The organism is Paenibacillus helianthi (assembly GCF_001909055.1).
Classification (GTDB): Bacteria; Bacillota; Bacilli; order Paenibacillales; family Paenibacillaceae; genus Paenibacillus_AQ; species Paenibacillus_AQ helianthi.
The window spans coordinates 1-57,671 of record NZ_LVWI01000043.1; the positions used below are offsets into that span (position 1 = coordinate 1).

General features: G+C 52.2%; 42 protein-coding genes and 1 riboswitch (1 of these 43 running past the window's edge). Of the genes, 15 read left to right on the forward strand and 27 right to left on the reverse strand.

Going from position 1 to position 57,671, the window contains the following annotated elements:
• Window positions 1-278: 278 nt before the first annotated feature.
• Window positions 279-3,026, forward strand: a complete 2,748-nt coding sequence (locus tag A3844_RS15785; RefSeq protein ID WP_074107874.1) for an O-antigen ligase family protein — start codon at window positions 279-281, stop codon at window positions 3,024-3,026.
• 129 nt (window positions 3,027-3,155) lie between these two features.
• Here the strand turns inward: A3844_RS15785 and galU are convergent, their stop codons facing one another.
• From galU to A3844_RS15810, 5 genes are all read right to left on the reverse strand, one after another.
• Window positions 3,156-4,043 carry a UTP--glucose-1-phosphate uridylyltransferase GalU gene (gene galU / locus A3844_RS15790; RefSeq protein ID WP_074087226.1) on the reverse strand — a complete coding sequence of 296 codons (888 nt, stop codon included), beginning with the start codon at window positions 4,041-4,043 and terminating at the stop codon, window positions 3,156-3,158.
• A gap of 271 nt (window positions 4,044-4,314) precedes the next feature.
• Window positions 4,315-6,834, reverse strand: coding sequence for a U32 family peptidase (locus A3844_RS15795; RefSeq protein WP_074087228.1), 2,520 nt, complete (start codon window positions 6,832-6,834; stop codon window positions 4,315-4,317).
• Window positions 6,835-7,033: 199 nt separating this feature from the next.
• Complete coding sequence (locus A3844_RS15800) at window positions 7,034-9,010, reverse strand: stalk domain-containing protein (protein ID WP_083606877.1); 1,977 nt, start codon at window positions 9,008-9,010, stop codon at window positions 7,034-7,036.
• Window positions 8,979-10,154 carry a S1C family serine protease gene (locus A3844_RS15805; protein WP_425270605.1) on the reverse strand — a complete coding sequence of 392 codons (1,176 nt, stop codon included), beginning with the start codon at window positions 10,152-10,154 and terminating at the stop codon, window positions 8,979-8,981. Before A3844_RS15805 ends, A3844_RS15800 begins: the two co-directional genes overlap by 32 nt.
• A gap of 149 nt (window positions 10,155-10,303) precedes the next feature.
• Window positions 10,304-10,513, reverse strand: coding sequence for a hypothetical protein (locus A3844_RS15810; protein WP_074087233.1), 210 nt, complete (start codon window positions 10,511-10,513; stop codon window positions 10,304-10,306).
• Between the two features lie 436 nt (window positions 10,514-10,949).
• Between A3844_RS15810 and A3844_RS15815 the strand changes: the two genes are divergently transcribed.
• Window positions 10,950-12,599 (forward strand): nitrite/sulfite reductase, encoded by a 1,650-nt coding sequence (locus tag A3844_RS15815; RefSeq protein ID WP_074107876.1) that lies wholly within the window; start codon window positions 10,950-10,952, stop codon window positions 12,597-12,599.
• Window positions 12,600-12,605: 6 nt separating this feature from the next.
• Window positions 12,606-12,842, forward strand: a complete 237-nt coding sequence (locus A3844_RS15820; protein WP_074107877.1) for a DUF3977 family protein — start codon at window positions 12,606-12,608, stop codon at window positions 12,840-12,842.
• Window positions 12,843-12,944: 102 nt separating this feature from the next.
• Here the strand turns inward: A3844_RS15820 and uvrA are convergent, their stop codons facing one another.
• From uvrA to uvrB, 3 genes are all read right to left on the reverse strand, one after another.
• Window positions 12,945-15,818 (reverse strand): excinuclease ABC subunit UvrA, encoded by a 2,874-nt coding sequence (gene uvrA / locus A3844_RS15825; protein ID WP_074107878.1) that lies wholly within the window; start codon window positions 15,816-15,818, stop codon window positions 12,945-12,947.
• Between the two features lie 153 nt (window positions 15,819-15,971).
• A complete protein-coding gene (locus A3844_RS32355; RefSeq protein WP_167374688.1) occupies window positions 15,972-16,424 on the reverse strand; it encodes a collagen-like domain-containing protein in 453 nt (150 codons plus the stop codon).
• 127 nt (window positions 16,425-16,551) lie between these two features.
• Complete coding sequence (gene uvrB / locus A3844_RS15830; RefSeq protein WP_074087237.1) at window positions 16,552-18,543, reverse strand: excinuclease ABC subunit UvrB; 1,992 nt, start codon at window positions 18,541-18,543, stop codon at window positions 16,552-16,554.
• A gap of 180 nt (window positions 18,544-18,723) precedes the next feature.
• Between uvrB and A3844_RS15835 the strand changes: the two genes are divergently transcribed.
• Both A3844_RS15835 and A3844_RS15840 read left to right on the forward strand, forming a co-directional pair.
• Window positions 18,724-19,509: a flagellar motor protein gene (locus A3844_RS15835; RefSeq protein ID WP_074100481.1), complete on the forward strand. Its 786-nt coding sequence runs from the start codon at window positions 18,724-18,726 to the stop codon at window positions 19,507-19,509.
• The gene (locus A3844_RS15840) at window positions 19,506-20,369 is read left to right on the forward strand and encodes an OmpA/MotB family protein (protein WP_074107879.1); all 864 of its coding nucleotides are present in this window, start codon (window positions 19,506-19,508) and stop codon (window positions 20,367-20,369) included. Before A3844_RS15835 ends, A3844_RS15840 begins: the two co-directional genes overlap by 4 nt.
• Window positions 20,370-20,649: 280 nt before the next feature.
• Here A3844_RS15840 and gcvH read toward each other — a convergent pair whose 3' ends face one another.
• On the reverse strand, window positions 20,650-21,042 hold the full coding sequence (gcvH, locus tag A3844_RS15845; protein ID WP_074107880.1) for a glycine cleavage system protein GcvH: 393 nt from the start codon (window positions 21,040-21,042) through the stop codon (window positions 20,650-20,652).
• Between the two features lie 184 nt (window positions 21,043-21,226).
• A riboswitch (glycine riboswitch) is annotated at window positions 21,227-21,322 on the forward strand.
• A 185-nt stretch (window positions 21,323-21,507) separates the two neighbouring features.
• On the opposite strand from gcvH, the gene gcvT reads away from it, so the two are divergent.
• The 3 genes from gcvT to gcvPB are packed head-to-tail and all read left to right on the forward strand — an operon-like array spanning window position 21,508 to window position 25,438.
• Entirely contained in the window at window positions 21,508-22,632 is a 1,125-nt protein-coding gene (gene gcvT / locus A3844_RS15850) for a glycine cleavage system aminomethyltransferase GcvT (protein WP_074107881.1), read from the forward strand.
• Window positions 22,629-23,981, forward strand: coding sequence for an aminomethyl-transferring glycine dehydrogenase subunit GcvPA (gene gcvPA, locus A3844_RS15855; protein ID WP_074107882.1), 1,353 nt, complete (start codon window positions 22,629-22,631; stop codon window positions 23,979-23,981). The genes gcvT and gcvPA overlap by 4 nt, the downstream gene beginning before the upstream one ends.
• Entirely contained in the window at window positions 23,978-25,438 is a 1,461-nt protein-coding gene (gene gcvPB / locus A3844_RS15860; protein WP_074107883.1) for an aminomethyl-transferring glycine dehydrogenase subunit GcvPB, read from the forward strand. Before gcvPA ends, gcvPB begins: the two co-directional genes overlap by 4 nt.
• A gap of 85 nt (window positions 25,439-25,523) precedes the next feature.
• Here gcvPB and A3844_RS15865 read toward each other — a convergent pair whose 3' ends face one another.
• Window positions 25,524-26,327 (reverse strand): helix-turn-helix transcriptional regulator, encoded by an 804-nt coding sequence (locus A3844_RS15865; RefSeq protein ID WP_074087244.1) that lies wholly within the window; start codon window positions 26,325-26,327, stop codon window positions 25,524-25,526.
• 459 nt (window positions 26,328-26,786) lie between these two features.
• On the opposite strand from A3844_RS15865, the gene A3844_RS15870 reads away from it, so the two are divergent.
• Genes A3844_RS15870 through A3844_RS15880 form a run of 3 tightly spaced genes read left to right on the forward strand, consistent with a single transcriptional unit; the run spans window position 26,787 to window position 29,444 of the window.
• A complete protein-coding gene (locus tag A3844_RS15870; RefSeq protein WP_074100477.1) occupies window positions 26,787-27,803 on the forward strand; it encodes an ABC transporter ATP-binding protein in 1,017 nt (338 codons plus the stop codon).
• Window positions 27,804-27,809: 6 nt separating this feature from the next.
• The gene (locus tag A3844_RS15875; protein ID WP_244169785.1) at window positions 27,810-28,628 is read left to right on the forward strand and encodes an ABC transporter permease; all 819 of its coding nucleotides are present in this window, start codon (window positions 27,810-27,812) and stop codon (window positions 28,626-28,628) included.
• A gap of 18 nt (window positions 28,629-28,646) precedes the next feature.
• Entirely contained in the window at window positions 28,647-29,444 is a 798-nt protein-coding gene (locus A3844_RS15880) for an ABC transporter permease (protein WP_074087247.1), read from the forward strand.
• Between the two features lie 170 nt (window positions 29,445-29,614).
• On the opposite strand, the gene A3844_RS15885 is transcribed toward A3844_RS15880, so the two are convergent.
• The 5 genes from A3844_RS15885 to A3844_RS15905 form a co-directional block, all read right to left on the reverse strand.
• The gene (locus A3844_RS15885; protein WP_074107884.1) at window positions 29,615-32,617 is read right to left on the reverse strand and encodes an efflux RND transporter permease subunit; all 3,003 of its coding nucleotides are present in this window, start codon (window positions 32,615-32,617) and stop codon (window positions 29,615-29,617) included.
• 267 nt (window positions 32,618-32,884) lie between these two features.
• Window positions 32,885-33,208 (reverse strand): L-rhamnose mutarotase, encoded by a 324-nt coding sequence (locus tag A3844_RS15890; RefSeq protein ID WP_074100474.1) that lies wholly within the window; start codon window positions 33,206-33,208, stop codon window positions 32,885-32,887.
• A gap of 308 nt (window positions 33,209-33,516) precedes the next feature.
• Window positions 33,517-34,677, reverse strand: a complete 1,161-nt coding sequence (locus tag A3844_RS15895; RefSeq protein ID WP_074107885.1) for an ABC transporter permease — start codon at window positions 34,675-34,677, stop codon at window positions 33,517-33,519.
• Window positions 34,670-35,839: an ABC transporter permease gene (locus A3844_RS15900; protein WP_074107886.1), complete on the reverse strand. Its 1,170-nt coding sequence runs from the start codon at window positions 35,837-35,839 to the stop codon at window positions 34,670-34,672. Before A3844_RS15900 ends, A3844_RS15895 begins: the two co-directional genes overlap by 8 nt.
• Window positions 35,840-35,858: 19 nt before the next feature.
• Window positions 35,859-36,794 (reverse strand): ABC transporter ATP-binding protein, encoded by a 936-nt coding sequence (locus A3844_RS15905; RefSeq protein ID WP_074087253.1) that lies wholly within the window; start codon window positions 36,792-36,794, stop codon window positions 35,859-35,861.
• A 168-nt stretch (window positions 36,795-36,962) separates the two neighbouring features.
• Here A3844_RS15905 and A3844_RS15910 point away from each other — a divergent pair, with 168 nt between their 5' ends.
• Together A3844_RS15910 and A3844_RS15915 are read left to right on the forward strand one after the other, a co-directional pair.
• Window positions 36,963-38,126: a sensor histidine kinase gene (locus A3844_RS15910; RefSeq protein ID WP_083606879.1), complete on the forward strand. Its 1,164-nt coding sequence runs from the start codon at window positions 36,963-36,965 to the stop codon at window positions 38,124-38,126.
• Between the two features lie 41 nt (window positions 38,127-38,167).
• Entirely contained in the window at window positions 38,168-38,824 is a 657-nt protein-coding gene (locus tag A3844_RS15915; protein ID WP_074087255.1) for a response regulator transcription factor, read from the forward strand.
• Window positions 38,825-38,908: 84 nt separating this feature from the next.
• On the opposite strand, the gene A3844_RS15920 is transcribed toward A3844_RS15915, so the two are convergent.
• From A3844_RS15920 to ftsE, 5 genes are all read right to left on the reverse strand, one after another.
• Window positions 38,909-40,228, reverse strand: a complete 1,320-nt coding sequence (locus A3844_RS15920) for a PDZ domain-containing protein (protein WP_425270606.1) — start codon at window positions 40,226-40,228, stop codon at window positions 38,909-38,911.
• Between the two features lie 101 nt (window positions 40,229-40,329).
• On the reverse strand, window positions 40,330-41,799 hold the full coding sequence (locus A3844_RS15925; protein WP_074107888.1) for a S41 family peptidase: 1,470 nt from the start codon (window positions 41,797-41,799) through the stop codon (window positions 40,330-40,332).
• A gap of 182 nt (window positions 41,800-41,981) precedes the next feature.
• On the reverse strand, window positions 41,982-43,295 hold the full coding sequence (locus A3844_RS15930) for a murein hydrolase activator EnvC family protein (RefSeq protein ID WP_074100468.1): 1,314 nt from the start codon (window positions 43,293-43,295) through the stop codon (window positions 41,982-41,984).
• Between the two features lie 62 nt (window positions 43,296-43,357).
• On the reverse strand, window positions 43,358-44,272 hold the full coding sequence (ftsX, locus tag A3844_RS15935) for a permease-like cell division protein FtsX (RefSeq protein ID WP_074087258.1): 915 nt from the start codon (window positions 44,270-44,272) through the stop codon (window positions 43,358-43,360).
• Window positions 44,262-44,948 (reverse strand): cell division ATP-binding protein FtsE, encoded by a 687-nt coding sequence (gene ftsE, locus A3844_RS15940; protein ID WP_074087436.1) that lies wholly within the window; start codon window positions 44,946-44,948, stop codon window positions 44,262-44,264. The genes ftsX and ftsE overlap by 11 nt, the downstream gene beginning before the upstream one ends.
• A gap of 314 nt (window positions 44,949-45,262) precedes the next feature.
• On the opposite strand from ftsE, the gene A3844_RS15945 reads away from it, so the two are divergent.
• Window positions 45,263-46,687 (forward strand): VanW family protein, encoded by a 1,425-nt coding sequence (locus A3844_RS15945; RefSeq protein ID WP_074107889.1) that lies wholly within the window; start codon window positions 45,263-45,265, stop codon window positions 46,685-46,687.
• Between the two features lie 360 nt (window positions 46,688-47,047).
• Here the strand turns inward: A3844_RS15945 and pilO are convergent, their stop codons facing one another.
• The 7 genes from pilO to A3844_RS15985 form a co-directional block, all read right to left on the reverse strand.
• The gene (gene pilO / locus A3844_RS15955) at window positions 47,048-47,665 is read right to left on the reverse strand and encodes a type 4a pilus biogenesis protein PilO (RefSeq protein WP_083606880.1); all 618 of its coding nucleotides are present in this window, start codon (window positions 47,663-47,665) and stop codon (window positions 47,048-47,050) included.
• The gene (gene pilM, locus A3844_RS15960) at window positions 47,646-49,274 is read right to left on the reverse strand and encodes a pilus assembly protein PilM (protein WP_074107892.1); all 1,629 of its coding nucleotides are present in this window, start codon (window positions 49,272-49,274) and stop codon (window positions 47,646-47,648) included. Before pilM ends, pilO begins: the two co-directional genes overlap by 20 nt.
• 15 nt (window positions 49,275-49,289) lie before the next feature.
• A complete protein-coding gene (locus A3844_RS15965; RefSeq protein WP_074107893.1) occupies window positions 49,290-50,039 on the reverse strand; it encodes a prepilin peptidase in 750 nt (249 codons plus the stop codon).
• Between the two features lie 68 nt (window positions 50,040-50,107).
• Window positions 50,108-50,584: a prepilin-type N-terminal cleavage/methylation domain-containing protein gene (locus A3844_RS15970; protein WP_074107894.1), complete on the reverse strand. Its 477-nt coding sequence runs from the start codon at window positions 50,582-50,584 to the stop codon at window positions 50,108-50,110.
• 134 nt (window positions 50,585-50,718) lie between these two features.
• Complete coding sequence (locus tag A3844_RS15975) at window positions 50,719-51,924, reverse strand: type II secretion system F family protein (RefSeq protein WP_074107895.1); 1,206 nt, start codon at window positions 51,922-51,924, stop codon at window positions 50,719-50,721.
• Window positions 51,924-52,973, reverse strand: coding sequence for a type IV pilus twitching motility protein PilT (locus A3844_RS15980; RefSeq protein WP_074107896.1), 1,050 nt, complete (start codon window positions 52,971-52,973; stop codon window positions 51,924-51,926). Before A3844_RS15980 ends, A3844_RS15975 begins: the two co-directional genes overlap by 1 nt.
• A gap of 47 nt (window positions 52,974-53,020) precedes the next feature.
• Window positions 53,021-54,685 carry a GspE/PulE family protein gene (locus tag A3844_RS15985; RefSeq protein ID WP_074107897.1) on the reverse strand — a complete coding sequence of 555 codons (1,665 nt, stop codon included), beginning with the start codon at window positions 54,683-54,685 and terminating at the stop codon, window positions 53,021-53,023.
• A gap of 359 nt (window positions 54,686-55,044) precedes the next feature.
• Between A3844_RS15985 and A3844_RS15990 the strand changes: the two genes are divergently transcribed.
• On the forward strand, window positions 55,045-57,671 hold the 5' portion of the coding sequence (locus tag A3844_RS15990; RefSeq protein WP_074107898.1) for a collagen-binding domain-containing protein. The gene runs 1,930 nt beyond the window's last position; the window shows 2,627 of its 4,557 coding nt (coding positions 1-2,627); it begins with the start codon at window positions 55,045-55,047; its stop codon lies beyond the right edge, outside the window.

Genomic DNA, 57,671 nt, shown 5'->3' on the forward strand with positions numbered 1-57,671 from the left:
AAACAGTACTCTGTATTGTTGTTATCTAAACTTAGCATTCAATATTTAGAATTCAATATTTCCAGACTTGACCATTAATAAATCGATTAGGTTATATATATTTGATTCTACACTAAACCAGTTTCCTCCAAACTTCTATTTCAACCTTTTTATATAAATTACCTCTTTATTAATTTGTTGTAATTTTATGCATACTAGATAAAATCGAATTATTACTGACTCTACATATAGTCCTATGTTAAAATATCCACGTACCTACAGGAAAAGGAGATTAAAACGTGTCGAAACCAGTATACGGTAAAAATGCAGCTCAGTCGAGAAATGTTGAAAAGATATCCAGCCCGGTGTGGGCATTGGTTGTTGCTTTCATTATGTTTTTGGTATGGACCCCATTTCAGGTAGGATTGTTTAATGGGCAGCAGATCGACTTTGAAAAGCCGATTTATGTGTCTTCCTTACTCAGCGGTCTTTTGCTGCTGGTCTGGATGGGCTTGTTCTATAAGAAGTTCAAGCTGGAGGAACAACGCGACTTGCTGGTTGTGGCTTCGCTGCTGCTTCCTATAACGTATGCCCTGTCATTGTTTGTCGCTGTTTCGCATTATATGGCGATGAATATCCTCTTTGTTCAGAGTATGTATATTGCAGTCTTCATTATAGCGTTATATCTGCTCAAGCAAAAGCAACTAAATGTTGTCATTCAAAATGCTATACTGGCTATTTCTTATTTTATTGTAGGTTTTGGTCTGCTAAATTGGCTGGGCAGCTGGAAATTAGCCGGAGGTTTGGTGGGGTGGTTCTCCGATACTGTACGCGGAGGCAAATATCTGGATGCGGTAATGACGGACTCCAATGGCCTGCGGTTGACCTCGATTTTCCAATATGCGAATACATACGCGGCTTTTCTGATGGCATTTCTATTTGTGGCTGTCTTCGCGTTGGTTCGATCCAAGAAGTGGTATGGAACGCTGACGCATGGATTCATGCTCGTTCCTATTATTATTTCATTGCTGCTGACCTTGTCCCGCGGGGGATTAGTGATGCTGCCTGTGGTCTTCATTCTTCTGCTACTGTCCCTGAAGCCTGCAAAGCAGATTCTCTGGATTATCCATCTTGCTATTGCCGGCGTTGCCTCGCTTGCCATTGCGGGCCCGATGACCAATCTTGGGACGGAACTGAATACAGCCTTCACTTCTGCTGCAGCATTAAAGGGCTGGGCTTATCTGCTTGGGGCCTCCGCTGTGGTCGCCGTACTTGGCTGGGCCATTCAGCAGTATCTCTCTCCTTGGCTGCAGAACAAGCTCGGCGGCTGGGAATCACGCAAGCTTTCTAGTCTGTGGCTACCGCTCCTCTCCGTTGTGCTGGTTGCGGTTGTTGCCTTCCTGTTGATCGGTACAAGCGTACGCACCGTACTTCCTGCCAACATGGAAACACGTCTGGAGAACATCAACTTCAAGCAGCACAGTGTACTTGAACGTATTACTTTTTATAAGGATGCCGTAAAGGTTATTAAGGACTATCCGATACTTGGAGCAGGGGGCGGGGGCTGGACTTCGCTGTATGAGCACTATCAGAACAACCCGTATACAAGCCGTCAGGTGCATAACTTCTTCCTGCAATATCTGATTGAGGTAGGTATTGTCGGATTTATCGTGTTCATGGGTTTTATCGGCTATATTTTCTATAAATACATTCGTGGATATCTTAAACGGGATAAAAATGAATTTGAGAATGGATTCTTTTTCTATATTATTGCTTTATCGATTCTTCTCCACAGCTTGCTGGATTTCAATCTCAGCTATGCTTTTATGGGCATTCTGATATTTATCGGTCTTGCCGGAATGGGCGTTGCCATGGACAGCAAGCCGCTGCGCCGGAATTGGAATACAACAGGGGTACGCTATGGTTACCTTGCAGCCCTGGCTATCGGAACAGCCTTTATGCTCTTCCTGTCGATTAGCGCCATTAGCTCCAGTAGTTCGGCCGTGAAGGCCAAGGAGTTGATGGGTGTAAGTCAATCATATGAGGAGCTCAAGGCACCTCTGGTAGCCGCGTTAAAGGATCGTCCATACCATCCGGAAGCAGCGGCATACCTCGCCTCTATGGACCAGCAGGTGTATGGCCAAACTCAGGATCAGCAGTACTTGAACGAATCGTTCACCGTGATCAACCGTGCGCTTAAGGATGAGCCATATAACAAGAAGCTGCTCCAGCTATTGGCTACATCGTATGAACTGAAAGGCCAAAGCGAGCTCTCCTTCGCCGTCTATCGGGACAACGCAGATAAGTTTAACTGGGATATTGAATGGTATGATGCTCTGATCAGCCGCTCCCAGGCGCTGGCAAGTGCAGCAAATGCCAAAAAGGACGAAGCTAAGAAGCAGGAGTACCTAACTGCAGGACTTGATGCTTATAAGCATGTAACGGATGGTGTGGAGCATCTGAAAACTCTGCCTCCTGAGCAGCTGCAGGGCCGTCCGTTCTCGGTAACACCGACGATTGCTCTGAATGCGGCAAAAATGCAGCAGATCGCAGGACAAAACGAGGAAGCCACGGCGACCCTAAAGCTTGGGCTTGGTGATCATTATGCAGATGTTGTGAACAGCAAAACCCTCTGGGATACGAACTGGTACAGTTCGCTTATTGCCCGCTCTTATGAGCTGGCTCAGCAGGCTTTCACCCAGCAGGATGCTGACGGTAAAGTCATGTATCTAAATGTCGGGATTAATGCTTACAACCAGGTACAAGCCGACTTGCTGGTCCAGTCACTCCCTGTCACTCCTGCAATTGCACTCAATGCGGGCAGAATCCAGTTGATGGCAGGTCAAGTTCAAGCGGCCTCCAATACCTTGAAACTTGGCCTGTCCGAAGATTATAAGGATGCAGCCAACCGCGAGATTGCCCGTTGGTACTTGGCCGCCTTAAAGAAAGCAAATGCTGCTCAAGATCAGCCAGTCTATGACAAGCTGATTGCCGCAGATCCAGCGGAAGCCGCTCAGATCGATGCTATTGTAAATACGCAGTACTAAGGGAAATGAGATTGTAAATCAAAGAGCGCCCCACTGACTGAGTTCAGTGAGGCGCTCTTTTTGGATTGAATAATAATTAGTTAGAGATGAATCCGGGGGCCAGGGTCAAAAAAATGCTATCGGTAGCCTTTACTTCGCTGCTTTCTGTGCTTCGCTGTCAATCACTGCTTTGAGGTAGTCGAGCAGGCCTTCCTTGAGCTCCTCATGCTGAAGCGCGTAGTGAATGGTGGTCTGGATGAAGCCCATTTTCTCGCCGACGTCATGGCGTTTGCCTTCGAAATCATAAGCAATAATGCGCTCCACTTCGCTCAAGCGGGAGATGGCGTCGGTCAGCTGGATTTCTCCGCCTACCCCTACCTGCTGCTCGCCAAGCATGTCAAAGATACGCGGAGTCAGGATATACCGCCCCAGAATCGCGAGGTTGGACGGAGCCTCCTCTCTCTTGGGCTTCTCCACCAATCGGTTTGCTTTGAAGACCCGATCAGCCAATTCCGTACCGTCCACCAGACCGTACCGTGAAACCTCTTCCCAAGGCACAGGTTGAACGCCTACGATGGAGGATTTATATTGTTCGTAAATTTCAATCATCTGCTTCAGGCAGGGCTTGTCCGCTTCGACAATATCATCCCCCAGAAGAACAGCAAATGGCTCATTGCCGATAAATTTACGGGCACACCAGATAGCATGACCCAGGCCTCTAGGTTCCTTTTGACGGATGTAGTGGATATCGGCCATTTCGGAGGATTTGCGCACAGACTCCAGCAGCTCCCACTTTTGCTTCTCGGCCAGATTGAATTCCAGCTCAAATGAATTGTCAAAATGGTCTTCGATCGCACGTTTGCCTTTCCCCGTTACAATAATGATATCCTCAATGCCGGAAGCGACCGCTTCTTCAACAATGTATTGGATGGTTGGTTTGTCTACAATCGGCAGCATTTCTTTGGGCATGGCTTTGGTCGCCGGCAGAAAACGGGTGCCAAGACCGGCTGCGGGAATAATAGCTTTACGGATCTTCATGACAGGACTCCTTCTATGATCTTCTCTAATTTCCATTTCATTACTAAAGGGAAAATGGCATATTTGCTTTAATTATAGCAGTTATGGGTGTGTTTTGGCAGGGATGTTATTGAGGCCGCAAGGGATATGTATTAAAAAAGGGCCGGTGCGCTAAGAGCTTATCTACAAGCTCCTAACTACACTAACCCTGGGATTTATTGGGGCGAAATGCAGGCACTATACAAACAGAACCTGCGTTGTTGCTAATCGAACACCGCCCGAACGTTCCGGCTTACTTCGCGTTCACCAATTGACCGCGCGTAACTCCAAGCTGGTTGGTAGCCTTGAGGCTTTTCCATACCTGTGTCCCGGAAATCTCTCCGCGCAGCGCACGGCTATAGAGGCTGAGGACCTCAGCAACCTGCTCCGGCGTTTCTTCCAAAAACTCGACACGGAAGGAGTTCACACCGAGCTCACGGAAATTGTTCAGATATTCCGCTCCAGACTGCTCCACTGCGTTGTAGACTGTATTACGGCACCCCTCATCTACACGAACAGGGTGGGCCATGCCGATGCGGTCCTGCAGGGAAGCTCGCTGTTCCTCGCAGGGACGGCCGCAGTTCGTATAGTCTGTGCCTTCGCTCATGAAGGTGCAGTAGACACAGTGCTCGGTGTGGAACATCGGCAGATGCTGATGGATCACGACCTCCATTCGCGAGGTATCGCTATGTTCCAGCAGATCGACCATCTGTTGGATGTTCAGGTCGTAGGACGGTGTTACTGCGTCGCAGCCTGCGTTCAGGAACAGATCTACCGCTTTGTGATTGGCGATATTCAGGGAGAAATCGCCGATCAGGCGCGGATGTACGGCATCCGGCTGCTCCATGCGGCGCTTCAAGTAGTAATAGAGCGCTCCGGTATTGCGCACCAGGACAGCATCCGGCTGCAAACGCAGGATGTTGGCATGGTAACCGTTCTCGCCTGGCATATGAATGCGTGGCGTAGCCAGCGCAATACTGGCCCCTGCAGCCCGTACAGCGTCCACCGCTGCCGGGAACTGCTTGATGAATTCGAAGTCGGCGTAGATGTTCGTTACGCCGGCTTCGAGGGCAGCCTGCACCTGCGGCAGGCTGCGGCACAGCACGGTGAGCTCCGCTTCACCGTGCGGACCTGCGGCGCCCCTGCGGGAAGCGCCGCCGTAGACCTCAACCTCCCGTTTCACGTAGACTGGAGGTTTCGGGCGCTCGCCCGCAAGCAGCTCCACCGCCTGGCGGCGGATGCTGTTGAGCTCGCGCATAGGCACGATCACGTCGCCTTCCAGGTGCGACTCCATAGCCTCCAGCTGGAATACGGTCCCGCCCAGGCGGCCGAATTGCTCTTCCAGCAGGGCGGCATCCATCGGACGCTTCTGCGCGGCTTCCAGCAGAAGCTCCGAATCCACGCGGACCGTCACGTTCTTCTGAACGTCGGTCCACCAGGTAGCAAGCGGCTCACCCGCCCGCCCCTCTACCTTCACATGCACCGGGAAGACCCGGTAAGGCTTCTCGGTTTCGTAGGTCTGACGCAGCGCCTTGTCCAGCGCAGGGTCATTCGTCTTCCAGATGCGGTCGCCGACATGGAGGCGGCGCAGATCCACGTCATTGCGTCCTGGCACGATATCAATGATCCAGCCTTCCCCGGCTTCGCCTTCCAGCTTCACGCCTTTGCGGCGCAGATCGTAGACGCGTCCGCCTTCTTCTTTCTTCGTCGGATCGCCAGCGTCAAAAACAATGCCATCTCCACGCTTCAGCGGTGCATGAATGCGGCACACTACACCATCACGCAGAATCTGCTCTACGGTCCCCATATAGACGCCGCGGCTTTTCGGGAAGGTGCCGTCCACAAGCTTTTTATTGTTTGTGCCTTCCAGGAAGCCATGCGTGAAGCCGCGGGAGAAGCTCTGCTGCAGCTCACGGATATCTTCCTTGGAGGTCGGTGACCAATTCCCTTCAAAATACCGGTCAATTGCCTTACGATATTTACCTACCACATTAGCTACATATTCTGGACTTTTGAGGCGGCCTTCGATTTTGAAGGAGGTGACTCCTGCCTCGATCAGCTCCGGCATCAGATCTATCGCCGCCAGATCCTTAGGTGACAGCAGATAAGTGACATCGCCCATCGGCTTAATCTCACCATCTACCATCAGGTCATATGGCAGACGGCATGCCTGTGCGCATTCCCCGCGGTTAGCGGAGCGTCCGCCCCACATTTCCGAGGTCAGGCACTGGCCAGAATAGGAGACGCACAGCGCCCCATGTACAAAAACTTCCATGGGCAGGCGGGCCTGCTCCCCGATCGTACGGATTTGCTTCAGGTTATTCTCGCGGCCGAGCACTACGCGCTCCAGCCCCCAAGGCTTGGTGAACTCCACCGCCTCCGGTGAAGTAATCGTCATTTGTGTAGAGCCATGAATCGGGAAGTCCGGTGAGATCTCGCGGATCATTTTGACCAGCCCTAGATCCTGCACGATTACTGCGTCCACACCCGCATCTACACAAGCATCAATCAGTTCCTTAGCGTCAGGCAGCTCATTCTCAAATACCAGTATGTTAAAGGTCAGGAACCCCTTCACACCATAGCTGTGCAGGAATGCCATAATCTCCGGCAGCTCGTCCATGCGGAAGTTGTTCGCTCTCGCCCGTGCATTAAACTTTTCTACGCCAAAAAAGACAGCGTCCGCCCCATTCGCCACCGCCGCACGCATGCAGTCCCAGTCACCCGCCGGAGCCAGTAGCTCCACGTCTTCTCTGCGTATTCCTTGCTCGTTCATTTATATCCTCCCAAACCGCCTTACCGGCGGGTCATTTAAAGCTTTTTAACCTGTTAATTGTATCAAACATCACACCAGTTCGCCATTGATTTGCCAAGATTTATAGGGATATGGTTAATTAAAAAAAAGAACGCCCCAACCTGCCAAGAATGGCAATAGGACGTTCTTAGTCAGACCACGTAATTACATTAGTAATCCCCTACTCCCCACCCTCCGCTATGTGGAAGGATTTCAGCGTCGTATCGAGAGCTGCTTGCTGGGCAGGCGTCGAGTTGGCATCATTTACGTTTATGGTGAGGGTGTAGACCAGATCATTTTTACCAAAAACCACTTGCTTCATATGTCCAGGGATACCGCCCCTAGTCTGGCGGACCGTCAGCAGCGTGGCCGGGACTCCCGCAAACGTAATCTCCTCCATGCTGATTAGCTGAGGGCCTTTGGGATCATTTTTACTGTTCTTGTAGTAACTTTGCAGCAAGCCTACCGCATAATCGACGGAACCCTCAGGGGTAGCATTGATCTGGAAGCGTCCGCCGGTGAACCGGTATTCTACGGTCTGACTCTCAAAAACATCCTGATAAGGTATCCACAGCCGTGGAATATTTATGCTATAGCCGTAGGTCTTGGAGCTTTTGGTTACAGCCTGGCTGCGGAGCGCTATGTAATCATCGGTCTCCAGCCTGCCAAAGTTCTCCTTGATTCTGGAAAAATCAATATCAATAGAGCTTAAGATCGTCTTAAATCGAGCCTTATCCTCATCCTGCCCTGCTGCTGCCAAATATTCGACGTAGTAGCGGTAGCCGGATTTTTGCAAAAGGATCTGATACTTTGTACTCCAGCCGCTGCCCGGATTCAGATCCGTTTCCTTCACGCGCACAGGCTCACCGGAGACCACGGCCTCTATATCCTTCTGCATGGTATATGCACCCGGCATAAAGGTATCACTAACCTGTGAATCCAGATCTTTGCTCCAGTTCTCCAGTGTAGACCCGGATGGCGCTGAAGAAACCTTTACAAGCAGATGGCTTCCCTTGTTACTCTCGTAATACAGGTGTTGATCATCCATAGTCCAACCTGCAGGAACCTGTAGAGTTATTCCGTAATCGTCGTTGTATCCTTCGCGCAGACCGTTTTTGACCGTTGAGAGGTCGCGGATACTTTTGTCGCCGGCATTAAATGAAGGGATAAATGAGTTCAACAGTGAAGCGTATGGATTCAGATCCTTGTAATTCCCTGCATTATCGTCAGTCAGGTAGAGCTCGTATAATTTTCCGTTACTGTAATATTGACGTCCTTCCCACAGAGCACCGCTGGAATCCTTACTGACAATTCGGGCGTAGGGAACCTCCGCATTCGGAAAAACCACCCGGTCCAGAATCGTCTCCCCGCCTTCTTCTGCCGCACGAACCAGTCTCTCCAGCAATTCATCGGGATCTGCCGCTATTTCCAGCGGTGAAACGTGAACCTCCAGATAATACAGATTCTCTGTATTTGTAAAAGTCGCTACACTTTCATTGCCGCCGCTGTCACCGACCACCAGACCGGATGGATAGTTCATGCTCCACCCATAGTAGCTGTTGCCTATCCGTGTTTTGCCGACATCACTGTCGATTCCGCTGCTCCCCGGCGTTTCTTCATCAATCTCTGATGGCGAGAGCGTGATCAGCAGTCCACCACTGCTGCCAGGAGAGACCCGTGCTCCCAGAACTCCGGCCACAAAGCGCATCGGTACGAGCAGTGTTCCCGAAACCATACGCGGGGCTACGGGCAGCGTGATCTTGACCCCGTCTTTCCAGGCAGTTGTACTGCCGATGGTCATCGCCCCGGTATGGGGTCCGTACATCACCTTAACCACATTGTCCGCTTCAAGGGAGACTGTGCTGCCGAAAGCTTTTTTGAATATACCCAGCGGCACGAGCACCGTTCCGTTAACCTCGATGGGCTTTTGAATCATAACCTTCTCGCCGTTTACGGTTGCGGTAGTGCTACCGACCTTGAGATTCAGCTGCAGCTGCTTCTGCTCCGCTGCCTGTGCCTGCCGGAGTGGCAGACCTGCCAGCAGCATTAACACAGCCAGCAACGCGCACATCCCGCACCGCATCATTCTGCTTATTGTCATCCGTCGTACCTCCACTGGCAGCCCGCTATTCTTCTGTCTGTGCTTCAGCATCTCCATCACCTTCCCCCCCCTCTCCTCCGGTCAGCGGGTCACCCTGACCAAGCACCAGCTTGCGGGTCACAATATCCCCGTCACTTTGCATCAGCAGCTTCACTGCTGCACCCGGTTTATAACTCTTGAACCACTCATTGATATCTACCAGTGAAGCAACACGATGTCCGTCAATCGCATACAGCACATCGCCTGCAGTAATTCCTGCCTGTTCTGCTTCTGCAGATACGACCTTGGTTACAGTCAGCGGGTCCTGTGCAGGCAGCCCAACAATCGCGGACCAGCTCTCCTCAAGCTCCAGGCCCAGGCTGGGACGTTTTACCTCACCATATTTGAACAACTGGTTCATGATGTACTGAACGGTATCCGCCGGAATGGAAAATCCCATATTTTCCACACCAACCGCAGCGTATTTCAGACTGTTCACCCCCAGCACTTCCCCTTTCATACTGACCAGTGGACCGCCGCTGTTCCCGGGGTTAATAGCCGTATCACTTTGAATCAGACGATAGGCGGCATCGACGGCCCGGTTCAGTCCGCTGACCACACCCACTGTAGCCGAATTCCGCAGCGAAAAGGAAATAGGGGTCCCGATAGCAATCACCTTTTCCCCCACCTGGAGCTTGCTTGATGGACTGGCAAACCTGGCGGGCTTCAGGGATTTGGCATTGATTTTGATTAGCGCCAGGTCACTGACTTCATCGATATAGGATGTTGTGATGTTGTAGCTCTTAGCGTCTGACGTGACCACTACCGCGTTCTGCAAGTCTTTTATGACATGCGCATTGGTTATAATCCAGCCGTCCGCTTTGACTATAATTCCCGAGCCATGGGTCAGATTGTACCGGTCATCCGGTCCGCTGCTGCGGTCGCCGGAATATTTGCCGATAATGCCTACCACAGAGGGGGACACCTCTTTTATAATCTGCGGCACCGCGTCATCTGTCATCACCACATTCTTTTTGCCGGCAGCTGTTGCGGTTCCTACTTGCTTGAAAGCCCCAACCCTGAAGTCCTTGGCTCCAGCCTGACTACTGTCTGGAATTGCCGCTGCAAGTGCTGAATGGGCACCGCTCCCCGTACCGGACAGCAGCACTCCGCACAGTAGCAAGCCTAGACTCTTTCTATACTTTCGTTTCCCCCACCACATCCGTCTTCACCAGCCCTCTCTGTATCTATGAATTGCTGAAATCTAATGGATATACCCTTTAGTAATGATAAAAAGACGCCTTCAGCAGCGCCAGTGGCGGTTAAAGGTGTCTTCCTAGAATATAATGCTCTGTAATTGTCACTTGTGTACTAACTTATCCAGTTCATCACCATTGCATAGTCCGAAACCACGAACACCAACAGACTCACCACTCCAAAAGCAATAGCGAATTTGTTCTTCTGAGGTGCCCGTAGCAGCCGAATCACTCCAATGAAGATCAGAACGGTGAACAAAATCATAAATACATCGAAGGTATGAAATTTAGACGGTCCTTGCGCGGCAGCTTCAGCAAGCAGCATGGCATTACCTCCCCAAGAGTATTGTCAAGCTAGTTCATCTATTCCATATCTCCTTCTATGTTATCGCTACCATTTCAGTGACGCAATAGAAAATCCTTAAAAAATTATGTAATTGTCACAAAAAATTTTTTTCTCCGGGAAAATATACTGCACATCAGCAATTTAGATCACAGAAGTAGCTGTTGTGCACTCTTTGTCAAAGAACTCAGCTTATATCTATTTATTCAACGAATATACCCCTCTTTGAATCTTACGACGGACATGCCCTAGGTATGCCTATTTGAACTATCAGCAAGTCCTTATTTATTGATAAACAATCGTTATACTGTTGTGCTACAACCCTCACTGCCGGATGACTCCAGGCTATGTTACCATCGGGCTTATAATCTTAGGGCTTCTTGATTCATCCGATACATCACCAGAAAGGAAGTTAGATATGGCTTACGAACCGATATGGAATGCTGCTCCCGAGAAACTGAGCAAATTCGAATTCGTCAAACTGCAGAAGGACGGCCTGGATGTGATCCGCACCATTATTGAAAAATATGCCCTGGAGGGCTACAGCTCCATCCCGGCCGATGATATGGATCTGTTCAAATGGGCCGGGGTGTATCAGCAAAAGCCGCGGGATGGCCATTTCATGATGCGCGTACGGATCAACACCGGTATTATGACTTCAGGTCAAGCCAGAGCACTGGCTGAAATCGGCAGATTGTACGGGCGGAACCTGGTTGATGTGACTACACGCCAAGCCATCCAGTTCCACTGGCTTACTGTCGAGAATCTGCCGGATATCTTCAAGCGTCTCGAAGCCGCCGGATTGTATTCCTTCGAAGCTTGCGGCGATTGTCCGCGGACAATCGTCGGCAACCCGCTGGCAGGGATCGACAAGGATGAGCTGTTTGATACGGCGGATATAGTGGAGCAACTGAATGACTTTTTTATGCTGAACCGTGACTTCTCCAACCTGCCCCGCAAATTCAAAATCTCCGTGTCTGCTAACAAGTACAATAACGCACAAGCGGAAATTAATGATTTGGCCTATACACCTGCGCTAAAAGTCATCGATGGTGTTGAAACTCTGGGGTTCCATCTGATGGTTGGCGGCGGACTGTCAGCCAAACCACATCTGGCGCAAAAGCTTGATGTCTTCGTTAAGCCTGAAGAGGCACTGAAGGTAGCTGCCGGTGTTATCACACTGTTCCGGGATTACGGCTACCGGGAGAAACGTCATCACGCCCGCCTGAAATTCCTTGTCGCCGATTGGGGCGCGGAGAAATTCAAAGAAAAACTGATTGAAGCCGTAGGCGAGCTGCCCACGCGCGGCGAGGACCAGACGATTGGCTGGCAAGCCGCTTATTTTGACGGAGTCCATCCACAGGTTCAGGAAGGTCTCAGTTATGTTGGATTGAATGTTCCCGTCGGCCGGATGAACAGCGATGAGCTGGATCAGTTAGCCGAGCTTGCGGATCAGTACGGTGAAGGCAAGCTCCGCACCACGATGTCACAAAACATCATCATCAGCGGGGTTCCGAATGAGAAGCTTAGCGCGCTTTTGGATGCACAAGTGTTGCAGCGGCTGTCCCCATCAGCCAAACCCTTCATCAGCCGCACAATCGCCTGCACGGGTAATGAATTCTGCAACCTGGCCCTCGTCGAGACCAAACAGAGGGCTGTCAGTGTCGCTGCCTATCTGGATGAGCATATCCGGCTTGATGAGAAGCTGCGCATTCACTTCATTGGCTGCCCTAATGCCTGCGGACAAAAGCAGGTTGCCGATATCGGCCTGCAGGGCACGCTGATCAAGACACCGGACGGCATGACCGATGCGTTCGATATTGCTGTTGGCGGAACGCTTGGCTGCGGAGACCGTGGACCTGCAGCTGAATTCGCCCGGCCGTTGAAAGGCCGCGTACAGGCTGAACGGGTGGGACCCGTTCTGGAGCAGCTCATTTCCTTCTACACAGAACAGCGTCAAGAACAGGAGAATTTCCATGCGTTTACGGGACGCGTAGGCGTACCTGCCCTTCAGGAACAGCTTACCGCTATTTTGGAATCCGAACCTGTAACTACGTCCAAGGAGTAATGTCTTCTGAAATATATTGAGTTCGGTGTTGGCAACAGATGGCTACTTAGAACGGAAACGGAACTGACTGATGGCACAGAGATCGAAGAAAAGGGAGTTGTGCACCCTATCAAATTCCACTCATTATATATTAGAGTATGGATAAGAAAGACCGTATGGATTATGGATTTCAGAGAGGGCTTCAAGCGTTCAAGAAAAACGCGCAATGCCTTCAAAATCATCATCGGGATCAGCAGTCATTAAATAGTTTCCATTTATGTAAAAGGGCCGTGGTGCATTCCTCGGCCCTTTCTTGTTTTCGGCTACAAGTCAGATACGCCTCTGCCCTGCTTCGAATCCTAACGGTTATATGCTATCTGAGGTCTGCAGCTCGAGAGCTTTGGTTCGCTCGGTGTCACGGAGTAATACTGGTTTCAGGTATCTGCCAGTGTAGGATTCCTCCACTTTGATGATCTTCTCTGGTGTTCCTGTAGCAAGAACAGTACCCCCGCCACTGCCGCCTTCCGGCCCCATATCAATGATATAGTCTGCGGTCTTGATCACATCGAGGTTATGCTCAATAACGAGCACGGATTCACCAGAGTCTACCAGACGATGCAGCACCTCAAGCAGACGGCCTATGTCATCTACATGCAGTCCCGTTGTCGGTTCATCCAGAATGTATAATGTCTTGCCGGTACTGCGCCGGTATAGCTCGGAGGCCAGTTTCACGCGCTGTGCCTCACCGCCGGACAAGGTGGTTCCCGGCTGACCAATATTGATGTACCCTAGCCCAACATCCAGCAGGGTCTGCATTTTACGGTGAATCTTCGGGATATTCTTAAAAAATTCTGTTGCATCTTCTACGGTCATTTCCAGTACATCGGAGATGCTTTTGCCTTTATACTTCACTTCCAGCGTCTCACGGTTGTAACGTTTACCCTTGCATATTTCGCAGGGAACATAAACATCCGGCAGGAAGTGCATCTCAATCTTAATAATGCCATCCCCACGGCAAGCCTCACAGCGTCCGCCTTTGACATTGAAGCTGAACCGGCCTTTCTGGAAGCCGCGCACCTTGGCTTCGTTCGTCTTAGAGAACAAATCACGAATATCATCGAAGACACCCGTATAGGTTGCCGGATTGGAACGCGGTGTACGTCCGATTGGCGACTGGTCAATTTCAATGACTTTGTCCAGATTTTCCAGCCCGCGGATTTCTTTGTGCTGACCCGGCCGCACCTTGACAGCCTTATTCAGCTGACGCGCCAGACTCTTATAGAGAATCTCATTAATAAGCGAAGACTTGCCCGAACCCGAAACACCGGTTACAGCCGTGAAAACACCAAGTGGAATTTTGACGTTCACATTCTTCAGGTTGTTCTCTTTGGCCCCGCGGATTTCAATCCAGCGATCATCTGTAGCGCGCCGATTGGAGGTAACCGGAATGAACTTGCGTCCGCTTAAGTACTCCCCGGTCAGGGAATTCGGATCATTCATAATCTCCTGAGGTGTGCCTTGTGCCATGACCTGCCCCCCATGAATACCCGCACCCGGACCAATATCAATAATATAGTCGGCAGCCATCATCGTATCTTCATCATGTTCAACCACAATCAGGGTATTGCCTAAATCGCGCATATGCCCAAGTGTTGAGATGAGGCGGTCATTGTCCCGCTGATGCAGACCAATACTCGGTTCATCGAGGATATACAGCACGCCCATCAGACTGGAACCGATCTGGGTTGCCAGCCTGATCCGCTGCGCTTCACCGCCAGAGAGCGAGCCCGCTGCACGGCTGAGCGTCAAATAGTTCAAACCTACGTTGACCAGGAAGCCGAGGCGGCTGCTGATTTCTTTGAGAATCAGGTTGGCAATGGCTGTTTCCTTCTCACTCAGAGCAATGTTGTCGAAAAATTCAAGGCAATCTCCAATCGACAGATCGGTAACATCCGCAACATTCCGTTCGTTGACCGTTACGGCGAGAATTTCCTTCTTCAATCTTTTGCCTTTGCACACATGGCAAGGCTTGGCACTCATGAAGCCTTCAATGAACTCACGAATGCCATCGGAAGACGTCTCCCGGTATCGCCGCTCCAGATTGGGAATAATCCCTTCGAAGACGACAAGCGTGTCCTTCCGCTGGCCAAAGTCATTCTCATAACGGAAGCGGATCTTCTCGCTCCCCCTTCCGTTCAGCAGCTTCTGCATATGTTCTGGTGACAGACTGTTTACCGGCACATTTTGCGGGATGTTGAAATGCTCGCAAACCGACTTCAGAAATTGCGGGTAGTAGTTCGATGTGTTGCCGGTCCAGGCCAAAAAGGCGCCTTCTTCAATGCTCTTCTCTTGATCAGGAATTAGAAGATCCGGGTCGACAACCATCTTCACACCAAGCCCATCACATTCCGGGCAAGCCCCGAAGGGGCTGTTGAAAGAGAACATCCGCGGCGCTAGTTCCTCGATACTGAACCCGCAGATCGGACAGGCAAAGTTCGAGCTGAACAACAACTCCTCCTGGCCAATGATATCAACCAGAATTTGCCCGCCGGACAGTTTCAGCGCGGTCTCCAGCGAATCCGTCAGCCGGGTCTGTACATCATCCTTAATGACGACACGGTCCACCACGACCTCAATCGTATGCTTCTTATTCTTCTCCAGCACGATATCCTCAGTAACCTCACGCAGTTCACCGTTCACGCGCACACGGACAAAGCCCTGCTTCGAGATGTCGCTGAACAGTCCCTTATGTTCACCTTTGCGCCCTGAGATTACCGGTGCCAGAATCTGCAGCCGGGTCTTCTCGGGATACTGCATAATCCGGTCTACCATCTGTTCCACGGTCTGGGAAGTAATTTCGATGCCATGATCCGGACAATGCGGATGTCCTACCCGGGCAAACAGTAGCCGGAGATAGTCATAAATCTCCGTAACTGTACCTACAGTAGAACGCGGGTTGCGGCTTGTTGTCTTCTGGTCAATGGAAATCGCCGGGGATAACCCGTCAATAGAATCAACATCCGGCTTCTCCATCTGACCAAGGAACTGTCGTGCATACGCTGACAGGGATTCTACATAACGGCGCTGTCCTTCTGCGTAGATTGTATCGAATGCAAGCGACGATTTGCCGGAGCCGCTAAGTCCCGTCAGCACGACGAAGCGGTCACGCGGAATCGTTACGTCAATGTTCTTGAGATTGTGCGCTCGGGCACCCTTAATTACAATATTTTCATTCGCCAACGGTATAACCTCCTAGATATCAAGCCTATTACAAAGCTATATCAAAATATTTTCGATCCCTCCCAAACCCTCCCTTAGCCAAGGGAGGGCCCCAAGGGTTGCACCCTCTGGACACCCGCAATGCTGCTGACGAAGGAGGGAGGACGGATGGGTTTAGCTGATGTGGACTGAAGAGCGCTTGTCCCTAACGGGACCTCTGGACTGTTGGCGCTTCAGGGACAACTGCTGTCCCTTCGGGATGCGCAGACTGCGAACTGCGGGCTGTCCCTTCGGGATACGCAGACTGCGAACTGCGGGCTGTCCCTTCGGGATACGCAGACTGCGAACTGCGGGCTGTCCCTTCGGGATACGCAGACTGCGAACTGCGGGCTGTCCCTTCGGGATGCGCACACTGCGAACTGCAGGCTGTCCCTTCGGGATGCGCAAACTGCGAACTGCAGGCTGTCCCTTCGGGATACGCAGACTGCGAACTGCAGGCTGTCCCTTCGGGATACGCACACTGCGAACTGCGGGCTGTCCCTTCGGGATGCGCAAACTGCAAACTGCAGGCTGTCCCTTCGGGATGCGCACACTGCGAACTGCAGGCTGTCCCTTCGGGATGCGCAAACTGCGAACTGCAGGCTGTCCCTTCGGGATGCGCAAGGGCCTAGAGCAATTTATCCAAAAGGAACGGCCATCTGCAGCGCCGTTCCTGTACTTTACTGTGCAAAACAAGTTTGCATAATACACTACCTCATTCTGCCCGAAGCTCCAGCAGAGCGTCGCGCAGCTCTGCGGCACGCTCGAATTGCAGATTTTTGGCAGCATCCTTCATCTCGGCCTCCAGACGCTGAATCAGACTTTGGCGATCCTTCTTGCTCATCTTGCCGCCCACGCCGGTGAGATACTCGGCCTTGGACTCAGCAACCTTAGTGGCCTCGATAATTTCGCGCACTTTCTTGTTGATCGTAGTGGGTGTGATTCCATGCTTTTCGTTGTAGGCAATCTGCGTTTCCCGGCGGCGCTGGGTTTCGAACATAGCCTTTTCCATCGAGTCTGTGATACGGTCACCGTACATGATTACACGGCCATTGGAGTTACGGGCCGCACGGCCGATGGTCTGAATGAGTGAACGCTCGGAACGCAGGAAACCCTCCTTGTCGGCATCAAGAATCGCAACGAGGGATACCTCCGGCAAATCCAGGCCTTCCCGCAATAGATTGATCCCCACGAGAACATGGAAGGCGCCTAACCGGAGATCACGCAGAATCGCCATACGCTCCAGCGTCTTAATGTCAGAGTGCATGTAACGGACCTTGATGCCGATTTCCTTGAAATAATCAGTCAGGTCCTCGGACATTTTCTTGGTCAGAGTCGTAACCAGTACACGCTCGTCACGTTCCACCCGGTCACGGATTTCGCTGATCAGATCATCAATCTGCCCCTCTGTCGGACGAACCTCGATAATCGGGTCCAAAAGACCCGTAGGCCGGATAATCTGCTGAATCATCGTCTCGCAATGTTCAATTTCATAAGGGCCTGGTGTGGCGGACACATATACAATCTGATTCACCTTGTCTTCGAATTCTTCGAACTGCAGCGGCCGGTTGTCCAGCGCGGACGGCAGGCGAAAGCCATGCTCCACGAGAACTGTCTTGCGCGCACGGTCACCGTTGTACATCGCCCGGATCTGCGGCAATGTCGCATGGGACTCGTCGATTACAATCAGCATATCGTCAGGAAAATAATCCATAAGTGTATAAGGGGTTGCTCCCGGCTCCCGGAAGGTGAGCGGTCCGGAATAGTTCTCGATCCCGGAACAGAAGCCGACTTCCTTCATCATCTCGATATCGTAACGGGTCCTCTGCTCCAGACGCTGGGCCTCCAGCAGTTTACCTGCATCCCGGAGCACAGCCAGCCGTTCTTCCAGCTCACGCTCAATATTGACCAGAGCCACACGCATGGTTTCTTCCTGGGTGACAAAGTGGGATGCCGGGAAAATTGCCACATGGTCGCGTTCTCCGATTAATTCTCCGGTCAACACATCAATTTCAGTAATCCGTTCCACCTCATCGCCGAATAGCTCTACACGGATGGCATGCTCACCCTGTGAGGCCGGGAAGATCTCCACCACATCACCGCGCACGCGAAAAGTGCCCCGCACAAAGTTAATGTCGTTGCGTTGGTACTGGATATCCACGAGCCGGCTCAGAATCTGATTCCGCGGCTTCTCCATACCCACACGCAGCGACAGCAGCAGGCTTCCGTATTCCTGAGGGGAACCGAGGCCGTAAATACAGGAAACACTGGCCACAATAATGACGTCACGCCGTTCGAACAAAGAACTGGTCGCAGAGTGGCGCAGCTTATCAATTTCTTCATTTATGCTGGAATCTTTCTCGATATAGGTGTCGGAGGAGGGAATGTACGCCTCTGGCTGGTAATAATCGTAGTAACTGACGAAGTAGTCTACCGAATTACTTGGAAAAAACTCCTTGAACTCACTCGCAAGCTGGGCAGCCAGCGTCTTGTTGTGCGCAATAACCAGCGTGGGCCGGTTCAGCTTGGAAATCATTTGTGCGATGGTAAAGGTCTTCCCTGTACCGGTCGCTCCCAGCAGCGTCTGGTGCTTCTTGCCCTGCCGGATGCCGTCCACTAACTCTTGTATGGCATGAGGCTGATCGCCCTGGGGTGTGTACTCGGACTCCAACTGAAAAGTCTGCGTACTGACGACAATATCATTCATTTGCCCGTCTCCCCTCTATCGTCTAAAATATATGAATATATTATAATTGTGGCCCTGATGATTCTCTCTCCATACGATCTGAAATATATGGAAGATAAGAATACTTGTTCCCGTTTATTATACAGTGTTGCCCAGATTCATGCAAACCATAATATATAGAAATTTAAGGAGCTTGAACTCATGGATATTACTTCAATTATTGGCTTGCTGGCTGGTCTAGCAGCACTCATCGGCGGCTTTTTCTGGGAAGGCGGAAGCCTGTCCGGCCTGCTGCAGTTAAATGCTGCACTCATTGTATTCGGAGGCACGCTTGCCGCCGTGCTGATCAGCTTCCCGGCCTCCAGACTGCGCTGCGTCCCAGCGGCGGTGCGGGTAGCTTTTGGCAAACATTCGGACACCATGGAAGAACAGGCAGAAGAACTGATCTCCATGGCTACAATCACAAGACGCGGCGGTGTGCTGGCCCTGGAAAAAAGAGCCGAAGAGCATCCCGACCCCTTTACCAGTGAAGGACTCATGCTCATTGTTGACGGAACAGACCCCGAGCAGGTCCGGCAGATTCTGGAGCTGGAGATGGATGCTAAAGAGCTCAAATACGAAGGCTATGCCAAAATCTTTGAAGCCGCAGGCGGCTATGCGCCCACCATGGGCATCATCGGTACGGTTATGGGTCTGATCCGCGTGCTCAGCAGTCTAACCGATCCTTCTAACTTGGGAGCTTCCATCGCAGTTGCTTTTACAGCGACTCTATACGGTGTGGCCAGCGCTAATCTAATATTTTTACCCATTGCCTCCAAGATCAAATCCCGCAGCCAAAGTGAGCTGGGTACTATGGAAATGCTTATGGTAGGCATTCTTGCCCTGCAGAACGGGGATCATCCCCAGCTTGTGCGTAAAAAGCTCCGTTCCTTCTTGAACCGTTCCGCCAAGGAACACGGCAGCGATATTACCAGAGGTCCCTCATGAGACAGAGAAACCGCAGAAAGCCTCGCACAGATGGACGGGAGAACCGCGACCGGTGGATGATCACCTATGCGGATCTGATTACACTGCTGCTTATTTTCTTCGTGATTTTGTTTGCCATGAGCAGTTTGGATACACATAAATTCAACATCGTCACGAGCTCTTTATCGGACACTTTTAAAAGCGGAAATCCGGTATTAGATGGTGGAAATGGTGTTCTGGAGGGTCAAAAAGGGCTGCAATCCGCAGGAACGGGGAATGGGAAGAACGGGGGGAACGGAGACAGCGCGGATACAGGCCAGGAGCAAAAGAATGCGGCTACCGGCCCGACGGCCAGTCCGCCCCCTGCCGACCCGGAGCCTTCGGCGCGTGAGCAGGCCTTCCGCGAGCAAGAAGCCAAACTGGCTGCGCTCATGGGCGTCATCACCCAGTATGTCCAAGACAACCATCTAGGTGACCAGATTTTTGTGGCGGATAAACCGCAAGGTATTGCCATTACACTCAGTGACCGTTACCTGTTCGATGTAGGCAGAGCCGAGCTCAAAGCGCCCGCCCTCCCTGCGCTGCGTCAGCTGTCAGGACTATTCCGCGGCATTGGAGCAACAATCAGTATCGAAGGCCATACTGATAATATGCCGGTGTCTGCCGGTTCCCGTTATAACGACAACTGGGAATTATCCGGCGCCCGTGCCCTCTCGGTGCTGCGCTTCTTTTTGGATACAGAGGGATTGAACCCGGATACGTTTCAATATGCCGGATATGCAGATACCCGTCCTGCTGTGAGCAATTCTACTCCAGAAGGGCGGCAGAAAAACCGGCGCGTGGAGATTACGGTACTTCGTCAGCTCCAGGAAAAGGAGTAGCCTTACTAAGGCCTGCCATACGGCCGCGTACTCGTTAACATTTCGCCCTGCTGTGCATGGTGTTCGCGCGTAATGCGGTCGCTCTACATCCTGTATTTTGGAACATCGCACCGCAGTTGTCTCCCGGGCTATTCGAATTCCCTAATTAAAGACGGATTCCAATGTATAAGTGCACATTAGAAATCACAAAAAAGACAGACCTCACACATTAGTAACACGAAATGCGATGTGAAGGCCTGTCTTTATTTTATATGCAGAAAACTAGTGTCCGTAGGTTATTCTATTCTTCAATCAACTTGCCATAAGCCGCTGCATCCAGCAGTCCAGACGTGACTTCGGCAAACTCCCCGGTGATTTCCAGTTCAAAAATCCATCCGCCGCTGTAAGGCTGATCGTTAATCAGCTCCGGGCTGGCTTCGAGTGCATCGTTGATTCTGGTCACTGTTCCCGATACCGGAGAATAGAGCTCAGATACCGTCTTGACGGATTCGATGCTGCCTACACTGTCGCCAGCCGAGAGGGCCGCACCCACTTCAGGAAACTCCACGAATACGATATCGCCAAGCAAATGCTGGGCATGGTCCGTAATTCCGACACGTACTGTGCGCCCTTCACCCTGCTGCGCCCATTCATGCTCTTCGCTGTACAACAGGTTGTCTAGCACTTCACTCATTCTTAAGCCGCCTCTTTTCCAAATTTGGAGTTATAAAATTAGTTATAGACTAAGTTATTGCGCCGCTCAATGTCAATATAACTGACAGGAAAATAAAATTTGTCATCTTTTTGACGTTTTTTTGTTGACATCGGAGTTGTATACCCGCTTTAATGGAGTCAGTAGAAAACAATACGGTTTGCGAATGATGGCATAGGGAGAGACTGTCTCTGAGAAGACAGCGCCGAAGGAGTAAGCCCGGGAGGGTGAATCTCTCAGGCAAAAGGACCTTTGCCGGACGCATCTCTGGAGAGCTATCTGAAACCTGCCCGGCAGGGATTCGGATCACCAACGGGGAAACCTGCGCGCTGGTCAGCAGGGTAACTCTCAGGTACAAAGGACAGAGCGAAAGGCTTATATGCGGGTTGTGCATATTTGTCTTTTGCCTGTCCTTTTTCGCATGTAATCAGACAAGGGAGTGAGCCGATGGATGCTTTGAAAAGAACACCTTTTTACGACCTCTACTCCGCCTATGCGGAGTCCAGATGTATTGATTTCGGCGGCTGGGAGCTGCCGGTGCAATTCACGGGAATCGTGAAGGAGCATGAGGCTGTACGCCGGCAGGCCGGACTGTTCGATGTATCGCATATGGGCGAATTCATGGTCAGCGGCAACGGCTCGGAAGCCTTTCTGCAGCGGATGACCACCAATGATGTCAGCCGTCTTCAGGATGGCGGTGCGCAGTACACCCTGATGCTCTACCCAAGCGGTGGGGTAGTCGATGATCTTCTGGTCTACCGACTGGCCGAAGAGCGTTACATGCTGGTCGTCAATGCCTCCAATATCGACAAGGACTTCCAGTGGCTGCAGGAGCATCTCACAGATGAATTCAGCGGTGTGACGCTAAACAATGTCTCCGATGAAACGCTGCTGCTTGCGTTGCAAGGCCCTCTGGCTGAGACGATTCTGGCCGAAGTAACCTCAGCGCCCATTACGGAGCTTGCACCGTTTCATTTCATCGAGCGCGCTGTAGTCTGCGGCGTAGAGGTTCTGCTCTCCCGGACCGGATATACCGGTGAGGACGGTTTTGAACTGTACGCGCCACTGGATACGGCAGCTGTGCTGTGGAACGGCCTGCTTGCGGCAGGCGCTCCGCACGGTCTGACTCCCGCCGGACTCGGTGCACGCGATACGCTTCGTTTCGAAGCGAAGCTGCCGCTGTACGGCCAAGAGCTGTCGGCGGACATTACACCGCTGGAAGCGGGAGTCCAGTTCTTTGTGAAGCTGGACAAAGCCAGCTTCATCGGCAAGGACGCACTGGTGAAGCAGAAGGAAGCCGGACTGCCCCGCCGCCTCGTGGGCCTGGAAATGATTGACCGAGGGATTCCGCGCTCGCATTATCCGGTCTATGCGGATGGTGTGAAGATCGGTGAGGTCACGACAGGCACACAGTCGCCAACGCTAAAACGCAATTTGGGTCTGGCCCTGCTGGACGCCGCCTATGCGGAGCTTGGAACAGAGGTATACGTGGAGATCCGCGGCAAACAGCTTAAGGCAGCCGTGGTCAAAGCGCCATTCTATAAAAAGAGCCAAGGAGTGAAGCCGCAATGAAGCACCGTTATCTGCCGATGACCGAGCAAGACCGCAAGGAGATGATGGAGGCTGTAGGGATTCAGTCCGTGGAGGAGCTGTTCGCCGACATCCCGCAAGCTATCCGTTATCAGGGAACGATGCCGATGTCAGAAGCACTTGATGAATACGCGCTGCTGCGCCATATGAAGGAGCTGTCCGACAAAAATACCAGCTTCGACACTCACGCCAGCTTCCTCGGTGCTGGGCTCTATGACCATAATATCCCTGTTGTCATTAACCATGTGATTTCCCGCTCGGAGTTTTATACCGCCTATACCCCTTACCAGCCGGAGATCAGCCAAGGTGAGCTGCAGGCGATCTTCGAATTCCAGTCCTATATCTGCGAGCTGACCGGCATGAAAGTAGCGAATGCCAGTATGTACGACGGCGCGACCGCCTTCTCGGAAGCTGCGGTGCTTGCCGCCGGTGCGACAAAACGCAAAAAGCTGATCGTCTCCCGCACCGTCCATCCCGAAGCACGTCAGGTACTGCGTACCTCAGCGGGTGCATGGGGCCTGGATGTTGTGGAGATTGACTACACAAACGGAGTAACGGATCAGGCCAAGCTAGCCGCCGCAATTGACGGCGACACAGCAGCCGTGCTGGTACAGTCGCCGAACTTCTTCGGCGCCATTGAGGACCTTGGTGCGATGGAGCCGCTGATCCATGCCGTGAAAGGCCTGCTCGTGGTCAGTGCCAATCCGCTGGCGCTAGGCATTCTCGAAACGCCGGGCAAGCTTGGCGCAGACATTGTTGTCGGTGACGCCCAGCCGCTCGGCATTCCCGCTTCACTCGGTGGTCCTACCTGCGGCTTCTTCGCCGTAGCCGAACCCCTCATGCGCCGCATGCCGGGCCGGATCGTCGGACAGACTGTTGACCGTAACGGCAAACGCGGTTTCGTGCTGACACTGCAGGCACGCGAGCAGCATATCCGCCGCGAAAAAGCCACTTCCAACATCTGCTCCAACCAGGCGCTGCTCGCACTGTGCGCTTCCGTCTACCTGTCCGTCATGGGCAAAGAAGGCATGCGCGAGGTTGGGGAGCTCAACATCCGCAAGAGCCATTATGCAGCCACCAAGCTGGGCGAATTAACGGGCGCAGCCTCAGCGTTCACGGCACCGTTCTTCAATGAATTTGTTCTGAAACTGCCAGAAGGCTCCAGCGTCAGCGAGATCAATTCCAGGCTATTGAAGGAAGGCTACCTCGGCGGCTATGATCTGGGCCGGGACTATCCTGAATTGAACGGACATATGCTGGTCGCTGTCACCGAGAAAAGAAGCAAAACGGAAATTGACCAATTCAAAGTGGCACTGGAGGGCTGTATATGAAACCGGAACAAAGTCTGATCTTTGAGCTTAGCCGTCCCGGCCGCACGGCCTATTCCCTGCCCGTGTGTGATGTTCCGCAGGAAGAGAGCATCGATGCCCTGATTCCCGCCGGACTGCTGAGAAGCGAGCCGGTAGTCTTGCCGGAAGTATCGGAAGTGGATGTCATCCGCCACTATACCGCCCTGTCCCGCCGCAACTTCGGCGTGGACAACGGCTTTTATCCGCTCGGCTCCTGCACAATGAAATACAATCCGAAGATCAATGAGGACGTTGCCCGCTTCCCGGGACTGGCCAAGATTCACCCTTACCAGCCGGAAGAGAGCATTCAGGGTGCCCTTGAACTGATGCATACTCTGCAAAAGGATCTGGCCGCCCTGACCGGCATGGATGCCGTGTCTCTGCAGCCAGCCGCCGGTGCCCATGGGGAATGGACCGGCCTGATGATGATCCGCGCCTACCATGAGAGCCGCGGCGAGACCCGCTCCAAGGTCATCGTGCCCGATTCCTCGCACGGCACCAATCCGGCCAGTGCCTCTGCAGCCGGCCTGGAAACGATAACGATCCCATCGGGCGATAAGGGGATGGTTGACCTTGAAGCGCTGAAAGCAGCTGTCGGCAGCGATACCGCAGCCCTAATGCTGACCAACCCGAGTACACTCGGATTGTTCGAGTCACAAATCATTGAAATCGCTCAGATCGTACACGAAGCGGGCGGCCTGCTCTATTACGACGGAGCGAACTCCAATGCGATTATGGGCATTACCCGTCCCGGCGATATGGGCTTCGACGTCGTGCATTTGAATCTGCACAAGACGATGAGCACCCCGCACGGCGGCGGTGGTCCGGGAGCAGGACCAGTCGGCGTGAAGGCGAAGCTGATTCCGTTCCTGCCACAGCCGACGGTGATCCAAAACGAAGACAGCAGCTACTCGCTGAACTTCGGCGGTCCGGAATCCATCGGACGCGTCAAAGCCTTTTACGGCAACTTCGGTATCCTGGTCCGTGCCTATGCCTATATCCGTACCTACGGGCCGGACGGCCTGCGTGAGGTTTCTGAGAATGCCGTGCTGAACGCCAACTATATGATGCACCGGCTCGCGCCGTATTTTGAAATCCCTTATCCGGGTATCTGCAAGCATGAGTTTGTCATGTCCGGCCGAAACCTTAAGCAGTACGGGGTACGGACACTGGATGTGGCTAAGCGGCTACTCGACTTCGGCTACCACCCGCCAACCGTGTATTTCCCGCTGACGGTAGAGGAATGTATGATGATCGAGCCAACCGAAACCGAAAGCAAGGAAACGCTCGACGGATTCATCGAAACGATGATCCAGATCGTCAAGGAAGCCCAGGAAACACCGGAAATCGTGATTAATGCTCCGCATACTACGGAGATCAGCCGTCTCGACGAAACACAGGCTGCGCGGAAACCGGTATTGAATTGTTCTTGCGGCTAAAGCTGCGCTCTAGCAAACTCTGTGAACGCAAGGCGGCTAATCCCGAAGTCATTCCTGGCTTCGCAGATTAGCCGCTTTTTTACGTTCATATGAGCTTTTTGGCAAAATGGGAGCGGTCATTTACATTCATTTTGATATAAATGCTCTTCACTACATTCCGTACAGAGCCCTCACTGATCCCCAGCGCGCTCGAGATATGCAGCGCACTTTTGTCCGCCAGCCATAGTGCAGCTACCTCCTTCTCTCTCGCAGTCAGCTTATATTCGCCAAACACCGTGTCCCGTCTGAACTTTTGCAGGCTTGCGTTATTAACCATCCGTTTATACGCCACATTATCAGCCAATTGCTGCACGAACGGAATCGCAAAATCTATCTGCTGACCGGAATCAAAAGAAATATCCACATAACCATGCGTACCCCCGTCCAGAATCAAAGGCGCGCATACACAATTCCAGCTCTGGAAAGCAGCATCTGTATGCTCCTCTCCCCGCACCACCCCTATAAGGTTCATCTCCATAGCCAGCGAGACCGCATTCAGGCCTGAATACCGTTTGGAGAGGTTGATACCCGCACTCATACCTGCACGGTCCATGTTCTCCTGAAGGCTTCGTGAAGAGCAGATCAGATCGAGAATCCAGCCCTCTTCATCCGCCAGAAACACAACATAAGGAATGGGAATGAACTGGCTGATCGCCACCATCTCTTCCCGCATGGAAGAAACCATCGCTTCACTATATATCGCTTTGTTCTCTTTCACGCAAGAGACTACTGGAGACTGCAACGGGCTATATGTATCAGATGAATGATTATGGTGAAAAGACGCAGCTTGAGCTGCTGGAAGATCATCCGGCGAACACCACATTTTCATCTTGGAATTGAAGGTAGTCAACACAAACGCCTCCTCGGTTAATGTCGTTAGTGAATCCGGAATGATTGTGAATGTATTCACTAATAATAATGAATCTATATTTGTTATAGCAATATTTCCTATCTCTATTATAAGCTTACAAGATAACTTAGCCTTGAATAGCAGTAAATATATCATAGGATATTTAAGAGACAATTGACAGGGGCTAATCTTACGAATGAACGTTGAAAAATATGAGATCAGAACAAAATGAAACCTGCTAAAAGGAGCAGCCTAGTTAAGCAATGCAGAGGTATACAAAAAATATTAAAGCGGCTAACCCGGGTCTGTAATCCAGCCTGCGGCTAGCCTTTTGTTCATCATTCGTCATAATCTTATAAATTTTTTTACCGTCCGACCTAAACCGATAGTTTTCGACATCAGCCCGGTGCTATATTTGTTTATACGTCTTTGGAAGTTAGGAATGAAGGAGGTCTATACTTGAGTATTATTGAAGCCCGCGGGCTGTCCAAATCGTTCATGCAGGCGGTGAAAGAGCCAGGCCTGGCGGGAGCCGTCAAGCATCTGTTCATCCCGAAGCATATCGAGAAGATCGCAGTGCAGCCGCTGAATCTGAGTGTGGAAGCCGGCGAGACGGTGGCCTATGTGGGGCCGAACGGTGCAGGCAAATCCACCACGATCAAAATGCTGACAGGCATCCTCATGCCCTCTGCAGGCAGCATTTCTGTAAACGGTATCAATCCTTATAAGAAAAGAATGGAGAACGCCGCGCAGATCGGAGCCGTGTTCGGACAACGCACGCAGCTGTGGTGGGATATTCCGATTGTGGAATCCTTTTCGCTGCTGAAGGATATCTATCAGATCCCGGAGCCTGTCTATAAGGCTAATCTGGATCAGTTCACGGAGCTGCTGGGCATGAATGAGTTCATCCATCTGTCTGCGCGAAAGCTCTCCCTGGGTCAACGCATGCGTGCGGACCTGGCAGCCGCCTTACTACATAACCCGCCGATTCTCTATCTGGATGAACCCACAATTGGACTGGACGTTTCCGTGAAGCAAAAAATCCGCGAGTTCATCAAAAAAATCAATCAGGAGCAGCAAACCACCGTTATGCTCACTACCCACGATCTCGGCGACATTGAGGATCTGTGCAAACGGCTGATTATCATCGACCACGGCTCCATCATCTATGACGGGAGTCTTAGCGAGGTCAAATCCCGCTTTGCCAGAAACCGCGTGATTTTCTTCCAAGTGGGCGTGCCGATGCCGGAGCTGTACAATCTGCTCTCACAGACGCCCGGAATGAAGCTGGACCGGCAAAATGAACAGGAATTCTCCGTCTCCTTCGACCGCTATGAATATACGGCCAGTGAAGTGGTCAGCCGGGTGATGAAGCATGGCGAAGTGATTGACTTCCGCATGGAGGATGCCAACATTGAGCAGGTGATCAAAGCGGTGTACGACGGAAACCTGGACCTTAATCAAAAAGGGGAATGAGGAGGTGTGACGGCAGCCATGCCCGTAGTCAAGCTCAAGAAATACCGCAGTATTGCCAACCGATCCTTGCAAAATGTTCTATCCTACCGCTTCTCCTACGTCGTCACTTTTTTGTCCAATGCGATCAATCTGCTGGCGGTTTATTTTTTGTGGGCAGGCATTTATGGGGGCCGCGAGACAGTGGGCGGATACACCTGGGATCAGATGAAAACCTATCTGCTAGTCACTTTCCTGGCCAACTCTGTGCTGTCCTGGTACTCGGAAACTGCGATTTCCGGAAAAATCCTCGATGGCAGCGTTGCCGTAGACTTGCTGAAGCCCATTGATTTTCAAACGGCCCGTTTCTCCGAAACGCTGGGCACAAGCCTGCTGGAAGGCGGTATAAGTACGATTATTCTGGTGATTTTCTCCTTCTTCATTTCCGGCCTGGCCCTTCCCCATTCTGCGCTCGTCTATGTACTGTTCGCGCTCAGTCTGCTGGGGGCCATTGCGGTGAAATTCGGCGTGGTGTATCTGGCAGCCTTGTTGTGCTTCTGGTCCACCGGCTCGATGGGCATTGTCTGGACCCGGATTGCCCTAACCAATCTGCTGTCTGGAGCCTTGGTGCCTTTGGCCTTTTTCCCCGGCTGGCTGGAACGGACAGCACTGCTGCTTCCGTTTCAGAGTATTATTCACACGCCGACTATGATTTTTCTGGAGCAGGCTGGAACCTTGGAGAGTCTGAAGCTGATCGGGATTCAATGCTTCTGGGGAGCAGCGCTCTGGATCGCCGGGAAATTCATGTGGAACTGGGCGGTCCGCCAGGTGACTATTCATGGAGGTTAGGCGGAAGGAGGGGAAACAATGACGTTGTCACGAATGTTCTATCTATATAAAAGACTCTATATCCAGCAGCTAAAAGCGATCCTGGAATACAATAAGGACTTCTACATCTTAATGTGTTCTGCCGCTCTGACCCAGGTGCTTGGGTTTGTGTTCCTGTGGGTGATCTATGACCGGATTCCCGATATTAACGGCTGGCAGTTCTGGGAGGTTACCTTCATGTATGCGATGATTTTTCTGACGGAAGGCATGGGCTCTTTATTCTTCGAGGGCACCTGGCGTTTGGGAAGATTGGTCAATCAAGGCGAACTGGACCGTTATCTGCTGCGGCCGGTGCCAGTTGTGCTTCAGGTCTTCTGTACGGGGATCGGCATTAATGGCCTTGGCAATCTGCTCATCGGCGGAGTGATTATCTGGCAATCGCTGGTTCACAGCCATATCCAGTGGAGCTTCGCCAAAGTGGTTATCCTTATTCTGCTGCTTTTGACGGCGGTTATCATTCGTGTATCGATCAATCTGGCCGGAAACTCGGCGGCCTTCTGGATTCGCAATGCCGGGAATGCCTTTCCGCTGATGGTGCATAATTTGGCCGATTTGGCCAAGTATCCGGTCACTTTGTTTCCGCAGGCAGTGCGGGTGTTTATTTCCACCGTACTGCCATATGCCTTCATCAGCTTCTATCCGGCGACTTACATTTTCGGCAAAAGCGGGTGGAGCGGCTGGTGGATGCTGGCTCCCGTCGTGGCAGCGGGCAGTGCGGCAGCAGCTTATGGCATCTTCCGGTATGGACTCTCGAAATATGAGAGTACCGGCAACTAGGGGCCTCCAAGGAGACACATCGCCTCTTCGGCAGACCTTCCGGATTCCCCCGCATAATTTCATATCGTCCATGCGAAAATATGCCAAAGAGCAGTGCGGAAATCCCGCACTGCTCTTTGTATAGCTTCCTTCTTGGGTCAGGCCGCATTTGCTGATCTGCCAAGACTTGCTTATGCCGCTGCAGCAGCCTTTTGCTTTTTCCGTTCCTTTGCTGATTTGCGGAAGTACAGCAGCTCATAGATGGCCGGTACCACTACCAGCGTCAGCAGAGTTGCTGCAATCAAGCCGCCGATAACGACGATGGCCAGACTCTGCGAGACGATGCTGCCCTGCTCTGTATGACCGAACAGCAGTGGAAGCATGGCACATACCGTAGCGATAGCTGTCATTAGTATCGGACGCATCCGTGTTCCGGCTGCTTCAATGATGGCCTCGCGCACAGTCATATGTGCTTCATTCTGCTTAATCCGGTCGATCAGCACAATCGCATTCGTGACGACGATACCGATCAGCATCAAAGCTCCGAACAATGCGGTGAAGTCAGGGGTTACACCGGAAATAATCAAGGCGACAACGGCTCCGATGGCCGCGAGCGGCAGGGAGAACATAATAGCCAGCGGTGCTCGCAGGGTCTTGAACGTCAAAACCATGATCAGATACACCAGACCGATGGAGATCAGTGCCGTCATGCCAAGGTCGCTGAAGTCTCCGGCCTGATCCGCCGAAGCACCGCCTGCGAACAGCGTTACTCCTTCGGGGAGTGTAATACTGTCCGTTTGTTTTTTGATATCCGCTCCAATAGCCGACACTTTCTTCGGATCGACCTCAGCTGTAATACGCACATAGGGTTTACCGTCCTTATGATAGAGCATGGCTGGCTGATCGGTGACCTCAAGGGTAGCCAATTTCGAGAGCGGCTGCGGCCCTCCGGCGGTCATGATCGTAATATTTTGCAAATCCTGCTGCGACTTCGGTTGCAGCACAGGCTCCAATACCACTCCGGCAGGGGAACCCTCCAGCTCCATTTGCCCCATCGGCACCGGATTCAGCATCGCCGACAGTTGCATGGAAATTTCCTGTGCATTCGCTGCAGCCGGATTCACCTTGAACGCGAACACCGGCTTGGTATCTTCCATGTTGCTGGTGACCTTTTTTACGCCGTCTACCGTTTTTACTTTAGCGGCTACGGACTGGGCGACTGTATTAATGGATGCCAGATCGTCCCCAACAATATCAACATACTCACTGGTCGAGCCTCCACCCATCATGCTGGACTCATTTGCAGTCAGGGTTGCTCCCGCATAGGATTCCTGAAGGCCACGGATATGATCCAGGAACGCCTGTGCATCCGCATCCTTCTTCATCATTACGGTGTATTTCACCTGGGTCAGAGAAGACACTTCGCCCCATTGCGCCGAGTCTGCGCTGTTGCCGGTCATCATGATCACGGTCTCCGCCTGCGGCTGCTTCATCAGTTCCGCTTCCAGCTGTTTGCCCTTCTCCAGCACTTCCTTCACTGGAACATCATTCGGATAGACCAATTGTATGGTTACATTGCTGGCATCGGATGCATCCAGCGCCCCCTTCGGCATAGTAACATAAGCGGCAACGGAACCCACCAGCAGCACCAGACCAAGAGTCAGGGTAATCCACTTGTGGTGCAGATTCCATTCCAGAAAACGGCCGAAGCCTCTGGATGGCTTGTGCTCCTTCAGGGAAGAACTGCGCAGCAGCCAGGAGCTTAACAGAGGGACAACTGTCAGCGCCACTACCAGTGAAGTTAACAGGGAGTAGGTCACCGTCAGCGCGAACGGCAGCAGGAAGGCTTGCAGGCTTCCGTTCAGCAGACCCATGGGCAGGAATACAGCAACTGTAGCTATAGTCGATGTAGTGATGGCCCTTGCAACCTCGCGGGTAGCGCTGATAATCATGTCGATGGAGAAAGGCTCTTTCTGCATCCTGCGGTGAATATTCTCAATAACGACAATACTATCGTCGACCAGCCGCCCGACTGCGACGGCGACACCACCCAGCGTAACAATGTTCAAGGTAATGCCGGAAACGTCCAGCAAGTATAGAGTAACCGCCAGCGACAGCGGAATGGATACCGCCGTGATCAGCGTAGCGCGCACATTGCGCAGGAAGATCAGAATGACAATCGTCGCAAATAATGCACCGAGCAGCACTTCACGCATCATACTGTTGACGGAGGTGACAACCATATCCGCGGTGCTGAAAATGACGGCAACCTCAGCATTTTTGTTCGATTGGGTCAGGTCTTTCGCAACCTCGCGCACCTTATCGCCCACATCGACTGCATTGGCATTCGCTTCCTTGGTGATGATGGCGAACAATACATCCTTCCCGTTCGAGCGGCTGACACTTTCCTGGTCGGTCACCGCTTGAACAGCAGCTATATCCTGCAGGGTTACACCTGAGGCGACCGGCAGCTTTTTCAGTGTGTCAATGCTGTCTATGGAGGAAACCACATTTACATTCCCCGTCTGTCCGCCAAGGGTCTGCTCCCCAATCGAAGCTGATACGCTGCGTCCCTGAAGCAGTCCCAACACCTGGGATGTGGCAACGCCCTTTGCAGCCATCGCCTTTGGATCAAGCTTCACATGGACCTGCGGAGCCGTTTTGCCGTATAGGGCTACGTTCGCTACCCCATCGATTTTTTGCAGTTCAGGAATGATCTTATCTTCAGCAAGCTTCAGATTGTCCTTGGTCATCCCTTCGTCGAAGGACATCGTGAGCTCGGAGATCGGAATCATAGAGGTGTTCAGCTGTACAATGAACGGGTCCATGACGCCTTCCGGGAAATGCAGTGCGCGGACAGCCTTTTCAACCTCCTGCGCCGCATCCTTCATATTGGTTTTGCCGTCAAAATAAATATCCACCTTCGCATAGCCATCACCGGAAGTAGACATCTGCTCGGTTTTGCCCTTCACGACTGAGGTTGCCGCCTCAATCGGCTTCGTCACATTCGCCTCCATAGAATGCGCATCCTGGCCCGGGCCGAGCGCCGTAACGGTAATCTGAGGATTATCAGCCTCCGGCATAAACTCCATGGGCAGCGAAGTATAGCTGAGTATACCCACCACCAGCGCCATGACAACCAGGAGGCCTACTGCCCCCTTATTGCCGAAAGACCACTTTGTTAACCATGTCATTTCTCTTTTCCCCTTCCACTTCTGTATGAATTGGTTTCCGTGTGCCTGATCTTTATGTATTGCTGTCTTAGCTAAGTGTAGAGCCTTCGGGTGGTCTCCAAAACCTCCCGGCGAAGGGTTTCTCTCTCGGTCTCTAGTCGGGGTTCTTCCCCTTCCGGAGACAGAGCAGCCGGGTGCAGCGGTAAATGCATACAGCAAAAAAAAGCCCTCCTTCCTTCGAAGGAGAACTCATTACCCGCGTATAGTTCATAAACAGAAAAGATAGCCTTACTCCAGATAAAACACTTCACGCAGCGGAACCATCGGGTTCTCCTCATTGAAATCAAAGGAGCCTTCAACCATCTCCGACGTAATGGCGTTCCATCTGTTGCAGGCATCACTCTGGGCAATGTAGGCAAAAGCCGCTTCTGTGTCCTTGCATTCAAAGCAATAGAAAAACTGATTGCCATTCTGAAAAATTGAATAATTCGTAATTCCAGCTTTGGAATGCTCCTCCAGAATTTCCGGCCAGGGATTCAGGTGCATCTGCACATACTCCTCCAGGCACTCCTCCTTCACCCGCCAGGTCCAAGCCAATTTGTTGCTGCCCATGATCTCATCCTCCTACACATTTTGTGAACATACCAGATTCCATTCGTAAGGATAAACTTAAGTTCTATGAAGTATTACTTCCTGACTATTCTTCGTAATACAGCTTGCATCGGAAGCTTCTCTTAGGTTAGTTAATGTCTACTTCGTAACTGCCAACAATATGGTACCGCTTACATATTTTTTATGCAACACATTTCTGGTGAGCTTTGCAAGTACTATAAAAGACAGCAAAAGAAATCAGCCTGCCGCTCCGGCGAATGGCCGGATATAGCAGGCTGATCTATAACGCTTAGGCATCAAATACTGGCCTATGCACTGATTCCCGTCTCGTTCGGACGAAGAATGGCGGAGCCAATTGCCAGCAGAACCGCGGCCATAAGGCCCAGGATGGCAAACGGCAGCCACAGCTCATTCCACCCGCCGCCGGTTGCGGCGATATCCACTGCCTGGATCGCCCATTTCTGCGGCATGAAGTTGGCTGCTTTTTGCATATAGTCCGGCATCACTGAGAGTGGCCAGAAGCAGCCGCCCAGCATGCAGGTCGGTGTAAGAATAAGCGCGTTCAGCATGCCTGCGTTGCGCGGATTGCGGACCAGCCCGGCTACTGTGCTGGCAATACCCATGGATACGAGCATAAATGCGGCAAGCACCAGGAAATACAGATATGCGGGAACCTCATAATCATAGCGCAGCACCCATTTTCCAAGGATCAGCACAACCGCAATCTGGATGACTCCGACCATAAAGCTGCCCAGGAAGTTCCCCAGTGCAATCTCATAAGAACGGACCGGAGCACTGAACATCCGCATCATGGTCCGGCCCCTGCGGTCATCCATAATCAGAGATACTGTGCTTGTCACCAAACTCATGAGGAACATTAAGGTCATCCCTGTAATGACTCCGAGGGTTTCCCGGGGATACAGGTCATAATCCGTACGTGTACTTCCCACATGATGCTGCCCGGCCTGCTTCAGAATTGCACCAAACCCGGCTTCAGCATCCCCCGTTCCTCCGCTGACCGCATGTACGGTTTGTGCGGTTTGGAGCATTTCATTTGCGATCGTATTCACTTTCATTTTGAACATGATCGAGGTTTCTGTCGTTCTAAGCTCATAGATATTCAGCTGCGGCTGCTCTCCATGTGCTAGCTGTGCGGTGTACTCTGCCGGAATCCATATCCCCACACCACCCTCCTGCCCGATAACGCCCTCTTTGAGCGCCGCCTCATCCTTTCGCGGAACAAGCTTGTAGTCCCCGGTATTCTCCAATTCGGCAAGCAAATGCTGCCCTGCTGCTCCTGTATCCCTATTGGTATATAGCACGGTTGCCGAATGGTTTTCCATGCCTCCGGTAACCGATATAATCGCGGCGACCACGATACTTGGCAGCAGGATGTACGTGAGGAACCCTTTGCGGGAGCCGATGGTCCGCTTGACCATATTCCAGGCGATCGTGAATATTTTATTCATGGTAACCCACCTTCCGGTATGAAAAAATCGCTGCACTGAACATCACGAGACAGATTATCGATATAATGAGCAGATTCGGCAATATCTGTGACAATTCTGAATGCAGCATCATTCGGATCACCGCCTGCAACACCCAGTGATTAATAGTAACAGCACCAATGGTATTCACCCAGGCGTCCGGCAACGGGGCCATCCCCCCACTCAGGAATGTCATACATACCGTGATTACACTAATGATACTGCTTGCGCTTGCCGCAGTTTTACTGAATAAACAAATCACAATGGACAGTGTCATGGAAGCGATAATCATCAGCAGACAGAACAGCAGCAGGAGACCCGGGCGATTGCCCCAGTACACGCCGAACAGCCAATCGCTGAGCAGAATAATCGCCAGGCATTGCACAATGGACACGATGCCTACTCCGAGGATTTTACCGATAAACAGCTCTGAGCCCTTGACCGGCATAGAGTTGATACGGTGGAGCGTATGGTTATCCTTTTCACTGAAAAGTGAACTGGTCACCGTGATCCCGCTGTAGAGCAGAAACATAAGCAGCATGGATGCCGCGTAGAATTGGGAAGCCGTATAGGTTCTGCCCCCATTATTCAGATCGCCCAGTTTGACCGCTTCATGATCAGCCGGTAAGGAAGCCGACACCGTCAGCGCCTCTGGCCCCAGTGTTGCCACCGCTGCCTGCTTGTAATTCATTGTGCTCAGGAAGTTATCAAACGCCGTTCCCGCCACCATATTGTCCGTACGGTTCTTGCCAAGAATAAACTCAAGCTGCGCTTTTTTACCGCTCTGCACTTCACTGTCGAAGCCACCCGGAACGATTACTGCATAGCCGTACTTTCCGGCGCGGAGTCCGCTCTCTGCCGCCTGGCGGCTCTCTGCTTCTTGCGGGATAATGACCTTCTGCACCTCCGGCAACTTCAGAAAGGCTGCAATCATAGCCGATGGCCCTGCCCCTTCACCTGAAGGATTAACTACCGCCACCCGCACAGGGTCTATCTTGGCTGCGCCTTTGACACCGACCACCCCCGACAGTGAAGCGCCCAGGAGAAAGATCAGTACCAATGGCAGCAAAAACATATTCAACAGCATAGAGCGTGAGCGGAACAATCTGCGCAGCTCATAGATCATAATGGTCCACGTGTTCATGTAAGTCTTCCTCCTTCCTCTAATCCCGCAGGGTCCGTCCGGTCAGGTTAAGAAACAGGCTCTCCAGATCCGGCTCTTCAATATTCAGGGAAGCAATAATTCCTTCATGCTTCGCAAAGATAAATAAAATATCCTGCAATTGGCTTTGCGAGGAGGGCAAATACAGTTCTACCGTATCTTCGCTGAGTTCAACGCGGCTTATCCCAGGATGCTGGCCCAGCTCCTGGATCAGAGCAGGCGTGATTTGAGATGCTTTTATGACAATCTTTTCTTCATGGGCTACCCGTTCCCGCAGCTCGCTTTCGGTTCCACAGGCAATGATATGACCTTTGTCCATAATCGCTACCCGGTCACAAATGGCGGCTACCTCCTCCATATAATGGCTCGTATAGATCACTGTTGAGCCGAGCTTATTCAGCGCCTTGACGGATTCGAGGATATGATTGCGCGACTGGGGATCAATGCCTACGGTCGGTTCATCCATAATGATCAGCTTGGGGCGGTGCATGATTGAGCAGGCGATATTCAGCCGTCTTTTCATACCGCCGGAGAAGGTGGACGGTTTATCCTTAGCCCGGTCGCTGAGTCCGGTGAAGGCCAGCGCCTCCTCGACCCGTTCCTTCAGCAGCTTGCCGCGAAGACCGTACAGCTTGCCGAAAAAGCTGACATTTTCCGCTGCTGTCATATTTTCATATAAAGCGAGGTCCTGGGGGACGAGACCGATTCGCTTTTTGACCTCTAGCGGCTGGTTCATTACGGATAATCCGTCAATCACGATATCGCCGCCATCTGCCTTGAGCAACCCGCAGATCATGCTGATTGTGGTGCTTTTCCCAGCTCCGTTCGGGCCGAGGAGGCCGAAGATTTCCCCCTCCTGAATGCTGAAATTCACGTGATCCACCGTTAACTTCTGATCGTACCGTTTCACCACATCGGTTAGTACCGCAAATGCCATTCTTCATCTCTCCTGTTCCTTATTGCTTCTATGTCTTCATTGTAGCGCAAGAAAAACGCGGCCGAAGGTACGAAAGGTCATTCTTTGGAGGTGACTAAAGTCATCTCCTGAACCAGCGGATTCTTATGTTAAGATAAACATACCAACCCTATAAAGGATGACCTCCCTTTGACCAGAGAATTGAATGTTGTGCGCTATGCGCTTATTATCATCCCTGCACTAATTGCCATCTATCTGTATGACTATGCCGACTATGAGCTGTTCACCCTTCATTTTCTGCTGCTCCTGCTGATCGTGACTCTGGGCAAGCGGCTCCCGGGTCTCCTTACCGCGCTAGCCGCCGGTGTTGAATGGCTCTATACGGCCTGGCTGTGCCAGCATTACGGGGCGCTGATGATTTTCCCGGCTATTTCGGCACTGCTCTATTACTCCCGACTGGAGCGCAGGCCGGTAGTGCTTGTCTTCTTCGCTCTCCATCTGGCGGCAATCAATACAGCACTTAGCGGATCCGATCCACGGGTGTGGGTCTATACGAACCTCACCTTCCTGCTATCTGCCACCTTGAACAGGTTATTGCTGAGATCGGGAAGGGGGCGCGACGAGACCCTATTCCTCTATGATGAGCTGCGCAAAAAACATTTCCAGTTGGAAGAAGCCCGCAGCCGGCTGCTGCAGTTCAACTCCCAGATCGAAGTGGCCGCGCAAGCGGAGGAACGGGTACGGATCGCACGTCAACTGCATGACGACATCGGCCACCGCCTGATCCGGGTCAAAATGATGACCGAGGCGGCCATCCACACCCTGCCGCATTCCTCGGAGACGGGGATGGAAATGATGAATCAGATCCGGGACCAGCTCTCGGCAAGTATGGACGATATGCGCGCCGCTGTCCGGCGGATTAACTATGGCTCTCAGCTTGAAGGGGCTTACGCACTGGACCGGCTGCTGGAGGAGCTTGGCCGTCACACGGGCATTGAAACCTCCTACCAGGTGCAGGGCATGCCTTATCCGCTGTATCCCAGCGTTCAGGTTACACTCTACAAAAATGCCCAGGAAGCTCTAACCAACGCTCTTCGCCATGGCCAAGCTACTGCAGTATGGATCAAAGTATCGTATAGCGGACACGAAGTGGTAATGGAGGTGGGCAACAACGGAGAGCGCCCGCAAGACAACCCTCTTGCGAAACTCAGAGGCACGGGCGGCATGGGCCTGCAGGGAATGACGGAGCGGACCCGTCTGGTGCGCGGAACGCTGGAGTTTCAGCTTGAACCGGAATTTGCGGTAATTACCAGAGTTCCAATGCACAGGCCGCCCGAAAAGCTTCCCCAGTAAACTTTTCACAGACCATTCTGCCTAAAGGAGACAGACCTCTTATGATCAAAGTAGTTATTGTTGATGACGATTCATTTATCCGCGAAAGTCTCAAAGTGCTCGTTGCGCTGGACCCGGACATTGAGGTGGCAGGCGCTGCCGGAGATGGCGATGAAGCCCTCTCTTTGCTGAAGCAGCTTCCTCATACCGATGTGGTACTGATGGATATCCGGATGCCCCACTGCGACGGTGTCGAAGGCACAAAATTAATCAAGGCATCCTTCCCAAGTACCTCCGTGCTGATGCTGACGACCTTCGACGACGATGAATACATCATTGAAGCGCTGCGGAACGGAGCAAGCGGGTACTTATTGAAGAATATTCCGCCGGACCGGATCATCCAGGGTATCAAAACCGTGCATGAGGGCAATCTGCTCATTCATCCCGACATCGCCCGCAAGCTGGCGGGTTTTCTGCAGCCGGCTGCGCGTCCGAAAGAGGTTCCGGCCCGGACACTGGTATCGTACGGACTGACCAAGGCCGAGCTGGCTGTGGTGTCCTCGATTGCAGAAGGCCATACCAACAAGGAGATCGCCGCAGAGCTTTTTTTAAGTGAAGGTACGGTCAAAAATTACATCACCGATATTCTCAGCAAGCTGGGCCTCCGTGACCGGACCCAAATCGCCATCTTCTATTGGAAGAATCAGCGGGAACTATAATTTCGAAAAAAGGCCTGTGCGCCCTGAATATCAGGGAACACAGGCCTTTGGCTTGGTTCGATGGAGTATGCACGTGTAAAAAGGCTAGACGCCGGCGGATTCCTGGTTGGGCTCTACAGTTTCGCCTTTGGCACGTCCCAGCCTCGCTGACGGCTGGCTCCGGCGGCCTTCTCCAGTCTTCATGGAGATGATACTGAAGATGCTGGACGGCTTGGCCTCTGCGGTGACCGAGCCGTCCGGCTCCGGTACCAGTATGATGCCGAGCTGATGATGGTCGCCATCATAGATCGCTCGCTGGAGGTACTTGCTCTCGCCTTCGCGGTTCTGCACCTCCAGCTTGCAGAACGCGGGATTCATGCGCAGCGCCTCATGCAGCTGCGCGGCATCGGTCAACAGAACCCCGTTGACCTTCAGCAGGATCTCGCCCGGCAGGATGCCCAGCTCCTGCGCAGGGCTGTCCGGCAGCACGGCCAGCACCTTGCGGCCGGCTGCGGGGTGCACGAAGAGGGGGCTTAGACTGCGCTCCTCCAGAGCGCTGTACCAGCCCAGAGCTTCGTGCAGCAGCACCGCCGCGAGCGCCGCGAGCACGGTCAGCGGGCTCCACCAGGCGGCAAGCCCGCTTAACGCCAGCAGGATGATGCTGTACAACAGCAGACGTCCTGCTGTGCGGGCGCTCTTACGCCCGGGCAGCATGCCCTGGGTCATCTCGCTGAAGCCGATGATGACCGGCAGGGACACCAGGCCCAGCCCGCCGCCCAGCAGCGGGTGCCAGGGCAGATCCCCGATTCCTGCGCCCGAAGGTATCAGCAGGAACAGCGGCAGCGGCCAGAAAGCCTGCAGCTGATAGCCGCCAACCACCTTGCCGCGCTTGCCTTTGAGAAAGAGTGGCGTGGCCAGCCTTGCGCCTTGCCACCGCGCCAGCAGCGCTTCGGCCAGATGCAGCAGTGCAGCCAGCACCAGCAGTGCGGGGATATCCATCTCACGCAGCGCGGTGGCGATGGTACCTGCTGGTCCACTCTGCAGGATACCCGGAAAGAACGACAGGACAAATTGGATGATTCCAAGCAAGCCTATGGAATAGGCAAAACACAAATAACGAACACGAAAGAGCATAAGCACCAGACTGGTGACCCAAATACAGGCCACTGCTGTACCCGTGAGCGAAATCCCCAGGGCCACAGCTGCAAGAGAAACGACGAGACCCATAACGAGACCACTCCATACCGTTCGCCAGGTCTCCTGCCCCCAGCTGTGCAGCTTCACATGGATCAGCTTCCGTTCAAGCGCTATCTGTCTGCGGTAATAAACAGCAATAAAAAGGATTGCAATATAGTAATAGGGCTGTATCAGCAAATGTACAACTGCTGTGCCCCAGCTTGTAAGCAGTTCCGGCATTTCATTCAAACCGTTCGTCACACTCCTTTACGTCCGGGTGGTGATGATCTGCAGCGTTTAGCGCCCAGGCCTATTAAGGTTTTAAAAAAAGAAGGCTGGAATCAGCCTTCTTACTTTTTCGACGACGATGCCTGAATTTCCTTCTGAACCTCGGTAATTCCCTTGTTCAGCTGATTGTCATTCACCGGGTCCTGAATTACTTTGATTAGCGCGAGCTCCAGTGATTCGGCGGTCTTCGCATCAATGCTGCCGGTCACCTTCAGCTTGGACGCACTCTGGAATTTCTTCACCGCATCCTTCGTTGCGGTATCGAAATATCCGTCCTTCCGTCCCGGCTTGTAGCCCAGACCGTCCAGCATCGTCTGCGCGCTCTTCACATCCGCGCTGTTCATGTTGTATTGCAGGGTTACGCTTTTGTTAATTGGCGCTACTGAGAAATAATCCGGCTGGGCCACCGCAATATCCGGCTTGATGCCCTTGCCGTGAATCCATGTGCCGTTTGGCGTCAGCCATTTGGCAATGGTAATCTTCAGCAGGCTGCCGTCACCAAGCTGCTTGTCGAAGCTGGTCTGGACTGTGCCTTTGCCAAAGGAGTTTTCTCCGATCAGCTTGGCTCCTGCAGATTGCTGCAGAGCTCCGGCCAGAATCTCCGAGGCACTTGCGCTGCCCTTGTTCATCAGCACGACAACCGGGTAATTTTTGCTTGAGCCTGCAGACTTGCTAACTTCAGTAGGCTTGCCTTTCTGCTCCACCTGAACAATGGCTTTGCCCTTGGCAACGAATTGCTCTGCCATCTCAATTACTACCGGCAGTACACCGCCCGGATCATTACGTACATCAATGACGAGGCCCTTCATGCCCTGTTTTTCCAGCTTGCCAAGCTCTTCCTCGAAACGCTTGGCAGTATTCATGGAGAATTGGGTCACCCCGATGATGCCTACGCCATCCTTGCCAAGCTTGGCGTATACCGTTTCCAGCTTCACATCGTCGCGGGTAAGGACAAATTCAAGAGGTTCCGCAGATCCGGTACGCTGAATCTTTAAGGTAGCCTTGCTTCCCTTAGGCCCGCGGATTTTGGCTACCGCAGCATTCAGCTCCTTGCCTTCGAGCGTTTCCCCATTGACCGACAGAATCACGTCTTTGGCCTGGAGTCCGGCTTTCTCGGCGGGAGAACCCTTAATCGGGGATACGATGACGACCTTGCCGTTATCCGAGGAGACCTCCGCTCCGATACCAGAGAACGAGCCTTCAATGCTCTCCTCGAACTTCTCAGCGGTTTCCTTGCCCATATAATTCGAATACGGGTCGCCCAGTGCCTCCATCATTCCATTGACGGCACCGTCGATCAGCTTCGTCCGGTCTACGTCCTGGTAATAATAGCCCTCTATGAGGCTCATCGCGGTTCCTAGCTTCTGCGACTCTTTCTCCTGCAGGCCGCCAGACGGTACGACCGCTGCTGCCGCACTTTCACCCGCGGCTTGTCCGAATATATCCGCATAGCCGGTGACGCCCAAAGTCAGCAGGCTGCCGCACAGCAGGGCGGCGACGATCATAAACGCCGCTGTGCTTTTCTTCAACATGATGTTCCCACCGTCCCTTCTTGTCCATCTTATGAAGCCCAAGACACAGCCGTTCTGCAAAGAACGGTATCTCTTCCAGTATATGCCGCAAAGTTAATTAATATTTATTATTAAGCTGAACTTTAGATTTTCATATTAGGGTATAGTCGTAATCCAAGTTCATCTTATCTCGTTCCGCAGCCCTACAGGTAAGGCATCGGATCCACCGGTTTGCCGTCAATCCGCACTTCAAAGTGCAGATGCGGACCGGTGACGCGGCCGGTTGCGCCTGATTCAGCGATGGTCTGGCCCCGTGACACCCGGTCACCTACACTAACCTTAATGCCACCCTCGCGGATATGACCATAAAGCGTCCATACCCCGCCGCCATGGTCGATTACTACGGTATATCCATAACCGCTCCACCATTCAGCCACAATGACCGTACCGGAGTCGGCAGCATGGATGTCCGTCCCTTGCGGAACTGCAAAATCCGTACCGGTATGCATTTTGCCTACTTCACCCGTGACCGGATGTGTACGGAGCCCATAGGGTGAAGAAATCCGCACCGCTCCCACAGGAAGCAGGAATGGCCCGCCTCCACCGGCATAATCGGAGGACTCCCCGCTGCTGGCCGAACTTGAACCTGAATCGCTGCTGGCCGCGCGGGCTTTGGCTGCCGCGGCTGCGGCAGCGGCTCTGCGCGCAGCTTCAGCTTTGGCAGCGGCCGCTTTGCGTGCAGCTTCTTCCGCTTTGATCTGGTCCTTCTTATTCTCAAGCAGCGAACGAGCGCTGGCCAGTTGCACCAGCTTCGCATCCTGCTCTTCCGTAAGACCGTCCGATTCCTGAATTTCCTTGTCATAGTAGGCGATAAGCTCCTGCTTCTCCGCCTCCTTCTCCTTCAGCACACTGCGCTGGGACTCCAGATCCGTGTACAGCTGCTTGGCTTGGGCGTATTGCCCTTCGAGCTCCTGTTTCTTGGCAATGACCGTCTGCTTGTCCAGCTTGTGTTGCACCAGGAGGTCCTGATCCTGATCCACTATCATTTTGAGCGAATCCGCCCGGTCCAAGAAATCGGAAAAGCTTGTCGAAGAGAGCAGCACATCCAAGTAGGAGACCGCACCGTCGGTATACATTAGACGGACCCGCGATTCCAGCAGCTTCTCACGGGACGCCACACGCGCTTCTGCCTCATCCAGCTCGTTGGCTGTGACGGTAAGCGATTTCTCCGTGCTGGTGATTTTGCCGGAAATATCGGTCATCTCACCTTTGACCTGAACAATTTGATCCAAAACATACTGGAGATTAAGATTCGTCTTATTCAAATAATGCTTGGCTTCCTGGTTGCGTGAAGCCGCCTTATCCTGCACGGCCTTGGCATCCTGGACCTCTTGCTGCAGCTGCTTCAGCTGCTTGTCGATTTCTGCGACCGTGGTTTTTTTGGCATATCCGTCAGAGGGTTGGAATAGCGTGACAGCCAGCAACACTGCGGTCAATCCGGCAGCAATCTTCTTCAACTCGCACTCCCCGTCCTTTGTCTTGTATGATAGTCAGCTTCACCTTGATGCTGGACCAGACACTATACTTTCAGGAACTTGCGGATCGATACGGTACTTCCCCATACACCGATCAGCACGCCCAGGCCAACGAGCAGCCCGCAGAGCAGAACCCAAATATCTTCGAACCGGATCAGCTGCAGCCCCAGCATTGGATCTCCCTCCACGGAAGCCACGAGACTGCTATAGCCTACATAAAGTGCTCCTGAGGTGACCAGCGAACCGATCAGTCCAATCAGTGCTCCTTCAATAAAGAACGGCCAGCGGATAAAATAATTCGTCGCACCCACCAGCTTCATAATCCCGATCTCCTTGCGGCGGGCAAGAATCGTAACCCGGATCGTGTTGGAGATCAGGAACATCGACATCAGCGCCAGTCCGGCTACAAAAATAAACCCGATGTTGCGTACCGCCTTCGTCACTTTGAAAAGTGTTTCTACTGAGCCCTTGCCATAATTCACTTTATAAATCGGCTGTTCTTTATGAGTTTTGTTGAGTGCTTCTATCTTCTCCGCCACAAACGGAACCGTTGTCGGCTGGATGACCTCTACCAGCAGCTTGTCCGGCAGCGGATTGTTGTCTTCATCAAAGCCTTCCAACAGCTCGGCGGCATCCGGTCCCATATCCTTACGGAAGTCCTTCAGCCCCTGCTCCTTGGAGACGAACGTCACCTTGCTGACCTCCGGCATGCTGCCGATTTCATTTTCCAGCGTTTCACGCATCTTTTGGTCGGTATTCAGGGTAAGATGCACGTTGATCTGCACCTGGCTGTCCGCCTTGTTAGCGACAGCGTTGACATTAAGCACCAGCAGTATAAAGACACCAAGCACGAATAGGGAGACGACAATGGACGTGATGGAAGCCACCGACATCCAGCCGTTGCGGAATACGTTTTTGAAGCCTTCCCGCACATGCCGCAAGAAGGTTTTAAAACTCATAACCATATTCCCCTCTCACTTGGTCTCTGACGATATTTCCGTTCTCGATAGCCAGTACACGCTTGCGCATTTTGTTGACGATATCCCTGTTATGTGTCGCCATAACAATGGTTGTCCCGCGAAAATTAATTTCGTCCAGCAGCTGCATGATTCCCCATGATGTCTCGGGGTCGAGGTTGCCGGTAGGCTCGTCCGCAATAATGACGGCAGGGTTATTGACAATCGCCCGGGCAATGGCAATCCGCTGCTGTTCCCCGCCTGACAGCTGCGAGGGCTCACGGTTCGCTTTGCTGCGAAGGCCGACTAATTCGAGCACTTCAGGGACGCGTTTTCGGATCACCTTCTTCGGAGCTTCGATAACCTCCATCGCAAACGCAACATTCTCATAGGCCGTCAGCTTCGGCAGCAAACGGAAATCCTGGAAGACTACCCCGATGTTCCGGCGGACATAAGGAATTTTGCGCGGCTTCAGCTTGCCTATATTGAACCCGCCTACCGAGATCTGGCCCTTGGTCGGCGTTTCTTCTCTATAAATTAATTTCATAAACGTTGATTTGCCGGCACCGGACGGCCCGACGACGTATACGAACTCATTGCGGTCGATCTTGACGGATACGCCTTGAAGCGCATGGGTTCCGTTCGGATAGGTCTTCCACACATCCTGCATTTCGATCACTTCATCACTTCCCGATTCTGACATATTCCGCTGCAAACCGCAGAAGCTTCCATAAACTGCATGAATACCGCAGGCGTATCTATTGTAACAAATCCGTTACTGCTTGAGTACCCGAAAGTTTTTCGGATATCGCACATATACATAAAAAGAGTCCATTACCATCTGAAAAACTGTATTTCTTCGTAATATAAAACAGGTCTCTTCGCCGGTCCTCCCTATTCATATATATCGGCTATAAAGACCGTTCGTTAAGCCTGTCACCCCTGGCCTGCGCCTTCGTTAGCGCAAATCCGCCCAACAGAAGGAGAACATTCATGAAAACGATCCACGCCGCCCTCATTGCGGTAATTGGCCTGCTCCTGGCTGGCTCACTTATTGCCGGAGGACTTCATTTATATGGCAATCAGCGCACACTGCCCCCAAAGACCCTTTTGGCCGGCTGGGATGTCGGTGGCATGAAGATTGCCGAGGTGCGAACCGGACTTGCCGCCAGGCTGAAAGCGCTGGAAGTGCTGCCCCTGGTGCTGAAAGCTGAGCCAAATACCGAACTCCCGGTTACGCTACAGCAGGCTGGTATAACGTATGAGGCAGAGGATTTTCTCCATGGGCTGGACACGCTCTCCGGGGGAGGACTGCTGGATCGGGTACGCGCCCGCTGGGGCTTTTCCCGCAGCTGGGAACTCGGGGTTCATCTGGACCTAGCGGTGCTGCAGAAAAGTCTGAGCCCGGCCTGGGAAAAAGAAACCTTCGGGGTTCCCGTGAACGCTGAGCGGCGCATCACCGCAGATGACCGTGTGGTGTATACGCCTGAGAAAACCTCCTATGAGGTGGATTGGCATGCGCTGGTGCTCACCCTGCAGGCGGCGGTGCCCGTGTCATTCCGTAGTGTAGACCTCCTTACGGGCAAACAGATCCTGCTTGAAGTTCCACTTAGCACACAGCAGCCGGAGATCACGCTGAGGGCACTGAAGGAGCAGGGCATTGAGCGGAAGATTTCGCAGTTCAGCACCTCTCTCGGCGCCAGCGGACCCGGTCGCACCTTCAATGTCGAGGCTGCCGCTCAGGCAGTCAACGGTACCATGCTTCCTCCTGGCGCTGTTTTTGATTATGGCAAAGCCATCCAGAAGGCCCAGGCAGATACCGGCTTCCGCGAAGCGCCCGTCATTGTTAACGGCAGGCTTCAGCCCGGTACAGGCGGGGGCATCTGCCAAGTATCCAGCACGCTGTATAATGCTGCACTGCGTTCAGGCCTAGAAATCGTGGAGCGGCGCAATCATTCCCTGCCGGTGGGCTATCTGCCTAAAGGGCAGGATGCCACCTTTTCCGAAGGCAATATCAACTTCCGCTTCCGCAACAACACCGGCAAATACCTGATTATCCATGCTGCTGTCCAAGGGCGCGCCTTAACCGTGAAGCTGTTCGGCACGTTCCCGAAGAATGTAACCTTCCTTGTCCAGTCCCGGACCATAGAGGTACTTACACCTGCCGACAAATACGTGAGCGACCCTTCACTTCCGCGCGGCGGCACCCGGATTCTCCAGAACGGGAAAACCGGCTATATCGTTGAAACGCACATCACCCGTCTCGTGGACGGCAAAGCCGTAGAGAAGAAGCTTCTCTCCCGTGACACTTACTACGCGCAGAAACGCATCATCGCCATCAACCGGGGCGGCATGGGTAAGTCCATCCAGCCCGATTCACGCAAGCAGCCACTGGTAGAGGATGGGGTGCGGGGATGAATGGAATGGGGCGAATGGTACATGAAGTACTTGCTGCTGGGCCCCTTCCTGCAGCAAAAAGACAGCCCGGACATTTAGGGTCCGGCCGTCTTTTTGGAAAGATAAGACTTTATAGGCCTCTGTTCATTTCAGAACAAGGTGTCCGGAGACATGTCAATTCTCCAATATCCGTTCACCTTCTTCAGCTTCACTACTACGCTTTCGTTGGGCCCTTGACCGTTCGCCTGCGGGACACTCAGCCAGGGATAGCTTGTAAGCTAAAACACCCCATTTATAGCCGGATGAAAACGGAAGGATCGCTGATGAAAGCAAAAAATCCGCCCCCCATTTAACTGGAGACGAATCTTGGATGCTTGGGAATTATTCAGTTGGATCGCCTGCCGCAACTTGCTGCCCGCTATTAGGAGCTTCCGGCGCTTCCTCGTAATAGGCAGTGAAGGCGATATTAGCGGATATGATACTGCCGGATGACTGCTGGAAGCTGAAAGAATCCACATTTATAATGCGGGGCAGGAGCTGCAGCGCAGTCATCCAGTTGCGCACACTTGCGTAATCTCCTTCCACCAGCGCTGTCATTTTCAACTGCTTCACCGTAGGAAACGCGGCTGCGGATGCGCCTGTCATTTCCTGTATCGGATTGCCCACACCCACTGCAAAGCCGATATCCTTAAGCCTGGCATTCGTAAGCGTACCGATGGATCTCAGGTCCAGGATAAGCTGTTCACTGTTATCGCCGCGTGGAAGCTGTGCGAGCAGTGATTCCTGCTCCTGATGATCCGCAGAGGAGCTCTTCCGTTCATTGATTTTATTTTGCAAAAGCCCGTTTTGCTGCTCCAGCTGAGACATCTGCAAGTTTTGTTCCTCAATGGTATGATTTGTCGGACGCACTCCAAAGATAAAAAATGCGAGCAGCAGCAGAAAGAGGACAAGAACGCCAAGCACAATGGGCGAACGGTATTTATTGATCTGTTCCATCATCCTCTGCCTCCCCTTGATTGTTCTGTCCAATGCCCTTCTCTGGATTCCCCTTCGCCAGGTTCACTTTATACACAGCTGTGTATGATTTGGTCAGTGATGCAGAAGCTTGTGAATTCTCCTTCATATCTCCTTCGCTTAACTTCAGTATAGAAGCCTCCACGCTAAAAGACATTTTGCGGAGGTTCGCCAAATAGAGAGAAGCATCCTCCATTGCAGGCACGTTCACTGTTAAATCAATGGATGTCAGATAGATATAATTGATTGTCCGGAGCGAACTTCCCTGTGGAAGCCCCTGGGCCAGCTCGTTCAGTACAGAGACGATATTCAGCTTGTACTTCAAAATTTCATCGATGGCTGCTTTACGGTCGAGCTTTACAGAACCGCTGTTATTGAGCTTGCTAAGCTCCAATTGCATCATCGCACTCCGGTCCTGCAGTCCCTGAAGCTGCTCTGCCTGTTCGCTGATCCGGCCCTTGTTGGAGGCAAAATAGATCCCTGTTCCAATGGCCCCCAGCAGCCAGATCCCCGCCAGCACCATGGCCACATAGGGGAAAAGCCGCGCTTCGCGGTCTTCTCTGGGAAAAAGATCAATATGCCGGATAGAGCTGCCGAGCGCGGCCCCTGTAGCAACCCGGTAACTATTCAGCTCAGCATCCTGTGCCACTTCCGCTTCCAACTGATCCAGATGGACCGGAACGATCTCCTGTTCACTTAAAGACTGGCGCAGCTCTTCATGGAGCTGTCTCCGTACCGTTGAAGTGCCTGTAATCACGATATTACCAATACGCGTACTGCCGTCATGCAGACTGTATTGATAGAAATTCAGCATCCGCGAGATTTCAGCCGTAATCTCAACCATCTGCTCCGGCGACAAGCTTACTTCCATTTCTTCTACGGCCGCCGCCGCTGCTTCAGCTTCATACACAGCCATATCCGGGATAAAAGCTGTCTCTATTCTGCTCTGTTGCAGATCAGCTACATTAATCGTTCGGATAAACACGGGGTTGCCGTCCCGGAACATATATATGTCCAGCATTGACCGCTCCAGATGGATCAGCATCGTTTCTGTGAATGCCTCTCCGTGAACGAGATGAATACTGCGGGCAAGGGCAGTGGCCGATATTTCGACAGTGCGTACCCGCAGGCCAGCGCTCTCCAGCAGATCAATATACTGCTGAATCGGCAGCCGCTGCGCCGCAAATACAAGCAAATGCGTCTGATCCCCGTCGAAGTCGACCCCGGTTGTAACATAATCATAGACAGGATTGTCAAAAGGCAGGTGAAGGCCAGTCTCGACCTCCAGCTTCACAAGCTGATCCAGCTGCTTCTCATTGGTGCTGGGAATGACCATCTGGCGGATGATGATTTGCGCCGGAGGGATAGCCAAAGACACCTTCGCCCCGCGCAGCCCCTGCTGCTTCACCCAAGGCTTGAGGACATCCAGCAGCGCCTCGCTGTCTGCGATCTGGTTCTCAACGATCATGCCTGTAGGCAGAGCCAGAGTCCCTTTTTTGCGGACCTCCCATGTCTTGTTGTGCTTTAAGCTGATATAGCGGACCGCAGATTCCTCAATGGATATCCCGATCGCCCGATGACCTGGTACAAGCATGTGATATTGATCCTCCTAACCGATAAACGAGAGATACGCGCCAATGATGTCCGAACCATACACAACAGCAAGCAGGGTGCCTGTCACCAGAAAAGGCCCAAAAGGCACATGCTGTTTTTTGCCGATAACGCCAACTAGCTGTAAACATCCTCCCACCGCAGCACCGAGTGCGCAGGCTATTAGAAAGGCCAGAATGACACCTTGCCAGCCGACAACCCAGCCCAGCAGCGCAAACAGCTTAACATCGCCCATCCCCATGCCGCCAAACAGAGCCATCAGCAAAAGAATTCCGCCGCCGCTCAACGCGCCAAGCAAATGATCCCAAAGTACTCCGTCCCCCATCCAAGGCACCAGCACAAGAAAGAGAGGCAGAAAAAAGAGCAGCACTTTGTTGGGAATCAGCATGTATTTCAGATCGGCTACCGTGATGATGACTGACAGGCTTGCCAGCAGCAGCCCTGCGATTCCTTGCAGCGTAAGCCCCAGCTCCAGATACATCCACAGGAACAGTAGCCCGGTAGCCGCTTCTCCAAGCGGATATACAGGAGATACCTTCGCTCCGCAGTGACGGCATTTCCCGCCGGATAATAAATAGCTGAATACCGGAATCAAATCCCGTGCGCCAAGCCTGGTATTGCACTTAGGACACCGCGATGGCGGATGCACCAGCGATTCACCCACCGGTACCCGCAATCCCACAACATTAAAGAATGAGCCTAGTACCAGGCCGAGTAACATAATATAGCTTGCGATTATTATAGTCATAGTGGCGTAGTTCCCTTTCGGGGATTGTGAAAAAGGAACCGGAATGGGTCCGATTCCTTTTTAATCTACTATTGTCTACTAGATGCTGGTTCACCACTTAATACTTCCGTTGCGGTAAAAGGATCTGGATCAGTAGTGCCAGTATCCAAGGTAACTAAGTTTAATGAACCGTCAGGATTGAATGATACAGATCCTCCTACAATTGCTGCCTTGGTACTTGGTAAGTAGAGAGGGCTATCCAGATAACCCATCCCCATAAGAGAAGTTGTAGTCGCTTTAGGTCCAATCGTTACCGATAATCCGCCACTTACTGCAAATTTGCCTTCTTTTTCAGAAGTGACATACAAACGTGCTGCATCATATATTTGTTTAGCAGTAGCAACATCAGAATCTTTTCTGGAATTAGATATAACATTAGTAATCATAGGAATCGCAATCACCGCAATAATCCCCAAAATAACGATAACCGCCAAAAGCTCAATCAGTGTAAACCCCTTTTGATTTTCTTCCTTGCTGAGTCTTCTTTTCATTGCCTGTGCCAACATTTGATTTCCCCCTTGATATTTAGTAGTGGTATGTCGCAACAATTCCCCCATCTTCGAGCACCAGCAAAAACTCTTGGACTACGCGCCGCCCTCCCCGGCGTTACCCCTTTCCATATGTACAACGAAGCGCAAGGTCACATATTGCTATATAGACTGAACATCGGCAGCATAATGGCTGCCACAATAACCCCTACCACACCTGCCAGAAAAGCAATCAGCAGCGGCTCCAGCAGTGACTTCAGCCGGTCGACCGTGTTCTCTACGTCCATTTCGTAGAAATCGGCCACCTTGGACAGCATCGTGTCGAGTGCCCCGGTCTCTTCTCCGATGGCAATCATCTGTGTAACCAGCGGCGGAAACACCCAGGCCTTCTTCAGCGGCTCGGAGAGCGGATTACCCTGACGCAAGGAATCACCAGCGCTGCGGATGTACTGTCCAATTACTTTGTTGCCCGCCACCTCCTCCACAATCGCCAGCGATTGCAGAATCGGGACAGAGCTGGCATAGAGTGACGAGAACGTGCGGGTGAACTGGGCGATCGAGCCTTTCTGATTCAGCTTGCCGAACACCGGTACCTTCAGCTTGGCATAATCAATCGCATACGCCCCCCGCTCCGTCCGTTTGGCCACCTGGAAGGCAGTCACCAGCAGCAGCACGCCAAGCAGCCAGAAATACCACTGTCCCTGAATACTTTTGCTGAGAGCCAGCACCAGCTTGGTAATCGCCGGCAGCTCCGCGTTCATCGACTCGAACATGGTAACGAACTGTGGCACAATCGCCCACAGAAGATATATAACTGCCCCAATAGCCATCACTCCGACAGTTATAGGATAGGTTAGTGCGGATTTGATCTTCTCAGTTGTCGTGTGCTGCTTCTCAAAGAACATCGCAAGCCGCTCAAGCGTACCTTCCATATTGCCGGACTCCTCACCTGCACGAATCATGCTGACGAACAGCGGAGGGAAAATCTTCTTATGGTCCTGCACCGCCTGGGAGAATGAAATCCCCCGCATCAGGCTGGAGCTGACATCCTGCAGCGCTTTGCGCAGCGGTTTGCTCTCCGTCTGTTCTGCCAGAATCCGGGTACCCTCCAGGATGGACACCCCGGCACGCATCAGTGTAGCGAACTGGCGGCAGTAAATAATGAAATGGATCGTCTTGACCGGCTTTCCGATATAGAGCTCCATTTGCAGAATTGAGGTCTTACGCTCCACCAGAGAAAATACGGTCAGGCCGCGCTTGCGCAGCTCCTCCATCGCGGCCGGCTTATCTGAAGCAGTCAGCTTGCCTTTGATCGGCCTGCCTGCGGCTGTTTTTACCTGATATTCAAACAGAGCCATCAGGCGTTCACCTCATTTATGTATACTTTGGCCGCTTCCGGGCGAACAAGCCCCTGTGCCAAATAGTCACGGATGCTCATCTCCAGCGTGTGCATACCCAGCGTGCGGCTCGTCTGCATGACATTCTTGATCTGATGAGTCTTGTCGGTGCGGATCAAATTGGCAACAGCCGGAGTATTCACCAGTATCTCCGTTGCGCATAGGCGTCCCCGGCCGCCGGCTCTTGGCAATAATCGCTGGCTGATGACAGCTAGCATGACGGATGCAAGCTGGGAGCGAATTTGCCCCTGCTGCTGTCCCGGAAAAGCATCGATGATCCGGTCAATCGTCTGCGGTGCATCTGTTGTGTGCAGCGTGGCAAGCACCAGATGCCCTGTTTCGGCGGCTGTGATGGCCGCAGCCATCGTCTCCAGATCACGCATCTCCCCGACAAGAATCACATCAGGGTCCTGCCGGAGTGCGGCACGCAGTCCGCTCGCGAAGCTTCCGGTGTCACTGCCCACTTCCCTCTGATCCACCAGGCATTTGCCATGCCTGTGAAGAAACTCGATGGGATCTTCAAGGGTAACGATATGCTTGCTCTCCGATTGATTAATGGAGTGGATCATAGCGGCGAGCGTGGAGGATTTCCCGCTGCCCGTCGGGCCGGTAACCAGAATGAGGCCTTGGGGTTTAGCCGCCAGGGAAGCCAAAAGTGGTGGCATGCCCAATTGTTCCAGAGAAGGAATCTCTGCCGGAATCGACCGGGCGGCAATGCTGATGCCGCTGCGCTGCCGGTAGACATTCACCCGGTATCTGACCCCATTCTCCAGCGGAAAGGAGAAGTCGATCTCTCCCGCCTCATCAAAAACCTTACTATGGCGCTCCCCCATCAGTATTCCGGCCATAGCTGCTGACTCCCCGGATGTGACAAGCTCTCCTTCAATGGGTTGAAGTGTGCCGTCAATCCGTATCACCGGCGGAGAGCCTACAGAGATGTGCAGATCAGAAGCTTTGGAAGAATATGCAGCGTGCAGCAGTTGAACTATGTCTCTCGTCGATGTCGGCATGGTCTTCCTCCTCCCTTAACACTCTCGATGAATCATTGAAGTTCAAATTAGTGGGACACCGTTTCGCGCATAACCTCCTGAAGCGTGGTCATGCCTTGCGCAACCTTGAGGAAGCCGTCATCCATCAACTGCACAAGCCCATGCTTCCGGGCAGCCCCCTTCAAATCTTCGACCGGGGCCATGTTTGTAATCAGTTCCCGCATAGAGTCATCAATCGTCAGTACCTCGTGAATAGCGATACGTCCGCGGTAGCCCGTCGTATTGCAGCTGCCGCAGCCCCGTCCGCGGTGCAGACTTTCTACCGGCAGGCCATGCTTACGGAGCACTATTGCCTCCTGTTCGGACGGCTTATACGTTTCCTTGCAATCATTACAGATCTTACGGACTAGCCGCTGGGCGACTACCCCGATCAGCGAGGATGCGATGAGGTACGGCTCGATCCCCATATCCCGAAGCCTGGAAATAGTGCTGATAGCATCATTGGTGTGCAGCGTCGACAACACAAGGTGGCCTGTCAGCGAGGCTCGAACGGCAATCTCAGCGGTCTCCGTATCGCGGATCTCCCCAACCATGACGATATTCGGATCCTGCCGCAGAATGGAGCGGAGCCCGGCCGCAAAGGTCAATCCGACCGCAGGATTGACATGAACCTGATTGACTCCTTCCAGCTGATACTCCACCGGGTCTTCAACGGTAATAATATTGGTGCTTTCCACATTAAGCTGGCTCAGTGCAGAATACAGGGTCGTCGTTTTCCCGCTGCCGGTGGGGCCGGTAATCAGCAGAATGCCGTAGGGCCTGGCGATCATTTCCCTGAAGGCTGCAGCATTCCGCTCGCTGAAGCCGAGATTTTCCACCGTTTTGATGCCTAAGCTTAAATCCAGCAGCCGGAGCACGATTTTCTCCCCGTGCATGGTCGGCAGTGAGGATACACGGATATCGACCATTTTGTAGTCGAACTGCATCTTGATCCTTCCGTCCTGCGGCAGCCGCCGCTCCGCGATATTCAGCTTGGCCATGATCTTCAGCCTGGCCGTAATAAAGCCCTGCATCTGCTTCGGAATCACCCGTTCTGTCCGCAGTGATCCGTCGATCCGGTAACGGATCGTAAGATGGTTCTCACCCGGATCGACATGAATATCGGAAGCACGCAGTGCAACGGCCTGCTGGATCATCTGGTTGACCAGCCTGACAATCGGTGAATCCTCGTCCGTGATTTCGGTTTCTTCAATTTCTTCCTGGGTCGGCAGCTCTACCATCATCTGGCTCATCGAATCACGCATGCCGTAATGACGGGCTATAGCCCGCTGAAGCTCATCCCGGGTGGAAATAGCAGGTTCAATCCGAAATCCGGTACTCATCCGCAGGTCTTCAATAGCGAAATAATCCAGAGGATCAGCCATGGCAACCATCAGTTTGCCGCCCTCTTTCATAAAAGGCAGAACCTGATAGCGCTTGGCCATGCTCTCCGGAATAATCTGTGTAATGGCCGGATCAATCTGATATTTGAACAAGCTGACATGCGGAATACCGAGCTGAAATTCCAGCACTTCAATAAGCTGTTGTTCAGTAATGTAACCTTGTGAGATCAACAGATCACCGAGCTTGCGTTTGCTCTTTCTCTGTTCACCGAGAGCCTCCACCAGTTGATCCTGAGAGATGATCCCATTCTCTACCAGCAGATCTCCAAGTCTCTTTTTTATGATTGGCAACGTCTGCTCATCTCCACACTATCTAGTTTTAGTTTCCAGTCAGATAAGCAAGGTAACATAGTTTCGCGGAAAAGTAGTTCTAAACTACTACTCTTCTAAATTAACAGGTGAAAATATGTAATTCAGTAGGATTCATTCAAGGAAATCAGTAATAAATTGCCGAAAAGTAGTTCCAATTTCTTAAAATTCAGGGTATTATTTCATAGATAATTATTGCCTATACATGTAAATTGTCCTAGAATGATATATAGCATATAACTGTTTTTTTTACAATTCCGATTTCCATTTCTGGTCAATTTCATACAAGATTCGTAGTTTATAGCAAATATTCAATCTATTATTCGGGGGGGGAATTGGAGATGGAATTCATAAGGCGGAGAAAATGGATCTTTATCCCTGGAATCGCACTGCCGATTCTTTTGATCGCCGCTTTTATTCAAGGTTATGTATTGCCTGTGAATGCTTCCGACAATCATTACTCAATCCGCATTCTGGAGATTACCGATCCAACCAGCCCGAGCCTGAAGCTGAGTTCTACTGACCTATTCCCCCAAAGCGAGCTGGACGCTCTGCACAATCAGCCCAACGTCCAGATCGACACCATGACCATGAAGAAGTTCGTCTCGCTACGTGAGAACTGGGACGGCAAGTATGACGCTATCTATATCGGCAAAGGCGATTTCAACACAGCAAAAGTCAACAGCACAGGCAGCAGCAGCAACGATGCTCGAAGCAAAGCCCATAACACCACAAGTGTGGAGAATGACATCACCCTCCTTAAGGCTAAGGAAATAACCGATTATTACATCAACAAAGGCTTATATGTATTTTTCAGAAACGAGACTTTCGACGCGCAGGAATCATCCGTTACCAAACAAGGCCATTTGTATGCCTCTTTCAATACATACCGTACAGCATCAGGCTCCAAATCCAATGTCGTTTTCCTTCCAAATCTGACGGGTCTGAACGCCTTTACTAATAAAATAATAGACGCCTCTTCACCCTTTATAGCCGGCCTGACCCAGCGGCCAAGACTCACGCTAACCAATAAGGAAAATATTGTAAGCTACCGCGATAAGCCTGATCATGTCTACATATCCGGGGACACCCTTAGCTTCGACGTCAAGCTGAACAATGTTTCTGACTTCACGCTACATCCCATAAGGGTCCGCTTGTTCATCAATGTGGATTCTTCACTGCCCATGACCGAAAACAATGTCGTCGCTACCGAAATGATGACCTCTTCGTCGGGCACAATCCGCTACAAACTGCCATCAACCTATTCAGGTCCGCTATACTGGAAAATGGAAATCAGCGATACCCTTACCGGATTAAAGGATTTCGACGCAGATGTTATCCGGTACAGAGGGATTAAACCGGAGATTCATGTTCTTCAGGTTATGCCTGCTGACAAACCGGACAGCAACCTGCTGAGCACGACCAACAAGAACATGACTGCCTCCTACTTGTCTAATACCGATTACGAACTGAAAATCACTGTGCTCGACATGAAAGGGTTCAACAACTACATCGCCCAGCATATCAGCGCCATGGACCAGACCTCTGGTCTGAACGGCAACTACGATATGATCGTGTTTGGCTTTCAGGATATGTACGACCGCGTAACCACACCGATGCTATCCCATGCTGCCGCCGATGCGGTGAAGGCCTTTGCCGAAGAAACCCGGCAAAGCCTGATGCTGACGCATGATACCATTTTCCGCGAGGTTGATGCGAATCCGGCTACACCCGTATTGGACCCGTACGTGGAGAGTACCACCAATGGTGTTAAGAACTACAACTACTGGAGTTCATACTTCCATGACATGGTGGGACAAGCTTTACCCCGGACCTACCTGGGCGGTCAAGCAGTCAATCCTTCCACTTCAGTCGTGCCCGTTAACGAAGGGCTTTTGACACAGTATCCTTTCGATCTCGGCAAGGTTGGCTTAAGCTCAAGCACGGGACGATACACGGTGGCTGCGACTCATGACCAGTTCTTCCCGCTGAATCTGGAACGGGCCGATGTCATTCCCTGGTACAACATTTCCGGATCGAACCGGGATACCGATGACAGCTACAACCATTTCTACACGTATTCTGTAGGTAACATCACCTTTTCCGGTACGGGCCATACCAACAGGAACTTTCCCCAATGGGAGCAGATGCTGTTCGTAAATACAATGTACCGTGCCTTCACCGGAGCCAATCACGCCCCCGAAATTATAGTAGCCATGCCGCAGGATCACAGCACCAAACCGTCCTACCAGAACAAGCTCGTTGTCAGCTATACCGTCAATGACTGGGATCTCAAAGATAAGAATCTGATCACCGGCATCAAGTTCAAGACAGGTAATGAATACTTGACTGATTATGTGATGGCCGACAAGACTGTGCAGTCCGGGGAGACGGTAACGCAAACCTTCAACAATCCGCTGCCCGCTGGTGGTGCTCTGCAAATTGAGATTACGGCAAGGGACAGCCAAGGAGCTCTGGCAACCCAAACAGTGAATGTGGCGGTAGAATACGTGGAGTCCAAACTATCCCTCAGCCGGACCGTTTCGCCGGATACGGTGGAACGGGGAAAAGCTGTGACCCTTGCCTATACAATTACTCCTAACCCTATCCCGGCCTATACTGTGCCAAATGCTGAGGCCAGCAGCCAGTTGGTCATTTCAAATATCGGGTATTCCGAGAAATTCCCGGCCATGCTGGAGTTTACGGAGCCTCTGCCGGCAGGAATCACCAAGAGCGGCAGCCTTGCGGAGGGATACACACTAACGGGGAGCTTAGCTGATATCAGGTATGTATTATCCAGGGATGGAACAACTTTTGAGCCCCAGTCCAATCAACCTGTCACGTTCAATCTGACCGCTGTCCCAAGGGAGAAGCGCTCTTATGATCTGGCTGAGTGGAGTTCAAAATTGACGTACTATGAGGTACATTCCGTGAAGACGGGGGGAAATACTTCCGAGGTATTCGATTC

Excerpts from the sequence above, each read along its gene's own strand:
- galU (WP_074087226.1), bottom strand. The coding sequence starts at position 4,043 with ATGAAGATCCGTAAAGCTATTATTCCCGCAGCCGGTCTTGGCACCCGT.
- A3844_RS15795 (WP_074087228.1), bottom strand. The coding sequence starts at position 6,834 with ATGAACGAGCAAGGAATACGCAGAGAAGACGTGGAGCTACTGGCTCCG.
- A3844_RS15800 (WP_083606877.1), bottom strand. The coding sequence starts at position 9,010 with ATGGAGATGCTGAAGCACAGACAGAAGAATAGCGGGCTGCCAGTGGAG.
- A3844_RS15805 (WP_425270605.1), bottom strand. The coding sequence starts at position 10,154 with ATGTGGTGGGGGAAACGAAAGTATAGAAAGAGTCTAGGCTTGCTACTG.
- A3844_RS15810 (WP_074087233.1), bottom strand. The coding sequence starts at position 10,513 with ATGCTGCTTGCTGAAGCTGCCGCGCAAGGACCGTCTAAATTTCATACC.
- A3844_RS15815 (WP_074107876.1), top strand. The coding sequence starts at position 10,950 with ATGGCTTACGAACCGATATGGAATGCTGCTCCCGAGAAACTGAGCAAA.
- uvrB (WP_074087237.1), bottom strand. The coding sequence starts at position 18,543 with ATGAATGATATTGTCGTCAGTACGCAGACTTTTCAGTTGGAGTCCGAG.
- A3844_RS15835 (WP_074100481.1), top strand. The coding sequence starts at position 18,724 with ATGGATATTACTTCAATTATTGGCTTGCTGGCTGGTCTAGCAGCACTC.
- A3844_RS15840 (WP_074107879.1), top strand. The coding sequence starts at position 19,506 with ATGAGACAGAGAAACCGCAGAAAGCCTCGCACAGATGGACGGGAGAAC.
- gcvH (WP_074107880.1), bottom strand. The coding sequence starts at position 21,042 with ATGAGTGAAGTGCTAGACAACCTGTTGTACAGCGAAGAGCATGAATGG.
- gcvT (WP_074107881.1), top strand. The coding sequence starts at position 21,508 with ATGGATGCTTTGAAAAGAACACCTTTTTACGACCTCTACTCCGCCTAT.
- gcvPA (WP_074107882.1), top strand. The coding sequence starts at position 22,629 with ATGAAGCACCGTTATCTGCCGATGACCGAGCAAGACCGCAAGGAGATG.
- gcvPB (WP_074107883.1), top strand. The coding sequence starts at position 23,978 with ATGAAACCGGAACAAAGTCTGATCTTTGAGCTTAGCCGTCCCGGCCGC.
- A3844_RS15880 (WP_074087247.1), top strand. The coding sequence starts at position 28,647 with ATGACGTTGTCACGAATGTTCTATCTATATAAAAGACTCTATATCCAG.
- A3844_RS15885 (WP_074107884.1), bottom strand. The coding sequence starts at position 32,617 with ATGACATGGTTAACAAAGTGGTCTTTCGGCAATAAGGGGGCAGTAGGC.
- A3844_RS15890 (WP_074100474.1), bottom strand. The coding sequence starts at position 33,208 with ATGGGCAGCAACAAATTGGCTTGGACCTGGCGGGTGAAGGAGGAGTGC.
- A3844_RS15895 (WP_074107885.1), bottom strand. The coding sequence starts at position 34,677 with ATGAATAAAATATTCACGATCGCCTGGAATATGGTCAAGCGGACCATC.
- A3844_RS15900 (WP_074107886.1), bottom strand. The coding sequence starts at position 35,839 with ATGAACACGTGGACCATTATGATCTATGAGCTGCGCAGATTGTTCCGC.
- A3844_RS15905 (WP_074087253.1), bottom strand. The coding sequence starts at position 36,794 with ATGGCATTTGCGGTACTAACCGATGTGGTGAAACGGTACGATCAGAAG.
- A3844_RS15915 (WP_074087255.1), top strand. The coding sequence starts at position 38,168 with ATGATCAAAGTAGTTATTGTTGATGACGATTCATTTATCCGCGAAAGT.
- A3844_RS15925 (WP_074107888.1), bottom strand. The coding sequence starts at position 41,799 with ATGTTGAAGAAAAGCACAGCGGCGTTTATGATCGTCGCCGCCCTGCTG.
- ftsX (WP_074087258.1), bottom strand. The coding sequence starts at position 44,272 with ATGAGTTTTAAAACCTTCTTGCGGCATGTGCGGGAAGGCTTCAAAAAC.
- A3844_RS15945 (WP_074107889.1), top strand. The coding sequence starts at position 45,263 with ATGAAAACGATCCACGCCGCCCTCATTGCGGTAATTGGCCTGCTCCTG.
- pilO (WP_083606880.1), bottom strand. The coding sequence starts at position 47,665 with ATGATGGAACAGATCAATAAATACCGTTCGCCCATTGTGCTTGGCGTT.
- pilM (WP_074107892.1), bottom strand. The coding sequence starts at position 49,274 with ATGCTTGTACCAGGTCATCGGGCGATCGGGATATCCATTGAGGAATCT.
- A3844_RS15965 (WP_074107893.1), bottom strand. The coding sequence starts at position 50,039 with ATGACTATAATAATCGCAAGCTATATTATGTTACTCGGCCTGGTACTA.
- A3844_RS15970 (WP_074107894.1), bottom strand. The coding sequence starts at position 50,584 with ATGTTGGCACAGGCAATGAAAAGAAGACTCAGCAAGGAAGAAAATCAA.
- A3844_RS15975 (WP_074107895.1), bottom strand. The coding sequence starts at position 51,924 with ATGGCTCTGTTTGAATATCAGGTAAAAACAGCCGCAGGCAGGCCGATC.
- A3844_RS15980 (WP_074107896.1), bottom strand. The coding sequence starts at position 52,973 with ATGCCGACATCGACGAGAGACATAGTTCAACTGCTGCACGCTGCATAT.